41 protein-coding genes and 4 pseudogenes (1 of these 45 running past the window's edge) are annotated in these 57671 nt (G+C 71.0%); 16 read left to right on the top strand and 29 right to left on the bottom strand.

The features are described from left to right. The 4 genes and pseudogenes from ACIRFH_RS31310 to ACIRFH_RS31325 form a co-directional block, all read right to left on the bottom strand. A partial coding sequence (locus ACIRFH_RS31310; protein WP_403528198.1) for a transposase occupies positions 1 to 223 on the bottom strand: 223 nt, incomplete at its 3' end. A gap of 378 nt (positions 224 to 601) precedes the next feature. Continuing rightward, a complete protein-coding gene (locus ACIRFH_RS31315; protein ID WP_403528201.1) occupies positions 602 to 931 on the bottom strand; it encodes an alpha-amylase in 330 nt (109 codons plus the stop codon). Between the two features lie 423 nt (positions 932 to 1354). Continuing rightward, positions 1355 to 1486: pseudogene (locus ACIRFH_RS31320) on the bottom strand (hypothetical protein); the annotation flags it as partial. 27 nt (positions 1487 to 1513) lie between these two features. Then, on the bottom strand, positions 1514 to 3211 hold the full coding sequence (locus ACIRFH_RS31325; RefSeq protein ID WP_403528204.1) for a carbohydrate-binding module family 20 domain-containing protein: 1698 nt from the start codon (positions 3209 to 3211) through the stop codon (positions 1514 to 1516). Positions 3212 to 4056: 845 nt separating this feature from the next. On the opposite strand from ACIRFH_RS31325, the pseudogene ACIRFH_RS31330 reads away from it, so the two are divergent. Continuing rightward, positions 4057 to 4386: pseudogene (locus ACIRFH_RS31330) on the top strand (hypothetical protein); the annotation flags it as partial. A 328-nt stretch (positions 4387 to 4714) separates the two neighbouring features. Then, positions 4715 to 5635, top strand: a complete 921-nt coding sequence (locus tag ACIRFH_RS31335) for a carbohydrate kinase family protein (protein ID WP_403528207.1) — start codon at positions 4715 to 4717, stop codon at positions 5633 to 5635. Positions 5636 to 6066: 431 nt separating this feature from the next. Here the strand turns inward: ACIRFH_RS31335 and ACIRFH_RS31340 are convergent, their stop codons facing one another. After that, positions 6067 to 7524 carry an MDR family MFS transporter gene (locus ACIRFH_RS31340; RefSeq protein ID WP_403528210.1) on the bottom strand — a complete coding sequence of 486 codons (1458 nt, stop codon included), beginning with the start codon at positions 7522 to 7524 and terminating at the stop codon, positions 6067 to 6069. Positions 7525 to 7617: 93 nt separating this feature from the next. On the opposite strand from ACIRFH_RS31340, the gene ACIRFH_RS31345 reads away from it, so the two are divergent. Next, positions 7618 to 8187, top strand: a complete 570-nt coding sequence (locus ACIRFH_RS31345; protein ID WP_403528213.1) for a TetR/AcrR family transcriptional regulator — start codon at positions 7618 to 7620, stop codon at positions 8185 to 8187. A 197-nt stretch (positions 8188 to 8384) separates the two neighbouring features. On the opposite strand, the gene ACIRFH_RS31350 is transcribed toward ACIRFH_RS31345, so the two are convergent. From ACIRFH_RS31350 to ACIRFH_RS31385, 8 genes are all read right to left on the bottom strand, one after another. Next, entirely contained in the window at positions 8385 to 9443 is a 1059-nt protein-coding gene (locus ACIRFH_RS31350) for a type III polyketide synthase (protein WP_403528216.1), read from the bottom strand. Between the two features lie 528 nt (positions 9444 to 9971). Then, entirely contained in the window at positions 9972 to 11177 is a 1206-nt protein-coding gene (locus ACIRFH_RS31355) for a cytochrome P450 (protein WP_403528219.1), read from the bottom strand. 323 nt (positions 11178 to 11500) lie between these two features. Beyond that, positions 11501 to 12967 (bottom strand): Re/Si-specific NAD(P)(+) transhydrogenase subunit beta, encoded by a 1467-nt coding sequence (pntB, locus tag ACIRFH_RS31360; protein ID WP_403528222.1) that lies wholly within the window; start codon positions 12965 to 12967, stop codon positions 11501 to 11503. A 5-nt stretch (positions 12968 to 12972) separates the two neighbouring features. Next, the gene (locus ACIRFH_RS31365; protein ID WP_403528225.1) at positions 12973 to 14529 is read right to left on the bottom strand and encodes a Re/Si-specific NAD(P)(+) transhydrogenase subunit alpha; all 1557 of its coding nucleotides are present in this window, start codon (positions 14527 to 14529) and stop codon (positions 12973 to 12975) included. 244 nt (positions 14530 to 14773) lie between these two features. Continuing rightward, complete coding sequence (locus ACIRFH_RS31370) at positions 14774 to 15637, bottom strand: DoxX family protein (RefSeq protein WP_403528227.1); 864 nt, start codon at positions 15635 to 15637, stop codon at positions 14774 to 14776. 217 nt (positions 15638 to 15854) lie between these two features. Beyond that, positions 15855 to 16724, bottom strand: coding sequence for a carbohydrate ABC transporter permease (locus tag ACIRFH_RS31375; RefSeq protein ID WP_403528230.1), 870 nt, complete (start codon positions 16722 to 16724; stop codon positions 15855 to 15857). After that, positions 16721 to 17692 carry a carbohydrate ABC transporter permease gene (locus ACIRFH_RS31380; protein ID WP_403528233.1) on the bottom strand — a complete coding sequence of 324 codons (972 nt, stop codon included), beginning with the start codon at positions 17690 to 17692 and terminating at the stop codon, positions 16721 to 16723. Before ACIRFH_RS31380 ends, ACIRFH_RS31375 begins: the two co-directional genes overlap by 4 nt. A 104-nt stretch (positions 17693 to 17796) precedes the next feature. Next, the gene (locus ACIRFH_RS31385) at positions 17797 to 19119 is read right to left on the bottom strand and encodes an ABC transporter substrate-binding protein (protein WP_403528235.1); all 1323 of its coding nucleotides are present in this window, start codon (positions 19117 to 19119) and stop codon (positions 17797 to 17799) included. 268 nt (positions 19120 to 19387) lie between these two features. Between ACIRFH_RS31385 and ACIRFH_RS31390 the strand changes: the two genes are divergently transcribed. Together ACIRFH_RS31390 and ACIRFH_RS31395 are read left to right on the top strand one after the other, a co-directional pair. Beyond that, entirely contained in the window at positions 19388 to 21811 is a 2424-nt protein-coding gene (locus ACIRFH_RS31390) for a glycoside hydrolase family 2 protein (protein WP_403528238.1), read from the top strand. Then, a complete protein-coding gene (locus tag ACIRFH_RS31395; protein WP_403528241.1) occupies positions 21808 to 22836 on the top strand; it encodes a LacI family DNA-binding transcriptional regulator in 1029 nt (342 codons plus the stop codon). The genes ACIRFH_RS31390 and ACIRFH_RS31395 overlap by 4 nt, the downstream gene beginning before the upstream one ends. 245 nt (positions 22837 to 23081) lie before the next feature. Here the strand turns inward: ACIRFH_RS31395 and ACIRFH_RS31400 are convergent, their stop codons facing one another. Both ACIRFH_RS31400 and manA read right to left on the bottom strand, forming a co-directional pair. Continuing rightward, complete coding sequence (locus ACIRFH_RS31400) at positions 23082 to 24032, bottom strand: ROK family protein (RefSeq protein WP_403528244.1); 951 nt, start codon at positions 24030 to 24032, stop codon at positions 23082 to 23084. Positions 24033 to 24097: 65 nt separating this feature from the next. Next, complete coding sequence (manA, locus tag ACIRFH_RS31405) at positions 24098 to 25315, bottom strand: mannose-6-phosphate isomerase, class I (RefSeq protein ID WP_403528247.1); 1218 nt, start codon at positions 25313 to 25315, stop codon at positions 24098 to 24100. Positions 25316 to 25677: 362 nt separating this feature from the next. On the opposite strand from manA, the gene ACIRFH_RS31410 reads away from it, so the two are divergent. Next, a complete protein-coding gene (locus ACIRFH_RS31410) occupies positions 25678 to 26826 on the top strand; it encodes a cellulase family glycosylhydrolase (RefSeq protein ID WP_403528250.1) in 1149 nt (382 codons plus the stop codon). A gap of 118 nt (positions 26827 to 26944) precedes the next feature. Here the strand turns inward: ACIRFH_RS31410 and ACIRFH_RS31415 are convergent, their stop codons facing one another. The 3 genes from ACIRFH_RS31415 to ACIRFH_RS31425 form a co-directional block, all read right to left on the bottom strand. Next, positions 26945 to 28924 (bottom strand): glycosyl hydrolase, encoded by a 1980-nt coding sequence (locus ACIRFH_RS31415; RefSeq protein WP_403528253.1) that lies wholly within the window; start codon positions 28922 to 28924, stop codon positions 26945 to 26947. A 337-nt stretch (positions 28925 to 29261) separates the two neighbouring features. Further along, positions 29262 to 30125, bottom strand: a complete 864-nt coding sequence (locus ACIRFH_RS31420; RefSeq protein ID WP_403528256.1) for a LacI family DNA-binding transcriptional regulator — start codon at positions 30123 to 30125, stop codon at positions 29262 to 29264. Further along, complete coding sequence (locus ACIRFH_RS31425) at positions 30122 to 32611, bottom strand: glycoside hydrolase family 2 protein (protein WP_403528258.1); 2490 nt, start codon at positions 32609 to 32611, stop codon at positions 30122 to 30124. Before ACIRFH_RS31425 ends, ACIRFH_RS31420 begins: the two co-directional genes overlap by 4 nt. 155 nt (positions 32612 to 32766) lie before the next feature. On the opposite strand from ACIRFH_RS31425, the gene ACIRFH_RS31430 reads away from it, so the two are divergent. Beyond that, entirely contained in the window at positions 32767 to 34950 is a 2184-nt protein-coding gene (locus ACIRFH_RS31430) for an alpha-galactosidase (protein ID WP_403528261.1), read from the top strand. A gap of 151 nt (positions 34951 to 35101) precedes the next feature. Here the strand turns inward: ACIRFH_RS31430 and ACIRFH_RS31435 are convergent, their stop codons facing one another. Genes ACIRFH_RS31435 through ACIRFH_RS31455 form a run of 5 tightly spaced genes read right to left on the bottom strand, consistent with a single transcriptional unit; the run spans position 35102 to position 40704 of the window. Then, positions 35102 to 36013: an ABC transporter ATP-binding protein gene (locus ACIRFH_RS31435; protein WP_403528264.1), complete on the bottom strand. Its 912-nt coding sequence runs from the start codon at positions 36011 to 36013 to the stop codon at positions 35102 to 35104. Next, entirely contained in the window at positions 36010 to 36963 is a 954-nt protein-coding gene (locus ACIRFH_RS31440) for an ABC transporter ATP-binding protein (RefSeq protein WP_403528267.1), read from the bottom strand. The genes ACIRFH_RS31435 and ACIRFH_RS31440 overlap by 4 nt, the downstream gene beginning before the upstream one ends. Next, the gene (locus tag ACIRFH_RS31445; RefSeq protein WP_403528270.1) at positions 36960 to 37961 is read right to left on the bottom strand and encodes an ABC transporter permease; all 1002 of its coding nucleotides are present in this window, start codon (positions 37959 to 37961) and stop codon (positions 36960 to 36962) included. Before ACIRFH_RS31445 ends, ACIRFH_RS31440 begins: the two co-directional genes overlap by 4 nt. A 19-nt stretch (positions 37962 to 37980) precedes the next feature. Next, a complete protein-coding gene (locus ACIRFH_RS31450; RefSeq protein WP_403528273.1) occupies positions 37981 to 38970 on the bottom strand; it encodes an ABC transporter permease in 990 nt (329 codons plus the stop codon). Positions 38971 to 39021: 51 nt separating this feature from the next. Then, a complete protein-coding gene (locus tag ACIRFH_RS31455; protein ID WP_403528277.1) occupies positions 39022 to 40704 on the bottom strand; it encodes an ABC transporter substrate-binding protein in 1683 nt (560 codons plus the stop codon). Between the two features lie 361 nt (positions 40705 to 41065). Between ACIRFH_RS31455 and ACIRFH_RS31460 the strand changes: the two genes are divergently transcribed. Together ACIRFH_RS31460 and ACIRFH_RS31465 are read left to right on the top strand one after the other, a co-directional pair. Next, on the top strand, positions 41066 to 42328 hold the full coding sequence (locus ACIRFH_RS31460; RefSeq protein WP_403528280.1) for an ROK family transcriptional regulator: 1263 nt from the start codon (positions 41066 to 41068) through the stop codon (positions 42326 to 42328). A 125-nt stretch (positions 42329 to 42453) separates the two neighbouring features. Next, positions 42454 to 43371, top strand: coding sequence for a LysR family transcriptional regulator (locus ACIRFH_RS31465; protein WP_403528283.1), 918 nt, complete (start codon positions 42454 to 42456; stop codon positions 43369 to 43371). A 128-nt stretch (positions 43372 to 43499) separates the two neighbouring features. On the opposite strand, the gene ACIRFH_RS31470 is transcribed toward ACIRFH_RS31465, so the two are convergent. Continuing rightward, positions 43500 to 44270, bottom strand: coding sequence for an oxidoreductase (locus ACIRFH_RS31470; protein WP_403528286.1), 771 nt, complete (start codon positions 44268 to 44270; stop codon positions 43500 to 43502). A gap of 653 nt (positions 44271 to 44923) precedes the next feature. Between ACIRFH_RS31470 and ACIRFH_RS31475 the strand changes: the two genes are divergently transcribed. Further along, entirely contained in the window at positions 44924 to 45709 is a 786-nt protein-coding gene (locus ACIRFH_RS31475) for a GNAT family N-acetyltransferase (RefSeq protein ID WP_403528289.1), read from the top strand. Positions 45710 to 46205: 496 nt separating this feature from the next. Further along, positions 46206 to 46477: pseudogene (locus ACIRFH_RS31480) on the top strand (IS1380 family transposase); the annotation flags it as partial. A 53-nt stretch (positions 46478 to 46530) separates the two neighbouring features. Here ACIRFH_RS31480 and ACIRFH_RS31485 read toward each other — a convergent pair. Together ACIRFH_RS31485 and ACIRFH_RS31490 are read right to left on the bottom strand one after the other, a co-directional pair. Next, positions 46531 to 47187, bottom strand: a complete 657-nt coding sequence (locus tag ACIRFH_RS31485; protein ID WP_403528292.1) for a hypothetical protein — start codon at positions 47185 to 47187, stop codon at positions 46531 to 46533. Continuing rightward, on the bottom strand, positions 47184 to 48005 hold the full coding sequence (locus tag ACIRFH_RS31490) for an ATP-binding cassette domain-containing protein (RefSeq protein ID WP_403528295.1): 822 nt from the start codon (positions 48003 to 48005) through the stop codon (positions 47184 to 47186). Before ACIRFH_RS31490 ends, ACIRFH_RS31485 begins: the two co-directional genes overlap by 4 nt. Before the next feature lie 355 nt (positions 48006 to 48360). Between ACIRFH_RS31490 and ACIRFH_RS31495 the strand changes: the two are divergent. Further along, positions 48361 to 48761 (top strand): annotated as a pseudogene (locus tag ACIRFH_RS31495) (transposase family protein); the annotation flags it as partial. A gap of 175 nt (positions 48762 to 48936) precedes the next feature. Here ACIRFH_RS31495 and ACIRFH_RS31500 read toward each other — a convergent pair. Continuing rightward, positions 48937 to 49566: a DUF4291 domain-containing protein gene (locus ACIRFH_RS31500; protein ID WP_403528298.1), complete on the bottom strand. Its 630-nt coding sequence runs from the start codon at positions 49564 to 49566 to the stop codon at positions 48937 to 48939. A 171-nt stretch (positions 49567 to 49737) separates the two neighbouring features. Beyond that, entirely contained in the window at positions 49738 to 51612 is a 1875-nt protein-coding gene (locus tag ACIRFH_RS31505) for an ABC transporter ATP-binding protein (RefSeq protein ID WP_403528320.1), read from the bottom strand. Positions 51613 to 51738: 126 nt separating this feature from the next. On the opposite strand from ACIRFH_RS31505, the gene ACIRFH_RS31510 reads away from it, so the two are divergent. The 4 genes from ACIRFH_RS31510 to ACIRFH_RS31525 all read left to right on the top strand — a co-directional run bounded on the left by ACIRFH_RS31510 (position 51739) and on the right by ACIRFH_RS31525 (position 57307). Next, entirely contained in the window at positions 51739 to 52731 is a 993-nt protein-coding gene (locus ACIRFH_RS31510; protein ID WP_403528301.1) for a YbhN family protein, read from the top strand. A gap of 232 nt (positions 52732 to 52963) precedes the next feature. Further along, a complete protein-coding gene (locus ACIRFH_RS31515) occupies positions 52964 to 54043 on the top strand; it encodes a mechanosensitive ion channel family protein (protein ID WP_403528304.1) in 1080 nt (359 codons plus the stop codon). A 129-nt stretch (positions 54044 to 54172) separates the two neighbouring features. Next, the gene (locus ACIRFH_RS31520; RefSeq protein ID WP_403528307.1) at positions 54173 to 56392 is read left to right on the top strand and encodes an NADP-dependent isocitrate dehydrogenase; all 2220 of its coding nucleotides are present in this window, start codon (positions 54173 to 54175) and stop codon (positions 56390 to 56392) included. 117 nt (positions 56393 to 56509) lie between these two features. After that, a complete protein-coding gene (locus ACIRFH_RS31525) occupies positions 56510 to 57307 on the top strand; it encodes an N-formylglutamate amidohydrolase (RefSeq protein ID WP_403528310.1) in 798 nt (265 codons plus the stop codon). Between the two features lie 20 nt (positions 57308 to 57327). On the opposite strand, the gene ACIRFH_RS31530 is transcribed toward ACIRFH_RS31525, so the two are convergent. Continuing rightward, on the bottom strand, positions 57328 to 57671 hold the 3' portion of the coding sequence (locus tag ACIRFH_RS31530; protein ID WP_403528313.1) for a hypothetical protein. 160 nt of this gene lie beyond the right edge of the window; only the last 344 of its 504 coding nucleotides appear in the window; the start codon falls outside the window, past its right edge — the gene reads right to left on this strand; it ends in the stop codon at positions 57328 to 57330.

The raw sequence follows: 57671 nt of genomic DNA on the forward strand, positions 1-57671 counted from the left end.
AGGTGCCGTCCCGCTGCCATCGGCGGAACAGGTCGTAGACCCGGGTCCACGGCCCGTACTCGACGGGCACGTCCCTCCACGGAACACCGGTCCGGACCCGGAACCGTATGCCGTCGATCAACTGCCGCCGAGGCCAGACGGGCGGCCGTCCCGCCTTCGCGCCCTTCGGCAACAACGGCTCCAGCACCGCCCACTGTTCGACCGTGAGATCTCCCCGACCCATGAACCGTGATCATTCACAGCTCAAGATCCACTTTCGATACACGGCCTAGGGTCGGCACGCCGCTGCCGGTACAGGTGCTGGGCCTCGGGCCGTCCCGTCGCCGGGTTCCCTCGGTCGCGTGGTGACGAGCCCGCGCCGGGACGGGACGAGGCCGTGCACGAGGACGGGGCCGTGTACGGGGATCAGGTCGTCGATGCCTCGCCGGCCCCGTCGGAGGCCGGCGAGGCGGTGGGTGTACCGGGGCTCGGGGGCGCGGCTTCGGCCGCCGGTCCGGCAGAGGCCGAACCGGCGACCCGCACGGCGGCGCGCCCGGGTGAACGCTGACCCGGGCGCGCCGGAGGCCCCTCGGGCCTGCCTTCGCGAGGGCGAGCGGTGCGGTCAGGCAGAGCCGGCGCTGTCACACAGCACGACGCCCTCGACCGTGTTCCCCGCCGTTCCGTACCCCGGGAAGGTGAACCAGGCGCCCGGGGACACCTCCTGGCACGGGACGTCCGTTCCGTCGCCGTACACGACCTTCACGGTGTGGGCCGCGGAGCAGTCGTTGATGACGAACGTGTAGCGCCAGCCCGCGCTGTACGTCACGCACGCGGGTACGGCGAGGCTGCTGTCCGTGCCCTCCTTGGACTCGGCGTGCGCCGAGGTGCCCGGCACCGCTACGGCCAGAACCACCGCAGTGGCCATGACAGTTGAACGCACGAATCGCCTCATCGCCCTGCTCTCCTTCATTAGGTGAACGAATGGCCTCAGAGTACGAGGGGCCTCGTGCGCTTGAAATTCTTTGCGGCAATTTTCAGCAAGGCGTAGTCATGTCTTTCTCCCACACAGTCGGGCACCAAGTCGCGTGAACGAGCAGCTCAGCGCGTCGCCTCTACGACGCACCGTCCGAGTGCGGACTCGGTCGGTCAGATGAACTGCAGAACCGATCGAGGTTACCGTCGGATGAAACGGCAGGTCCTGCTGCTGCCGCGGTCCTGTTGCCGTCGACAGACGAAGACATGCTCACGATGCGCGAAGTGGCTGCGATGAGGCCGAAAGCGATCGTCCCTCACTCGGTTCCCGGCACCGCCCCGTACGCGAAGTGCCCGTGCCGGACGTCCGGCACGGGCACTTCGCGTACGGTTTCCGTCAGTGCGACCGGACCCCCGTGGCCGCGAGCAGCGCGCCGTTGGCGGCCCGCTGGGTCGCGATGACCTGACCGCGCAGCACGGTACGGGCCCGGTCGCGGTCGCGCAGGTCGACTGCGAAGACCGGGCGGTCCTTGATCGGGCGGACGGGGTGCCCTTTCCTGGTTCAGCTGCGCCAGGTGTCGTTCAGCAGGGCCCTGCCGCCTGCGGGGACGGTGGCGGTGCGGTTGCCGCCGCTCTCCCAGGTGACTTTGCCGGAGGCGTCCTTGCGGAGGAACTTGTACTCGAACGAGGTGCCGGCCGGGAGGGCGACGTCGAGTTTCCAGGCGGGGTAGGCCGCCGGGTCGAGCTTGAGCGCGTCGGCCGTGTTCCAGTTGCCGAGTCCGGGCTTGTCGCCGGTGACGTAGATGTTCTCGCCCCAGGCGGTGGTGGCGTCGACGCTGAACGAGGCACCGGTGGTGACGCCGGGGTCCCCGCCGCCCGGGCCGGTGCAGTCGGTCGCGCCGGTGTGCAGGGCGAGGGCCGTGTCGGCGCCGAGGGTCGCGGTGAACTGCCCGGCACCGTTCACCGTGACGGGCTTGCCGCTCTGGACGTCGCAGTAGGTGCCGGCGGGCAGCGACGTCTGGAAGGTGCGGGTCAGTGAGCCGGACTCGTGGTTGATCGCGACGTAGGCCTTGCTTCCGCGGCCGAAGGCGATGGCGTTGTTGCCGTTGTCCCACCAGTCGGTCACGGCCGCGCTGCCCGCGGTGTTGCGGAACCCGACCATGCCGGCGATCTCGCGCCAGGCGTGCTGGCACTTCCACCCGTGGGTGTAGCAGGCGTCGACCCGGCCGTTGTCGGGGCCACCCGCGTCGTCGGTGAACTCGTAGCCTGAGTGGACGTCCGGTGAGCCGTAGGGCCAGGCGAGCATGAAGACGTGGGCGAGGGTGTACTTGGCGCCGTCCTTGTAGGTCAGCGTGGTGTCGTGGCGCTCGGTGTCGTGGTTGGTCACGAAGGTGGCGGCCTTGCCGCTCGGGACGTACCCCCAGGCCTCGCCGATGTTCTTCAGGTACGCGAGCTTCTCGCCGGTGAAGACGCGCTTCAGGTCCTTGCCGTAGGAGAACTCCTGGACGTCTCCGGTACCGGTGTACTGGCCCGGCTGCACGGCCTCGCCGGGCGCCCCGATGGTCTCCTGCTTCCAGTAGACGCCCGGGTCGCCGAGCCGGCTCTTGATGTCGGCGAGGTCGCCCGGCGGAATGTGCTTGGCGGCGTCGATGCGGAAGCCGTCCACGCCGAGGGACAGCAGGTCGTTCAGGTACCCGGCGACGGTCTTGCGGACGTACTCCTCACCGGTGTCGAGGTCGGGCAGGCCCGACAGTTCGCAGTGGTGGACGTTCCAGCTGTCCCCGTAGTCGTCGATGTCTCTCGGACAGTCGTCCATGTCGGACTTGGAGTACAGGCCGGGGTAGTCGTACTTGCTGTAGGAGGAGCCCCCGGTACCGGTGCCGGCGCTGTTGGCCATGTGGTTGATGACCGTGTCGGCGACGACCTTGACGCCGGCGGCGTGACAGGTGTCGATCATGCGCTTGAAGGCGGCACGGTCGCCCAGTCTCGTAGCGATCTTGTAGCTGACGGGCTGGTACGCGGTCCACCACTGCGGACCCTGGACCCGCTCGTTCGGCGGTGACACCTGCACGTACCCGTATCCGGCCGGCCCGAGGTCGCCGGTGCAGGCCTTGGCGACCGAGTCGAAGTCCCATTCGAACATCACCGCGGTGACGTCCTTGTCGCCGGGCGGATCCGCCTGCGCGGTTCCGGGCGCCGTGACGACCACAGCGGCTCCCGCCACAAGGGCGAGTGCAGTGGCCACGGTCCTGTTGGCCATTGTTCCTCCTGATCCACCAGATGCGGATGAGAGGCCTTCACGCAGCAACGCGCCGTGCCCGACAGGCCTGAGGGGTTCCTCTTGCTGAAAGAATCAGCAACTGTTTTCGTCCGAGACCGTACGAGTCGCCCAACCCTTGGTCAACCCTTCCGTCAGGACTCGTTCTTCTCTCCACAAGAACTTCAACACCCCTGGTCCAGGCGGTGGTTGTGGTTCCGTAATGTCTTTCGCAAGGGTTCCAGAGGTGTTACGTTCCCTCACCGTCCGGTCCGGCGGTCCGGAGGCCCGGCGAGTCCGGGCCCACGCGCACGGTCCGCCGGGCCGGATCCGCGGACGGGGTCCCGCAGCCACCGTGCCGCGTGCCGTCCCGTGGCTCCGGTCGGGATCGCGAGCAGAGCGGTGGCCGCAACGCCACGCCGCATCGTGAAACCCCGCCGAGCAGGACCGGAAGCGGGCGGAGCCGACGAAACCCGCTCCACCCATGACGAGGATCGCCGATGTCATGGGATGGGATACACCTTGCCGTGGTCGCCGATCACCGACCGGTGAGCCCGCGAAAGACGGGGGCCGGTCCCGCGACGGCGCCGCGGCCGATGCGGGGGCGGGTCGGTCTGGGGCGCGTTCCCACAGGTCCTTCCTCGAACGTGAGGCGTGGTGGCGCCGCAAGCACGTCGGCTCAACCGGAGCGGCGGGGCCGCTCGCAAAAACTTTCTGGAACGATCCGCAAAGCCTTGCAGGCTCCTGCATCCAAGTGCTTGACTCGCCACCGAACCGCCAGCCGTGGTGTGCCACAACGCAGTTCGCCGGTGGGCGCGGTGCAGCCGGTCCGACGAGCAGGGGCAGCGATGGCAGGCTTACGGCAGACACAGCACCTGGCACGGGAGGCCCGGCATCCGACACCGGGCGCCTCCGAGGAAGCCGTCCACGGACGCCGGGTGTTCGCCGAGGGACGCGGTCCCGTTCTGTTCGACCGTGCCGACCGGCTCACCGAGTTCGTGGGGAAGCCCGCCGAACCGACCAGCGACCTGGTCCTCGCCGCGTTCCGCGCCTTCGACGCCGCGGTGCTGCACCGCTACCCGGAGAAGCTGGACGGCACCGACCGGCAGCACGACATCGGCCGGGACGGCATCCCCGCGACTCTCGCGGGCGGCGAGGACATCCGCGACCACGAGGTGGTCGGCCACTGGGAGGGCATCGGCACCGTCGAGCGCTACCACCGGGCCCATCTGATGCTCGCGGCCGGCGGGCCGCGGCCGGGTGGCCGACTCCCTGGGCGCGGTCGCCTCGTTGGTCCCGGTGGACCCCGTCGACGAAGGCCGGGTGGAGCACAGCGTTCTGTTCCCGGGTGTACGCGTCGGGGCGGACGCGCGGGTGAGGCGCAGCCTGCTGCTGCCCGGCGCCACGGTCCCCACCCGGTCAGGACATCGACTCGGCGGTGGTCCTGGAGAACGGACACGTGCAACGGGTCGAGGACACCGCTGCCGTCACGGAAGGAACCCGAACATGAGCCAGTCCCCCTACGACGTCCTGGTGGTCGGCGGAGCCGGTGTGGACACCGTCGTCCGCGTCGACGAACTGCGGATCCCGTCCGGCGATTCGCTGCACGTGCCCCCTGTGCACGACTACGTCGCGCACACCGGCAACGGCGTGGCGCTCGGCTGCCACGCCCTGGGCCTCGCCACGAAGTTCATCGACTTCCTCGGCGACGACCCGCAGGGCCACGCGGTGCTCACCGCCTACGCCGGACGCGGCCTCGACTTCAGCCACGTGGTGTCCCCGCACGGCACCCCGCGCGGCGTCAACCTGGTCGACACGCAGGGCCGCCGCTTCTCCTTCTACGACTCCCGGCACCCGCAGGACCTCCGGCTGCCCCGCGCCTTCTACCTGCCCCACCTGGAGCGGGCGCGCCACGTCCACCTCTCGATCGTCGGACACAACCGCGACCTGTACGAGGACATCCACCGGCTCGGGGTGTCCAGCTCCACCGACCTGCACGACTGGGACGGCGACAACCCCCACCACCGGACCTACGCCCTCGCCTCCGACTACGTCTTCATGAGCGCCGCGGCCGTCCACGACCGGCTCGACGAGGTCCTGCACGGCATCCTCGACGAGGGCCGGGCCCGCTTCGTCGTGGCCACCGACGGAACCGACGGCTGCCACCTGCTGATGCGGGGCGAGCCGAAGGTGCGCCACTTCCCCGCCGTGCGGCCGGAGCGGCCGGTCGTCGACAGCAACGGCGCCGGAGACGCCTTCGTCAGCGCCTTCCTCCACGCCCACCTCGAGGGGCGCCCGGTGGAGGAGTGCGTCCTGGCCGGATCGGTGTCGGGGGCCTTCGCCTGCGCGGCCGCCGGCACCCACACCGAGTTCATCGACCTGCCCGGTCTGCGTGCGGCCTGCGCCCGCGCCGTCCCGGCGGAGTGAAGGAGCACCCGGGGTGCGCATCATCCGCTTCTCCTTCGAGTGCGGGGCTTCGACAACCGGCTGATGCGCGGCGAGACGGTCACGGTGCCCGAGGACCGGTGGACGGCACCGGCGCCGGTGGACGACGTCGCGGAGGTGACGGCGGCCGTCCGGGTGCCGAGGCGCCCGTCCCGCCGGTCCTCGACCTGGGCGGACCGTGCCTGGACTCAACCGGTCGTCGCAAAGACGCTGGGGGCGCCGCGGCCGACCGCGCGCCCGGCGACAGCACGGAATACCTGACCGGTGACGGGCGGGACGGAAACGTTCGCCGCACCGGACGAACGAATACCCGGGATCGGGGATGCCCACTCCCAACTCCCCTACCACGTGGCCCTGTTCACCCGGGCCGGCTCCACCTGCCGAGAGAGGCACGGAGCACGTGGGTCCAAGGCTCACTCCTGCTCACCGCTCCGGACGGCGGGCAGGAGCAGGCACAGGGGAACGGCGACCGCGGTGAGGGCCACGGACCAGCGGAACGCGTGACCGAAGCCGTTGGCGAGTGCGGTGGGTGTGTGGGCGTCGTCGATGTTCTGCTGGAGGACGACGAGGAGGACGGCCATCCCCACCGCGCCGCCGATCTGCTGGGCGACGCGGGTGATGATGCCGGCGCCGGGAATCTCCTCGTGCTCCAGCCCGATGTAGGCGGCGCCCATCGGCGCGATCATGGCAGCGCCCAGGGCGATGCCGCGCACGAACAGCGCTCCCGTGAACAGGAGTTCGCCGGTGCCGGCGGTGACGAAGGCGAACGGCACGGTGGTCACGGTGACGGAGGCGAAGGCCACGAGGGCCACCGCGCGCGGGCCGACTCGGTCCATGTACCTGCCCGCCAGGCCGCGGGCGACGAGGGCACCGACCCCCTGGGGAATGAGCAGCAGCCCGGCGCCGAGCGGGGTCGCGCCCCGGACCTGCTGGAAGTACAGGGGAAGCAGAGTCATCGACCCGAACAGGGAGATGCCGCCCAGGAAGAGCAGGGCGGAGGACGAGGCCACCGAGCGGTGCCGGAACATGCGCACGTCGACCAGGGAGCCGGCGGCCCGGGTGAGCGCCCGGGCGGTGAAGCCCCCGGTCAGGACCAACCCGGCGAACAGCGGGACGAGGACCTGGACGGCGGCGAAGCCCGTGCCGTCGCCGACCCGGGAGAGGCCGTGGAGAAGGGCGGCGGTACCCGGGCAGAGCAGGAGCAGCCCGACGGTGTCCGGGCGGGCGCGGGGGTGGCCGGGGACGGGGCGGTCGTCGGGCAGGTCACGCCGGGCGAGCCATATGCCGGCGAGGCAGAAGGGGACGTCGATGAGGAACAGCCAGCGCCAGTCGGCCAGGTGGAGGACGAGACCGCCGAGGACCGGACCGAGGACCGGACCGAGGACCGGACCGAGCGCCGTGGGCACGGTGATGACGGCCATGACCTTGCCGATGGCGCGTCCCTTCGCGGCCTGCACCAGCAGGGTGTACATCAGCGGCATCATGATGCCGCCCGCGAGGCCCTGGACGAGACGGAAGGCGATGAGGCCGGCGGCGTTCCAGGCCAGGGCGCTCAGGAGCGAGCCGGTCAGGAAGCCGCCCAGGGCCGCGATCCACAGACGCCGGCCGCCGAGCCGTGACTGGGCCCAGCCGGCGAGCGGGATGGTGACGAAGACGGCCAGCATGTAGCCGGTGCTGACCCATTGGACGGTCGGCAGCGGGGCGTCGAGGGAGGCGGTCAGGTCGTTCAGGGCGACGCTGACGACGGTGGTGTCGAGGACGGCACCGAGGGCGCCGACGATGAGGGTGACCGCCATGCGCCGCACGGCGGGGTCGACGCGGTCGGAGCCGGAGACGGTGAGGGCGGGCCCGGCCCCGTGGGCAGTGCTCACGGTTCACCTTTAAGATAGACCCACCTTCCTTACCTTTCGCAGGGTAGGCAGACACCGTAAGAAACACAAACCTGTCTAAGGCAGGGAGGCGCGATGGCCGAGCGGCGCCGTGGAGCGGTACTGGAGAAGGCGCTCCTCGAGGCGGCCTGGGACGAACTCGCCGTCAACGGTTACGCCAGGTTCACCATGGACGCCGTCGTCAAGCGCGCGGGCACCAGCCCTCCCGTGCTCTACCGGCGCTGGTCCGACCGCGACGAACTCGTCCGGGCGACCATCGTCCATGTCCTGAAGGAGTCCCGTCCCGCCGTTCCCGACACGGGGAGCCTGCGGGAGGATCTCCTCACCCTCATGCGGGAGATCGGCACCGCCCATGTGCAGCTGGTCCTCGTGATGTACGCGCACCTGGCCAGCTACTACCGGGAGACCGGACGAAGTCCCGGCGGCCTGTTCGATCCCGTCGCGACGGGCCGCAAGGCGGCGCTCGACACGCTCTTCGACCGCGCCGTCGCCCGCGGCGAGATCAGGCCGGAGGTCCTCACCGAGCGCGTGAAGACCCTTCCCTTCGTGCTGTTGCGCCACGAGATCCTCTCGACGGTCGCCCCGGTACCCGACGACGTCATCGGGGAGATCGTCGACACGATCTTCCTCCCCCTGGTGCGCTGACGGACGTACCAGGACGTTTCCTTCGGCAGTACCGTTTCGCACCCTGCCGCGAGGACCCGGCCGTCGTCCGGTCCGGGCCCCTGCCGATGCCGGGGGACGGCGATGCGGCACACGTTCCCGACTGCCGCGCGGACGGGTCGCCGCCGCGGCGCTCGTCGGCGGTGCGAGTGGCCGTCCCGCGGCACGGCCGACGGGCGTCAGGACTCGGACTCCGAGATCCAGGTGCCCAGTGCCATCTCGGCGGTGATGCCGGGCCCGAAGCCGGCCATGAGGCCGCGGTGCCCATCGAGGGCCGATGCCTCGTCGAACATGCGGGCCAGGGCGTCGAGCACCACCGCGCTGGCTATGTTGCCGTACTCGGTGAGGGTGGCGCGGCTGAAGCGGAACGCCTCGGGTGGCACGTCGAGGAACAGGCTCAGGTCGTCCAGGATGCGCGGACCGCCCGCGTGGATGATGTAGAAGTCCATCTTGCTGGCGTTCCATTGATGCTGTTCCGCGAGGGCCTGCAGGGCCGGGGCGAGGGGCTCCATGGTCCCGGGCACACGCTTGTCGAGCTGGAAGTGGAAGCCTGTGGAGCGGACCGCGTAGGAGATCCACTCCTCGGTGCCCGGGATGACGTACGAACCGTTGCGTTCCAGACGGACTCCGGTGCCGCCGTTGCCCCGGACCACGACCGCGGCGATCCCGTCGCCGAACAGGCCGTTGGACAGCAGGGACCCCACGCCGAGGTCGGTGGGCTGGTAGCACAGCGAGCAGAACTCGCAGGCGACGACGAGCGCGTTGGCGTCGGGGTGGGCCGTACAGAAGTCGTGCGCCCGGTTGATGGCCGCGCCGCCCGCCGCACAGCCGAGTTGGGCGATGGGCAGCTGCCGGGTCTCCGGCCGGAAGCCCATCGTGTCGATGAGCCATGCGGTCGGCGGCGGCATCATGAAGCCGGTGCAGGACACGTAAATGATCATGTCGATCTGCTGCGGTTCCAGTTCCGCCTGGGCGAGGGCCCGGCGCACCACGGCCGGCACGCGGGCCTTGGTGTGTGCCTCGTAGGTGGCGCTGCGGGCGTCGACGCCCGGATGCTGCAGCACCTTCTCGATGGGCTGGATCAGATGCCGTTTCTGTACGCCGGTGTTCTCGATGAGCCTGAGGGCGAGTCCGAGCTGCGGATGGTCGCCGTGCAGCCGTCGCGCCAGCTCGAGCGTCTCCTCGTTGGTGATGACGTACTCGGGCACTTCGATCGCCGGCTTGCAGAGAACCGCCATGGAATGCCTCCCAGTGGACGTGGTCCCCACGGCCGGACCGTGACCACATGCGGGCAGTTCGTCTTCCGGTGGTGGCCGCAAGGATCCGTCCGCACGGAAACGGTGCGAAACAGGTCTCGGGCGGGCTCCGTTGCCGGATTCGACGTCCCTGGCACGGACGCGGTCGGGATGGACCGTCGAAGACTGAGTTCTCCCCGTACGGACGGAAGGTGATCCGCCACGGCTTGGTCAGCCGTCTGGTTCACGTTACGACGGGAGGGTGAAGGCCGCATGTCAGCGGAGCGTTCGGCGGGAGGGGCCGGAACACAGCGGGCGGTGGCCCTTGTGAGGACGCATTGTCGCTGACCGTCCTGTTCCCGGCCAGTCGAGCCGGCGGTTCGTCCCCCGGAGCCTTTCGTGCCCTGCCGCCCGCTGTGCTCCGCAGCGGGGCGGAGCACAGCGGGCGGCAGTCGGCCGAAGCCGTGCGAAAGGGGCCTCGTCACCCCTGTGAAGGGAGCCTCGGCGCACGGACTCCCGGGGCGACCGAGGTCACCAGGTGACGGGCAGCGCGAGCGGATACCGCCAGATCGACGTCTTGTTCCAGCGCACTTCCTCGGCCGGCTTCGCCAGTTTCAGGTCGGGGAAGCGCTCCAGGAGCGTTCCCATCGCGACTTGGAGTTCCGTGGTGGCGAGCGGAGCGCCGAGGCAGTGGTGTCCGCCCCAGCCGAAGGTCATGTGAGACGGACCGGAGCGTTTCAGATCCAGCTCGTCAGGCCGGTCGAACTTGCGTCCGTCACGGTTGGCCGTCAGGTAGGAGACGTGCACGATGTCCCCGGCCTTGATGGTCACCCCGCTCAGTGTCACGTCTTCCAGGGCGACGCGGGGGATGCCGACGCCTTTGCGGAAGGGGATGAAGCGCAGCAGTTCCTCGATGGCCTGCGGGAGCATACCGGGATCGGCGCGCAGCATGGCGAACTCTTCGGGGCGGGTGAGCAGGGTGTAGGCGATGTTCCCGATCTGGTAGGTGGTGGTGTCCTGACCGGTGATGAGGAGGACCATGGCCATGACGGCCAGCTCCTGGTCGTCGAGGAGCTCGTCTCCGTCGCGGGCCGTGGCCAGCGCGCTGATCAGGTCGTCACCGGGGTTCTCGCGCCGGTGCCGGGTCAACGTCTGGAAGTAGGCGCGGAGATCGGCCTTGGCCCGTACCGCGTTGTCCCGGTTGTCGACGCCGGTGTCCATCATGGTCCGTGCGTGGGAGCGCAGTCGGGCCCGGTCGGCCTCGGGAATGTCGAGGACCTCGCAGATGGTGGCCAGGGGCAGGGGGTCGGCCAGGTGCTCGACGAGGTCCGCGGGAGAACCGTGCTCCGCCATCCGGTCGAGCAGTTCGTTCACGACGTGCTGGGTGCGGACCCGCATGCGTTCCATGTGACGAGGCGCGAAACCTTTGGAGATCAGGCTGCGCAGGCGGCTGCTGGCCGGCGGGTCCATCACGTTGATCGCCTCGTCCTGAACGATGGGCTCAGGGGTCATGCGCGGAAAGTTCCGGCCGATGATGGCGTGGCGGCTGAAACGCCGGTCCGTCGTCACCGTGCGTACGTCGTCGTAGCCGGTGACGAGCCATGCTTCTCCCTCGCCGTGGGGCAGCCGGATGCGGGAGACGGGCTCCTCGGTCATCAGGCTCCGGAGCACGGGATCGAACTCGAGGGCCTCGGCATAGTCGAAAGGGCAGTTTCGCGCGACGGCGGCTGGTTCCATGCGTGGCTCCCGAGGGAAATCTGATGACGGGCCGATGTGTCCGGGACGGGACATGGATGCCCGGTCGCCTGCGAAGGCACGCACCGCTCCGGCCATTCGGCGTAATGCTCCGGCAGCGGTCCGCCTCCCGGGCCGGTGCTCGTCGTTGCCCGGCGGACAGGGGACGGCCGAAGTCATCGAGCTGTCTCGGTGTCGTCCCTCGAGGGTGAGGGCCGCGGCGACCACTGAGCGTGCGGCCCTCGGGGACGTGTCCCGACGCCGGGCGGCACGACGCGGGCGGCCACCGGTCGGACCGGTGGCCGCCCGCCGTCCTCGCGACCGCGTCACCGGCGGGCCGGTGCGGCCTGACGCGTGCCCCCGGCCGGTCCGTGGCCGTCGTGCGTGCCGAGCGCGCGCAGGATCTCCTCGACGCTCTGCCTGGCGTCGCCGAAGAGCATGCCGCTGTTCTCGCGGAAGAACAGCGGGTTCTGTACGCCCGCGTAGCCGGAGGCCATGGAACGTTTGAAGACGATGACCTGTTCCGCCTCCCAGACCCGCAGCACCGGCATGCCGGCGATCGGGCTGGCCGGGTCCTCGGCCGCGGCCGGGTTGACGGTGTCGTTGGCGCCGATGACCAGGACGACCGAGGTGTCCGCGAAGTCGTCGTTGATCTCGTCCAGTTCCAGGACGATGTCGTAGGGCACCTTGGCCTCGGCCAGCAGCACGTTCATGTGCCCCGGCAGGCGCCCCGCGACGGGATGGACGCCGAAGCGGACCTCCACTCCCCGCTCGCGCAGCCGCCGCGTCAGCTCCGCGACCGGATGCTGGGCCTGGGCGACGGCCATGCCGTACCCGGGGGTGATGATCACCGAGCGGGCCCGGGCGAGCATCTCGGCCGCCTCCGCCGCCCGCACCTCGCGGTACTCGCCCTGCTCCTCGGCGCCGCCGGACGGCGCCTCGAGGCCGAAGCCGCCCGCGATGACGGAGAGGAAGGACCGGTTCATCGCCTTGCACATGATGTACGACAGGTAGGCGCCGGAGGAGCCGACCAGCGCGCCCGTGACGATGAGCAGGTTGTTGTCGAGCAGGAAGCCCGCCGCGGCCGCAGCCCAGCCCGAGTAGCTGTTCAGCATCGAGACGACGACGGGCATGTCCCCGCCGCCGATCGAGGCGACCAGGTGCCAGCCGAGGGCCAGCGCCAGTACGGTCACCGCGATCATCAGCGGCAGGCCGGGACTGATCGTGAACCGGACGGTCAGCGCGACGAAGGCGGCGAGGGCGCCGATGTTCAGCGCGTTCTTGCCCGGCAGCGTCAGCGGACGGGACTCGATGCGCGCCGAGAGCTTCAGGAAGGCGACGATCGAGCCGGTGAAGGTGACGGCGCCGATGAAGACGCCGATGAACACCTCGGCGTGGTGGATGCCCAGCAGGCCGGCGCCGATCCGGGTCTGCGCCGTGCCGTGCGCCTCCACCTCCAGATAGCTGTTCCAGCCCACCAGTACCGCGGCGAGGCCGACGAAGCTGTGCAGCACCGCGATGAGTTCGGGCATCTGCGTCATCTCGACGCGGCGGGCCCGCCACAGGCCGATGGCCGCGCCGAGCGCCGTCGCCAGCAGGATCAGGGCCACCGCGCCGACGGTGATGCTCTGCGCCGCCACGACGACCGTGGCGACCAGGGCGAGGGCCATGCCGGCGATGCCGTGGACGACGCCGGCGCGGGAGGTGCGGTGCTGGGACAGGCCGGCCAGGCTGAGGATGAACAACAGGGCGGCGACCAGATCGGCAGCGTGAGAGGCCGTCAGGGAGGTCATCCGGCTCAGCCTTTCGAGAACATGGACAGCATGCGGCGGGTGACGGCGAAGCCTCCGAAGATGTTGACGCTCGCCAGCAGGATCGCCGCGAAGGACAGCGCGGTGACGATCCGGCTCTCGTGCCCGATCTGCAGCAGGGCGCCGATCACGACGATTCCGGAGATCGCGTTGGTCACCGACATCAGCGGGGTGTGCAGCGCGTGGTGCACCTTACCGATGACGTAGTAGCCGATCACCACGGCCAGGGCGAACACGGTGAGATTCTCTGCGAGTCGGGCCGGCGCGAAGGCCACGAGCAGGAACATCGCGAGCATGCCGAGCCCGAGCACGCCGAGGCGTCCCGCGGGCGTCGGCCTCGGTCGTCGGGGCTCGGGCGGGGCGGGTTCGGCGGTGGGCCGCGCGGCCGGTGCGGCCGAGACCGGTACGGGTGGTGGCGGCCACGTGATCTCCCCGTCGCGCACCACGGTCACGGCCCGCTGCACGACGTCGTCGAAGTCGATCACCGGCTGTCCGTCCTTGCCGGGCGTGAGGAGTCTCAGCAGGTTCAGCAGGTTGGTGGCGAACAGCTGCGAGGCCTGGGCCGGCAGCCGGGAGGCGAGGTCGGTGTAGCCGATGAGGGTGACGCCGTTGCCGGTGACCACCGCGCGTCCTGGCACGGTGCCCTCGACGTTGCCGCCCTGCGCGGCGGCCATGTCGACGATGACGCTGCCCGGCTTCATGACGGCCACGTCCCGGGCCGTCAGCAGACGCGGCGCCGGCCGGCCCAGGATCAGCGCGGTGGTGATCACGACGTCCACGTCCCGGGCCTGCTCGTGGTAGAGCTCGGCGGCGGCACGGTCGTAGTCGGCGGAGGTCGCCCTCGCGTACCCGTCGGTGCCGGTCTCCTGGGCGACGTCCACCGGGAGGTATTCGCCGCCGAGCGATCTGACCTGGTCCGCGACCTCGGGCCGCGGATCGGTGGCCCGGACGATCGCGCCGAGGCTGGCGGCGGCGCCGATCGCCGCCAGCCCGGCCACGCCCACGCCGGCCACCAGCACCTTCGCCGGCGGCACCTTGCCCGCCGCGGTGACCTGGCCGGTGAAGAACCGGCCGAAGACGTGCGCGGCCTCGATGACCGCCCGGTACCCGGCGATGTTCGCCATCGACGACAGGACGTCCATCGACTGCGCCCGCGAGATGCGCGGCACCGCGTCCAGCGCCAGCGCGGTGACCCCGGCATCGGCGAGCGCCTGCAGCAGCCCGGGCCGCTGTGCCGGGGCCAGCAGGGCGACCAGGACGGCACCCCGTCGCAGCCGGGCGACCTCCTCGTCGGAGGGCGAGGTGACCTTCAGGACGACGTCCGCGGTCCAGGCCTCGCCGATCTCGGCGCCGGCGTCGAGGTAGGACCGGTCGCTGAAACCGGAGGCCGCGCCGGCCCCCGCCTCCACCACGACCTCGTAACCGAGGCCGAGCAGCTGTCGGGCCGTCGCGGGAGTCGCCGCGACACGCGTCTCCCCGGTGCCGGACTCGGCCACCACGCCGATGCGCCGTGGTGGGTGGTGCGCGGATTCATGTGAAGCCATGTCTCGTGTTCCTCCTCGGAGGGAAGGTGACGGGATGTCCGCGATCACTGGCTGCCCATCGGCCCTCTCCCTGTGGGCGCAGGCCGTAGGAACCTACCCGCCAGAGTCGCCCACGCAGACGTGCGGGGCCGTGGCGCGTCCCGCCCGTCGGCCGCCGTGCCGCCGCCCTGCGTCCCGGTCCGGCCGTAGGGCGGGGCTCCGAGGAGTACCGACCCGCCCTTGACCTGCGCTTTCCTTATCGAGGTCAGATTTCGGTCACCGGCGGGGTCGCCACGGGGTGTGCCTGGGGAGTCCCGGGACCGGTGTGCCGGTCGTGCTTGCACCGGTACGTCAGGAGGCCCAGGAAACCGGCGAGGAAGCCGCTGATCAGTCCCGAGACGGCGTGGTTGGCCGCGTTGGCGCCGGCGCTCGCGGGCATGCCGACGACCAGGTGGTTCGCCAGGGCGCTCATCACGGCCCCGATCACTCCCCCGATCGCGCCGCTGGTCAAGGTCGCGCGCACAGCCGGGCGGACGGGGACGCGGGGTGTGTCGGGCGTGGCGGCGGAAGGGGCCGCGCCGGCCATGACAGAGAGCGAGGAGAACGTCGCGGGGGCGGGCGGCGAGAACGCGGCAGCGGGCGAGGAGAGCCCGGCGGCACCCCGTTCCAGCCCGACGACCCGGTCGAGCGCGAACGGCCCCGGGCCGGCGAGGACGACGACGGCCAGTCCGGCGACGAGGAGCACCGGGAACTCCGCACCGGCGCCGGTCGCCTGGCCCTGCTGCGGTGTCATGAAACCCGTATCGGCGTTGACCAGGGCGATCGCACCGAACAGGTGCAGGGACAGCAGGACCGACACCAGCCGGGACAGCAGACCGACGGTGAGCAGGAGACCGCCCGCCGTCTCGCCGAGCGCCACGGCCCAGCCCACGGCATCGGGTGCGGGCACGCCCAGGGAGGCCAGGTGGACGCCGAACGCGGCGGGGCCGTCCACGAGCTTGTCCAGCCCGTGGACGGCCACGACCGCTCCGGCGGTGACGCGCACGACGCAGGGGGCGACCGCCGGGAAGCGGTGTGCGGGAGCGATGCCGAGCACGTCACGGAGGGCTGTGCTTCTCGGGGCGGGCATGGCCGGGTCCTCTCGCCAAGGGCTGGGTGACCGTCCCGCCGGAGTGCCGTGCGCGGCAGGGCACGGCAGCGGTCCCATGGGATCGCCGACCCTCACGCGTGCGCCGGGCGGTGACGTGACCGCCACTGTGCGGCCGGCCCGCCGGCCGAGGGAACCCCCTGTTCCATCCGGCCTCCCGATGTCGGTGATCCACCGCGTGGATGCCGCCTCCGAAGCCCTACTTGGTGGCTCCCTGCGCGAAGCCGTTGTAGATGTAGCGCTGCAGGAACAGGAAGACCACCAGGGTCGGCACGATCACGAGGACGGCTCCCGCCGAGATGTTCTCCCAGTGCGCTCCGAACGGTCCCTTGAACCGGAACAGGGCGGTCGACATGGTCCCGAGTTCCTCGGAGGGCATGTAGAGGAACGGGATGTAGAAGTCGTTGTACGTGGTGATGCCCTTGATGATGACGACGGTCGCGATCGCCGGCTTCAGCAGCGGGAAGATGATCTTCCGGTAGATGGTGAACGCGTTGGCGCCGTCGAGCCGCGCGGCCTCGTCGAGGGACGTGGGGATGCCCCGGATGAACTGCAGGAAGATGTAGATGGACACGATGTCGGTGCCCATGTAGAGCAGGATCGGGGCCCAGCGGGTGTCGAACAGGCCGAAGCTGTTGACCACTTGGAAGGTGGCGACCTGGGTGGTCACGCCCGGTACCAGCGTGGCGATCAGGAACAGGGCCATGACCAGCTTCTTGAACCGGAAGTCGAAGCGGTCGATGGCGTACGCCGTCATCGAGCCGATGACCACGGTGCCCGTGATGGAGAACACCAGGATGAAGGCGGTGTTGCCGAAGGCCGTGAGCATGTGGCCGTCGTTGAAGGCCGTGGCGTAGTTGGAGAAGTTGAGCCAGTCGTCCGGCAGGGACAGGGCACCCTGACCGTCGGCGATCTCTTCGTAGGACTTGAGCGAGGTCAGGAACACCACGGCGAGCGGCAGCAGCACCACGAGCGAGGCGACGACGAGCGACAGGTACGTCAGCGCGGTGCCGACGCGCGGACGCCGGCGCGTCCGGTCCGGGGCGGGGGCGGGGGCGGTGACGGTCATACGAGGTCCACCTTCTCGTCGGGCACGAGCCGGCGCTGGATCCAGGTGATCAGCAGGATGATCACCAGCAGCACCACGGCACAGGCCGAGGCCAGGCCGGTCTTGTTGAACTGGAAGGCGAACTTGACCGTCTGGATGACGAAGGTCGAGGTGCCGGTCGCGCCGCCGGTCATGATGTACGGGATCTCGAAGACCGAGAGGGAACCCGAGATCGCCAGGATGGCGCTGAGGCTCAGCACCGGCCGGATGCTCGGCGCGATGATGTGCCGGAACTGCTGCCACCGGCTCGCGCCGTCCAGCTGGGCGGCCTCGTAGAGCTCCCCGGGGATCGACTGGATCGCGCCGAGGAATAGGACGAAGTTCAGGCCGGTGAAGCGCCAGACGGACACGCCGGCCAGTGAGGTGTTGGCCGATTCCGGGCTGCCCAGCCAGGCGTGGTCGGAGCCCGCGCCGAACCAGGACAGGACCGAGTCGAGGGTGCCGCCGTCCTGGAAGAAGTACAGGAAGACGAAGCCGATGGCGACGCCGTTGATCAGGTAGGGAAAGAACAGGATGCCTTTGAAGAGGTTCCTGAACCGCAGGTCGAAGCTGAGGACGGTGGCGAAGTACAGGGCGATCGCGATCTGTACGACGGACGCCGCCAGGTAGTAGAGGCTCACCGCGAACACCCGGAACAGTTCGGGGCGGGTGAAGAGTTCGGTGTAGTTCTCCGTGCCGACGAAGTTGCGGTCGGGGCTGACCCCGTCCCAGTCGGTGAAGCTGTAGTAGATCATGTTGCCCACCGGCACGTAGGTGAACGTGACCAGCAGGGCGATGGGGGCGATCAGGAACAGCCACGGGGTCACCCGGCGCATCGGTCGGTTGCGCCAGGAGCGGCCGTCCGGTGCGCGGCGGGAGGCTTGTTCGCCGGTCCGGCCCGGCTCGGTGGCCGGGGCGGGCGGTGATGCGGTGGAAGCGGTTCGGGTCATTGCGGAGCCGGGCCTTTCGTCGTCCGCTGGGCACTGGTACGCCGGGTTCCGGCCGGAGCCGGGAGTGTCGGGAGGGCCTGGAGGCCGGAACCCGGCGGGCAGGTTCAGGAGCCGGCGGTCTGCCTGGCCTCGGACCAGCGCTTGTTCAGATCGTCGAAGTAGTCGTCGAGGGAGCCCTTCACGGCGCCGCGGGCGATGTCGATGAGCTTCTGGCGGTAGTCCGGCTTGGCCAGGCCGATCTCGGAGGCGTTGTCGATGGCGTTGACCTCGGCGGTCTTGGCCTCGGAGCGTTCCACCATCTTGACATCGTTGTCAACATAGCCCTTGAGTGTCTCGGGCATCGGGTCGGACTTCAGCGCGGAGACGGCGCCCTCCTTCGCCGCGAAGCCGGACTTCGTGGTGAACCAGTCGATCCAGGCCCGGGCGGCGCTCTTGTGGTCGGAGTGGATGTTCACGGCCTGCTGGTAGTCGGAGACCAGGGTGGCGCAGAACTTGCCGCCCTGCTGGGCCGGTACGGGCATGAAGCCGATGTCGTCGGGGTTCTTGCCGGCCTTCTCGGCCGCGTCGCGCATCTGGTTGACGGCCCAGGAGCCGAGCATCATGCTGCCGATCTCACCCTTGGCCAGGAGGGTCTTGGAGCTCTCCCAGTTGGTGGTGGCCGGGTCCTTCTCCGACAGCTTCGCGTGCACGATGTCGTGGAGCAGGGTGTCGAGCGCGTTCAGGTCCGTGCCCTTGTCCCAGGGCTTGTCCATCGCGGCCAGCTTGTCGGAGGCCTGCGCGTCACAGCTGACGGAGCCGATGCTGTTGGTCCAGGGGCTGCTGAGCGGCCAGCCGTCCTTGAAGTTGGTGTAGTAGGGCGTGGCACCCGTCTTGTCCTTGACGGCCTTCAGGTCGTCGAGGAACTGCTGGGTGGTCGTCGGCCAGTCGGTGATGCCGGCCTTCTTCCACACGGCCTTGTTGTAGACGAAGCCGTTGGCGGTGCCGAAGGACGCGATGCCGTACGTCTTGCCCTTGACGTCGGTCTTGTCGGTGAAGCGGTAGGTGCCCTTCATCGACGACGTGTCACCGAGCGGCGCGAAGAACTTCGGGTAGTCCCCCTTGGCGACCACCCCGGGGATCAGCAGGACGTCCCCGTACTTCTCGGTGTTCATGCGGATCTTGACCTCACCCTCGTAGTCGGTGAGGGCCTCGAACTTGACCTTCACCTTGGGGTAGGTCTTGTTGAACTCGGCCGCGTACTTCTTCATCGTCCCGTCCTGCACGAGGTCGGTGCGATTGGTGAGGACGGTGATGTCGCCCGAGACACCGTCCGGGCTCACCGGCGCGGCGGCGGTCTCGTCGGCGTTCGGGCTCCCGGCTCCGCTGCACCCCGCGACGGTCAGCATCGCGGTGGTCAGCAGAGCGACGCTCAGCGTCTTCTTCCCCATGTGCCCAGCTCCTTCCATGGACTACGGCTCGGGCTGCGGTGGCTGACGGCGACTATGTCAGCCGTCAGTGAACCGGTAAAGCTCCCTTGTTCTCCGCGATACTCAATCGTTACACGCAGGAAAGAAGATGACCGATCATCGATCACCGGAGCTGCGGTTTTGTGCGCGACGGCCGCCGACAGGAGATGACTAGACCGGTTAACACCTTGAGCGTTAGGTTGTGCCGGTCAACCACGTACCGGGACCCGCCCTGCCTAAGGAGCCGCACATGAAGGAAGTCGTCCCGCTCACCGAGGGCTGGAGCCTGCGCCACGGCGAGGACTCCCTGCCCGCCCAGGTCCCCGGCTGTGTCCACACCGATCTGCTCTCGGCCGGCCTGATCCCCGACCCCTTCCTCGGCATCAACGAACCCGAGGTGGCCTGGGTCGGCCGCCGCGCCTGGACCTACGTCCGGGACCTCGACGGCCCCGGCGCCGACGAGGAGGAGCACGAGCGGACCGATCTGGTCTTCGACGGCCTGGACACGGCCGCGGTGATCACCCTGGACGGACGGGAGCTGGGCCGCACCCGGAACATGCACCGCCGCCACCGCTTCGACGTCACGGGCCTCGGCGGCCTGCTGCGGGTGGACTTCGCCTCCGCCTACGACGAGGCCGAGGCGGTGCGCGCGCTGACGGGTGACCGCCCGAACGTCTATCCCGAGCCCTTCCAGTACATCCGCAAGATGGCGTGCAGCTTCGGCTGGGACTGGGGGCCGACGCTCGTGACCGCCGGCATCTGGCGCCCGGTCCGGCTGGAGCGCTGGTCGACGGCCCGGCTGGCCGACGTGCGGCCCCTCGTGACGGTCGTCGACGGCACCGGACGGATCGAGGTGCACATCGAGATCGAGCGCACTGGACAGGGCGCGGACCGCCCGCTCGCCGTGCAGGCGGCCGTCGGCGACGTCCGGGCGCGGGGCACGGTGGAGGGCACCCGGGCCGTACTGACCCTGGACGTGCCCGACGTCTCCCTGTGGTGGCCGCGCGGCTACGGCGAACAGCCGCTGTACGACCTGGAGTTGCTGCTCGTCGAGGACGAGCCCGGGCAGCGGCCGCTGGACTCCTGGCAGCGGCGCGTCGGTTTCCGCACCGTGGAACTGGACCGCTCCGAGGACGAGCACGGCACCGGGTTCACCCTCGTCGTCAACGGCGTACGGATCTTCGCCCGCGGGGTGAACTGGATCCCGGACGACGTCTTCCCCTCCCGGATCACCCCCGACCGCTACCGCACCCGGCTGCGGCAGGCGGCCGAGGCAGGCGTGGACCTGGTGCGGATCTGGGGCGGCGGGATCTACGAGGACGACGCCTTCTACGACGTCTGCGACGAACTGGGACTGATGGTCTGGCAGGACTTCCTCTTCGCCTGCGCCGCCTACCCCGAGGAGCAGCCCCTGCGGGGCGAGATCGAGGCCGAGGCGCGCGACAACGTTGTCCGCCTGATGCCGCACCCGAGCCTCGTGCTGTGGAACGGCAACAACGAGAACCTGTGGGGTTTCCGCGACTGGGAGTGGGAGCCGGAGCTGGCCGGCGACTCGTGGGGCGGCGGCTACTACCTGGACCTGCTGCCGCGCGTGGTCGCCGAACTCGACCCGACCCGCCCCTACACCGCGGGCAGCCCGTGGTCCGGTTCGTGGGACCACCACCCCAACGACCCGGCCCACGGCACCCATCACTCGTGGGAGGTCTGGAACCGCCGGGACTACGCCGAGTACCGCGACTCGGTGCCCCGCTTCGTGGCGGAGTTCGGCTGGCAGGCGCCGCCCGCGATGGCCACCCTGCGGCGCGCGCTGCCCGGTGAACAGTTCGCCCCGGACTCCCCCGGCATGCTGCACCACCAGAAGGCGGAGGACGGCAACGGCAAGCTGAACCGCGGCCTGGAGCGCCACTTCGCGCCGCCCGAGGGCGACTTCGACCGCTGGCACTACCTCACGCAGGTCGTGCAGGCCCGCGCGGTCGCCGCCGGCATCGAGCACTGGCGCTCGCACTGGCCGGTCTGCGCGGGCACCGTGGTCTGGCAGCTGAACGACTGCTGGCCGGTCAGCTCCTGGGCGGCGGTGGACGGTGACGGCCGGCTCAAGCCGCTCTACCACGAGCTGCGCCGGGTCTACGCCGACCGCCTCCTCACGCTCCAGCCGGGCGCCGAGGGCCCGGTGCTCGCCGTCGTCAACCAGGCCGCCGAACCCTGGCAGGCACGCGTGGTCCTGCGCCGGATGCGGGCCGACGGCACCGGGGTGGCGGAGCACGTGCTCGACGTGACCGTGGCCGCGCGCTCGGTCCACCGACAGGCCGTCCCGCAGGACCTGGCACCGGACGAGAGGTCCGGAAAGGAGTTCCTCGTCGCCGACTGCGACGCGCTGCGCGCGCTCCACTTCCCCGTGGCCGACAAGGAGTTCGCCTACCCGGTCCCGCGTTTCGACGTGGCGGTGGAGTCCCCCGTCGGTGCCGGAGCCGGTAGTGTCGAGGTCGTGGTAACCGCTCACACCCTGGTACGTGATCTCCTGCTGCAGGTGGACCGGCTCGGCCCGGACGCCGTCTGCGACACCGGTCTGCGCACCCTGCTCCCCGGGGAGCAGGCCCGCCTGCGGGTCACGGGGGCGGCGCAGACCCGCGCCAATACCGTGCGCGCGGCACTGTTCTGCGTGGAACCGGCGTGAGCGCACCCTCCGAACGCGTCACCATCAAGGACGTCGCCGCGGCCGCCGGCGTGTCCAAGGGCGCCGTGTCACTGGCGTTCAACCACAAACCGGGGGTCTCCGCGGCCACCCGGGAGCGGATCTTCGCGGCGGCCCGGCAGCTCGGCTGGGCCCCGAACTCCTCGGCCCGCAGCCTGTCCCGCCAGTCCGTCGACACCGTCGGGCTGGCCATCTGCCGGCCCGCCCGGCTGCTGGGCCTGGAGCCCTTCTACATGGAGTTCGTCTCCGGCATCGAGAGCGTGCTGGCGGAGCGGGACTGCTCCCTGCTGCTGCGCCTGGTCGGCTCGCTGGAGGAGGAGATCCTCCTCCAGGAGCGCTGGTGGCGGGAGCGCCAGGTGGGGGGCTCGATCCTGGTCGACTTCCACCAGGAGGATCCCCGCATCGCCCCCCTGCGGGAGCTGGGCCTGCCCGCCGTCGCGGTCGGGCACCCCTCTCTCACGGGGGGCTTCCCCTCGGTGTGGACCGATGACGCCGCCGCCGTCGGCGAGGCGGTGCGCTACCTGGCGGCTCTGGGCCACCGGCGCATCGCCCGCGTGGGCGGCCCGGTCGGGCTGGGACACAGCGCCATCCGGGCGGCCGCGTTCGAGCGGACCATGGGGGAACTCGGCCTCGAGGGCGGCCTGCACGTCGAGACGGGTTTCTCCGGCGAGGAGGGCGCACGCGCCACACGCTCCCTCCTGCTGTCCGGTGACCGGCCCACGGCGATCGTCTACGACAACGACATCATGGCGGTCGCCGGACTGGGCGTCGCCGCCGAGATGGGCGTCTCGGTGCCGGACGACCTGTCGCTGCTGGCCTGGGACGACTCGCAGCTGTGCCGGCTGACCCATCCCACGCTGTCCGCGATGAGCCACGACGTGCACGGCTTCGGGGCGCAGGTCGCACGGGTGCTGTTCGAGGTGGTCGCCGGTCACGAGGTCGTGTCCCGGCCGGTGGCGACACCGTCGCTCGTGCCGAGGGCGTCCACGGCCTCGCCCCGGTCCTGACCCACGGGTACGCCTCGAGGGGCGCGGCACGGTGCCGCGCCCCTCGAGTGTTCTCCCGGGCTCTTTCGTGAGACACCGACCCTGCGGGACCGTACGGGGAACACAGGCGCCCGGCTGCGGCGATTCGCGAGGAAACCGCCTCTCCCCCGGTGCCGGGAACGCCTGCTTCCCCCTTCCCTCACATGAAGTGGAAAGGGGGAAACAGAACCGGTTAAGTAACTCTCCTCCTGAATGCGGCGCCGCGGCTAGACCGCCGCGTGACCGAGTTCCCGGACGTGCTGGCGGGCCGCCGCCGCGGCGCCGATCAGGCCGGCGTCCGCGGCGAGGGCCGCGGGCCGCACCTCCAGACCGCGGACGAAGTCGAGGACCGCGAACTCCCGCAGGTGGCGGCGGAGCGGGGCGAAGAGCGTGTCGCCCGACCGGGCGACGCCGCCGCCGATGACGGCCACCTCGATCTCCAGCAGCGTCGCGGTGCCGGCGATGGCGGCGGCCAGCGCGCGGGCCGAGCGGTCGTAGGCGGCCAGGGCGCGCTCGTCGCCCGCGCGCGCGGAGGCGGCGACGGCGGCGGCCGTCGGCGGCGAGCCGGGCTCGGGGCTCCAGCCCGTCTCCAGGGCGTGCCGGGCGATGGCGGTACCGCTGGCGTAGCCCTCCAGGCACCCTCGCGCACCGCAGACGCACGGCGGGCCGTCGAGGGCGACGGAGATGTGGCCGATGTGCCCGGCGTTCCCCGAGGGCCCCGGACGCAGCCGGCCGTCCAGGACGAAGCCGCCCCCGACGCCGGTGGAGACCACCATGCACAGCGCGTTGGCCACCCCGCGGGCGGCACCGAGCCAGTGCTCGGCGGCGGCCATGGCCACGGCGTCCCCGAGCAGGACGGGGGCGACGCCGTCGAAGAGCATCGGATGGGCGCGCACGCTCTCGGTCAGGGGGAAGGCCCGCCAGGCGGGGATGTTCACGGGGCTCACGGTGCCGGCCGCGGTGTCGACGGGGCCCGCGCTGGCGATGCCGAAGCCGCGTACGGTGCCCCAGGCGGGAGCGGCGGCCAGGGCGTCGATCACGGCGTCGACCGTGCGCGCCAGGCGGTGGGCGGATTCCCGTGCGGGGGTGGGGAGTTCGGTGCGGTGGACGACGGTTCCCCCCTCGTCGACCAGCGCACCCGCGATCTTGGTTCCTCCGATGTCCAGGGCGGCGTACACCGATGCAGTCCTCTCTCCGGTCCATTGACCGACAACGTTGTCACCAGATGGGTGAGCGGGAATTCCTAGGCGCGGGAGCCGCGGTCGTCGGCCCCCGGGCCGGTGGCCGCCACGAACAGCGTGCCCTCGCCGTCCACCAGGACGTCCTCGTCCGACGCGGACAGGAAGCAGGAGGCGCCGGGGCCGAGTCGCAGCTCCTCCCCCTGGCCCGTGCGCAGCCGGACGGTCCCTTCCGCGCAGAAGGCGATGCGGGGACCGGACGACGGGACGAGGGGACCGCCGGGGCCCGCGAGCTCGGTCCGGTAGAGGGCGAACTCCTCGACCGGGCAGTCGTACAGCCGGGTCCGTCCCGGCCCCGGGACGCCCGTCGGCCGCACCTCGGGCACCCGCACCGACGGGTCCGTGATCCGCAGCAGCTCGGGGACGTCGACCTCCTTGGCGGTCAGTCCCGCGCGCAGCACGTTGTCCGAGTTGGCGAGGAGTTCCACACCGACTCCGCGCACGTAGGCGTGCAGACCGCCGGCCGGCATGAACAGGGCCTCGCCGGGCTCCAGGACCCGGTGGTCGAGGAGCAGGGAGGCCACGAGGCCGAGGTCTCCGGGGTGGTACTCGGACATGCGCACCACCGCGTCGTACGCCGCGCGGTGCGGCCCGGGCAGCGGCGCCCGGCGCCGGCTCGCCTCGACGACCTCGGCGACGAACGGCTCACGGTCGTGCCGCGGCCACTCCAGCAGGGCGCGCAGCGCTTCGGTCAGCGCCTCGTCACCGGTGCCGTCGCGCAGCAGCGCGGCGACCGGCCGCAGCCGGTCGAGGCCGAGGTCCTCGAGGATGCGGGCGGCCTGCGCACGGCCGCGGAAACCGGCCAGCACCTCGAAGCGGCTGAGCGCGCAGAGCAGTTCGGGCTTGGGCCAGTCGTCGGCGTACGCGCCGTGGCCGCCGGCGGCCTGCTGGGCGGCGAAGCCCGCGCGCGCCTGCTCCCGGTCGGGGTGCACCTGGATGGACAGGGGCTGTTCGGCGGCGAGCACCTTCAGCAGGAACGGAAGCCTGCCGTCGAACCGGCGGGCGCAGGCGGCTCCGAGCTCCCGCTCGGGGTCGTCGGCCACCGCGTCCCGCAGCGTCGTCGGATGCCCGTCGCGCGTCATGCCCGCGGGGCCGGACGCGTGGGCACCCATCCACAGTTCCGCCTCGGGACCGGCCGAGGGAACGTCCCTCCCCTGCAGCCGGGCGATGCCCTCGTGGGAGCCCCAGGCATACGGCTTGATGATCGGTAGAAGTAGATCCACGGTCGTACGTTAACGGCGTGCGACCGGTTATCGAGAATCGGCGACCCTCTGTTATTGAACCGGTATAGTAGTGCGGCTCGGCGCACCAGGGTTCCGCCTTTCCTGTGCTGCCCGACCCGAGCAGCGGGTTTAGCGGTTTAGGACGCGGCTCAACGAAATGACCGTGAACCAAGCATTGACATGGACGTAACACCGGGTGCGTCATAGGGGCCACGAGCGGCCCGTCGTCCGGCGCCCGAAGCCCCACACCCCGCGAAGCGGCTCATCAGGCATGCCCCCGTACGACGACATCGTTGTCGGCCGTGCCGTGCCGCGCCGCACCCTTCGTGTCCCCAGCCCCGCACGACCCCGAGGAGAGAAATATGCACAAGCCACCAGGAAGCACCCTGATCACCACCGCGGGCATGGCGCTCGCCGCCGTCCTCGGCCTGTTGTTCTCGGTCGTGGGCCCGGTGGGCGAGGCCGCCGCCACGCCCACCGGCCTGCACGTCCGCAACGGACGCCTCGTCGAGGGCAACGGAAACGAGTTCGTCATGCGCGGGGTCAATCACGCCCACGCCTGGTATCCGGACCGCACCTCCTCCATCGCCGACATCGCACGCAAGGGCGCCAACACCGTCCGCGTCGTGCTCAGCAACGGCGACCGGTGGACCCGGACGAGCACGTCCGAGGTCTCCGCCCTCATCGCCCAGTGCAAGGCCAACAAGGTCATCTGCGTCCTGGAGGTGCACGACACCACCGGCTACGGCGAGGACGGCGCCGCGACCACCCTGGACCGGGCGGCCGACTACTGGATCGGCGTGAAGAGCGCGCTGAAGAACCAGGAGAGCTACGTCGTCGTCAACATCGGCAACGAGCCCTTCGGCAACGGCAACTACACGGCCTGGACCGGTGCCACCAAGGCGGCGATCGGCAAGCTCCGCGGGGCCGGCATCCACCACGCCCTCATGGTCGACGCCCCCAACTGGGGCCAGGACTGGTCCCACACGATGCGGGACAACGCCCCCTCCGTCTTCGCCTCCGACCCCGACCGCAACACCGTCTTCTCGATCCACATGTACGGGGTCTACGACACCGCCGCCGAGGTGCGGGACTATCTGCACGCCTTCGTCGACAGGGGGCTGCCCGTCGTCGTCGGCGAGTTCGGCGACCAGCACAGCGACGGCAACCCCGACGAGGACGCCATCATGGCCACCGCGCGGTCCCTGAGGGTGGGCTACCTCGGCTGGTCCTGGAGCGGCAACGGCGGTGGCGTCGAGTACCTCGACATGGTCAAGGGCTTCGACGCGAACTCCCTGACCGGCTGGGGCCGACGCATCTTCCACGGGGCCGACGGCATCTCCTCCACCTCCCGGACCGCCACCGTCTACGGGACCACCACCGGTGGCGGCACCGCCCCGAACGGCTACCCGTACTGCGTGCACGGCAGCGCCTCCGACCCCGACGGCGACGGCTGGGGCTGGGAGAACCACCGCTCCTGCGTGGTCCGCGGCAGCGCGGCGGACCACTGACGGCCGCCCCGTCCGGACACCCGCGAGTCGCCCTCTCCGCCCACCGGCCGGGGAGGGCGACTCGCGGCGCACGGCACGCGGCCGGGGCAGTGGAGCCCACCCGGCCGCGCCCCGGCCGTCAGAGGGCGCGGATGTCGTCCAGGAAGAAACTGCCGCTGGTGGTCCCTCCCGCACTGTCCTGGTTGATGAAGACGTTGAACTGCGAGAGGTCGGCCAGGTCCTCGGGGGTGAGGCGCCGGCCGGCGTTCGCGGTGTCCCACGGCGCCGGACGGAAGTCGGCGAACGGGATCCTGACGGCCCCGGCCTCGGTGTCGGCCATGGACGGGTACGCCTCGAAGGCCACGCCGCCCGCGACGAGCTGGAGCACCAGCTTGTGACGCGAGCCGTCCGGCTCGAGCCACAGCGAGAGGGAGTCGAAGGCGGACCAGTCCCCCTCGATCCGCTTGCCGATGCCCGTGTAGTTCTGGAAGGCGAAGTCGTAGTCGAAGCGCAGTGCCTTCTCGCCGTTGCCGACGGGATCCCGGGAGAGGGAGATCGTGTTGGTGCCGTAGGGGCTGTACTCGGCCCGCAGGGCCGTGTCGTCGACGTGTCCTTCGAAGTCGTCCACGACTCCGGGCGCCGGCGGCGGCTTCTCCCCGAGGACGACGCGGTGGTCCGCCGTGAGTGTCCGGTGCCCGGGCAGGACGGCCCGGACCTTCAGCTCGGTCGGGGTGTTGGTGAGGTTCTCCTCGCCGATGTCCCAGGTGCCGGTCCAGTAGCCGGTCTTCCGGTCGTGGCGCAGCCGGTGCCGGGCGGGGTCGTCACCGACGGTGTAGTACACCTGCTGCGGAAGGGCGTCGGAGACCCGGACGCGAACGGTGGCGGTCGCGGTGGTGATCCGTTCGCCGTCCGTGGGCGAGACGATGTGCAGGAACGGGTCGTGCCGCACGGCGCGGACCCGTCGGTCGAACACGTCGCGCAGGTCCAGGTCCGAGCTGAACAGTGTGTCGGGGTCGGCCGCGAAGGCACGGAAGTCGGGCAGGAGTTCGTGCTCGGGGAGACCGCCGTACGCCGGAGTGGGGACGAAGAACTGGTCGGTGCCGAAATTGGTCCAGGTCATCATGTAGGCGGTGCGGGAGGCGTCCGGGTCGGCCGTGACGGCGTCCAGGACCTGGGTGAACCAGTGCGGGTCGCCGTTCTGCCCGTTGGGCTTCAGGGCACCGCTCTCGCCGAACTCGGTGAAGGCGGAGACCTTGCCGCGCTGTTCGGCGATCCGGGCGATCATGCCGAGGTCGGCGACCATGCCGTCCAGCCACCGCCGGGAGCCGTCGGTGCCGTCGTAGTTGTCGTAGCCGAGGACGTCGACGAAGTCGTCCCCGGGGTAGGTGCGCAGGTACACCTCGTCCGTGCCTCCGTAACCGCCGCCGGGCCCGTAGGCGTAGAGGAAGTTGTGCACGCCCTTGGTGTCGCGCAGGTACTCCACGGTGTAGCGCCACAGCTCGACGTACTGCGAGGGCGAGGCATGGGCGGCGCCCCACCAGAACCACGAGCCGCTGTTCTCGTGGAACGGACGGAAGATCACCGGGATGGGGGCGCCCTTGTCGTCGGTGATCGCGTGGGCGAGACGGGCGACGCGGTCGAGGTAGGCGTTGAACTCGTCGTTGTGGTCCCCGCCCGGCAGGATCCGCTCGACCACGTCGCCGTTCGTGTCACCGTAGTTCCCGCCGGTGACGAAGTTGTCCATATGGGCGCTGATGGTGTTGATGCCGCCGATGCGGTGGGCGTCCTGGATCAGGTCGACGAAGGTGGCGAACTTCTCCTCCGGGGTGCCGGGCGAGGAGCCGTAGCCCTCTCCGCTCATGTCCCAGCCGAAGACCGCGGGGTGGTCGCCGACGCCGGCGAGCACGTCGGACTTGATGCCGTCGGCTTCCTCGAAGGTCACTCCGAACTCGGTGGTCTGCTGATGGCCGAAGAGGATGCCTTCGCCGCGTCGGTCCCGCAGGTAGGAGAAGAGGGAGCGGGTCTCGGCCGTCGCCCGGGCGTCGGCCGTCCCGACCGTGCGGCCCGAAGGTCCGCGCCCCGTGGCGGGGGAGGCGGCGGCCGGCGCCGTGGCGAGCACGCCGAGGGCGAGGGCGAGGACAGCCGCCAGAGCGGTCAGCCGCCCGCGGGGCTTCGCCGGTCTGTGGGGAGCTGATCTGTGGGGAGCTGTTCCGTGGGGAGCTGTTCCGTGGGGAGCTGTTCCGTGGGGATACGTCACATGCCTCTCCTGTCGGATATGCGCAAAGGGGGGTGAGGACGGAGCATGAGCGCCTTGCGCGGTGCGGTGGAAGCGGCTCGGGCAGGTGATCAGGCGACTTACGTCGGGTGGTGAAGCAACCCGGTCGCGGTGGGGAGGTGCGCCCGGACCGCGGCCGGTCAGGTGACCGCGGTCCGGGCCGTGAGGGGAGCGTGCCGCGTCACTCGGGGGCGGGGCCCGTCGAGCCGCGGGGCACGAAGTGCGCGGCCGGTGACCAGCGGTCCTGGGCCGGCCGGCCGTCGATGCGGTCCAGGGCCGCCTGGGCGACCAGGGCGCCGTAGCGGTGGACGTCCACGGTCATCGTGGTCAGCGGCGGGGAGGCCAGCCGGCACAGGGTGGAGTCGTCCCACGCGATGAGGGAGAGGTCGCCGGGCACGGCGAGGCCCCGTTCCTTGGCCGCGCTCAGTCCGGCGACGGCCATCACGTCGTTGTCGTACAGGATCGCCGTGGGCCGCCGGTCACGGCGCAGCAGCTCCGCGGTGAGTCGCTCCCCGGCCTCGGCCGAGTAGTCGCCGTCGGCGACCAGCAGTTCGATGCCCGCCTCCGTGCACGCCTCCTCCTGCGCGCGCAGGCGCGCCCGGGTGTGGAGCAGCGAGCGGGGTCCGCCGACGCGGGCGATCCTGCGGTGTCCGAGTTCCATGAGCCGGGTCAGGGCGTCGCGCACGGGCTTGCCGTCGTCGGTGCGGACGACCGGCATGCCGGGGTCCCCCGGCCACGTGCCGACCAGGACCGCGGGCAGTCCCAGCTCGCGCAGGACCTCCGGCCGCCGGTCGTCCTCGGTGAGGTTGACGACCGCGACCGCGTCCACCAGGCGGCCCTCGGCCCAGCGGCGGTACGCGGCGATCTCCTCGTCGTGCGTGGTGACGACGTGGAGGAGTACCGACATGTCCCGGGCGACCAGGCTCTCCTCCATCCCGGCGATGAACTCCATGAAGAAGGGCTCCACCCCGAGCAGGCGGGTCGAGCTCGCGAGGACGAGGCCCAGGGCTCCCTGACCCGCGCGGGCACGGGGGGTGGGGTTCATTCGGTCTCCGACGGGGCGTGGCAGAGGCTGTTCACCGAGCGCAGCACCGGCGCGGTGGTCAGGACCGCCGGGTCGTCGAGGACGGCGGCGGTGCGGACGTGGAAGGAGTGGGTCTCGCCGGGCAGCAGGGTGACCAGCATGTCGTCCACGACGGCGTCGGGGGCGGCCCGGTCGGCGAGTACGGCGATGTCGCGGGCGAAGGAGCGGGCGCGGACGTCGACCCGGTAGCCGTCCGGTACGGCGTGCGCCTCGGCGCTCAGCGCGTCGGGCCGGTGGGCGAGGTCCCGGTCCTCGCAGAAGGTGTGGAAGGCGCGTACGTCCTTCGAGGACGCCACGAGTACCTCCTGCCTGACATCGTCCGGGGTGAGCAGTGCGCCGTCCGGTTCGATGACCACGACCGACCGGGGCGCCGCCCGGAGGTCGACTCTAGCATCGGCGAGGACGGCTCCCCGGAGCGTGCGGCGCTCCAGGGACAGGGGTCCGGTCCAGGGTTCGTCGGTGTCGTTGACGACGGCGAGGGCGAGCCTGCCCGCCCGGGGCTGGAAGGTGAGCAGGCGCGGGGCGTAGGCCTTGCGCAGCGCGTACCACAACGGCTTGGGGCGCTCGTCGCCGTCCACCGCGGCCCAGGAGGTGACGGGCCAGCAGTCGTTGAGCTGCCACACCAGGGCACCGGCGGTCCGCGGCCACCAGGAGCGGAAGTGCTCGATGCCGAAGGCCACGGCGCGGGCCTGGTTGAGCTGGGTGGCCCAGTGCCAGTCCTCGAAGGTGCGCGGGGCGGGCAGGTGCGGTGCAAGGCCCCGGTCCAGTTTGCCGTTGCCGTCCTCGGCCTTCTGGTGGAGCAGGAAGGCGGGCGAGGTGGCGGCGAGCGGCTCGTCGTGGATCCAGCGGGTGAGCGTGGCCCAGGTGGGCGGGCCCTGGAAGCCGAACTCCGAGCAGAAGCGGGGGGTGTGGTCGCGGTAGGCGGTGTAGTCGATCCGGTTCCACACCTCCCATTCGTGGCGGGTGCCGTGGTCCTGGTCGTTGGGGTGGATGCCGCCGACGGGGGCGCCGGGCGTGTAGGGGCTGCCGTCGGCGTACGGCGTGGTGGGGTCCAGTTCGGCGACGATCCGGGGCAGCAGCTCGGTGTAGTAGCCCAGTCCCCAGGTGCGGCCGGCCAGTTGCTCGGGCCAGCCCCAGTCGGCGAAGCCCCAGAGGTTCTCGTTGCCGCCGTTCCACAGCGCCAGGCTCGGCCGGCCGGCCAGCCGTGCGACGTTCTCCCTGGCCTCGGCCTCGACCTCGCCGCGCAGCGGTTCCTCCTCGGGGTAGGAGGCACAGGCGAAGGGGAAGTCCTGCCAGACCAGGACGCCGCGTTCGTCGCACACGTCGTAGAAGTCGTCGGTCTCGTAGATGCCGCCGCCCCAGACGCGCAGCATGTTCATGTTCGCGCCGAGTGCCTGGTCGACGCGGCGTTCCAGGCGCTCGCGGGTGATGCGGGTGAGGAAGTGGTCGTCGGGGATCCAGTTGGCGCCCTTGGCGAAGATCCGGGTGCCGTTGACGACGAAGGTGAAGGGGGTGCCGTGTTCGTCGGGCGCGGTGTCGACGGTGAGGGTGCGAAAGCCCACCCGGCGGTGGAAGCGGTCCAGTTCCGCCGCCTCGGAGGACGGTCCGGTGAGGACCACCTCCAGGTCGTACAGCGACTGTTCGCCGTATCCGGCGGGCCACCACAGCCGGGCGTCGGGCACGGTGAGGCGCAGGACGGCGGTGGTGCTGCCGGGGTCGAGAACGGTGCGGGCCTCGGCTCCGCCGATCCGCGCGGCCAGTTCCAGGGCGGGCCGGTCCGCGGGGTGCGCGAGCTCGAGGTCGGCGTGCACCTCGATCACGCCGTCGCCGTCCGGGCCGACGCTCACCAGCGGGCGTACGCGGGCCAGACGCGCGGTGCTCCAGCGCTCCAGCCGCACCGGCTTCCAGATGCCGGCGGTCTGCAGGTCGGGGCCCCAGTCCCAGCCGAAACTGCAGGCCATCTTGCGCACCATGTTGAAGGGGTGGGGGTAGACGTGCTCGCGGCGGCCGAGTGCCGCCTCCGTCTCCTCGGCGTGCTCCAGCGCGGAGCGGAAGTCCACGACGAGTTCGTTGGGGCCGTCGGTGAGGTGGTCGCGCACGTCGAAGCGGTAGGAGCGGTGCATGTTGGCGGTGCGGCCGAGCACCCGGCCGTTGAGGGTCACGGTCGCCACCGTGTCCAGGCCGTCGAAGACCAGGTCCACGCGTTCGTCCGGTGCCGCCGCGGCCGCGTCGAGGGCGAGCCGGTACCGCCAGTCGGTGCGGTGCATCCAGGTGAGGTCCTCCTCGACCCGGTCGAGGTAGGGGTCGGGGATCAGACCGGCGGCCATCAGGTCCAGGTGCGTGCTGCCGGGGACCACGGCACGTACCTCACGCCCCCCGATGGTCTCCGGGACCGGCCCGCGTGTGGCGCTCAGCAGCCAGCCCTCGTGCAGGGGCGTCTGTGCCATGTTCACTCCTGTCGGATCTCGGCATGCGAGCCGGGGCGAATCCGTCGGTACCGGACCCCTGTTGTTCCCCGGTCGAACCGCCTACGATTGTTACGTCGATGAATTAAGTAAGTCAACGGCGGGGTTGACCCGCTCCCTTCGGAGAAAGCCTCAACGTGTCAACTGACTCCCTCCTCCCCCCGCACGGTGTGGTCCACCTGCGTGCCGCAGGCGCCTCGCTGGTCCTGGACACCTCCGGCGGCACTCTTCCACGCGTCGTGCACTGGGGCGCCGATCTCGGTGGCCTGTCCGATGCCGGCCTCGAGGCGCTGCGGCTGTCGTCGCGCCCCCAGCCGATCGGCTTCTCGGTCGACGGACCGGTCGAGGTGTCCGTGCTCCCGGAGCAGTCCGCGGGCTGGCTCGGCACCCCCGGGCTGGTGGGCCACAGGAACGGCGCGGACTTCTCGACCGCCTTCCGCGTGGTCCGCGTCGACTTCGCCGTGGACTCCCCCGCGTCCGGCGACCGGCCCGGCCGCCTCCTGGTCCACGCCGAGGACCGGACCGCCGGCCTGGAACTGGAACTGGACATCGAGCTGACCGAGGCGGGGCTGGTGCGCCAGCGCGCGACCGTGACCAACCGCGGCACCACCCCGTTCGCCCTCGACGCGGTCAACCTGACCCTGCCCGTGCCGGCCGTGGCCACGGAACTGCTCGACTTCACCGGGCACCATCTGCGCGAGCGCAGCCCCCAGCGGACGCCCTTCACGCAGGGGCTGCGCCTGCGGGAGAACCGCACCGGGCGCACCGGCTACGACTCGGCGTACCTGCTGGCCGCCGGGACGAAGGACTTCGGCAACCGCGGCGGCGAGGTGTGGGCGGTGCACACCGCCTGGTCGGGCAATCACCGCACCTTCGCCGAACGCACCTTCCACTCCGTCTCGCTGCTGGGCTGCGGAGAACTGCTGCTGTCCGGGGAGGTGCTGCTCGCTCCGGACGAGAGCTACCGCACGCCCTGGCAGTACGGGGCGTACGGGCGCGGTCTGGACGAGGTGTCCGCCCGCTTCCACCGCCATCTGCGGGCCCGGGACCATCATCCGCGCTCGCCACGGCCGGTGGTCGTCAACACGTGGGAGGCGGTGTACTTCGACCACGACCTGGAGCGGCTGAAGCAGCTCGCGGACGCGGCCGCCGCCGTGGGCGCCGAGCGCTTCGTGCTGGACGACGGCTGGTTCGGCGCGCGCCGCGACGACCGGCGGGCGCTCGGCGACTGGTTCGTCTCCCCCGAGGTGTGGCCCCAGGGCCTCGGCCCGCTGATCGACCACGTCACCGCGCTGGGGATGCAGTTCGGGCTCTGGGTGGAACCCGAGATGATCAACGAGGACTCGGAGCTGGCCCGCGCCCATCCGGACTGGATCATGGCGACGGGCGGCCGGCTGCCCGGCGCCGCGCGGCACCAGCAGGTCCTGGACCTGGCCCGGCCGGAGGCGTACGCGTACATCCTGCAGCGGCTGGACGACCTGCTGTCCGCGTACCCGATCGCCTACCTGAAGTGGGACCACAACCGGGACCTGGTGGAGGCCGGTCACCAGCCGGGCGGCCGGGCCGGGGTGCACGACCAGACGGCGGCGGTGTACCGCCTGCTGGACGACCTGCGCGCCCGGCATCCCGGCGTGGAGATCGAGTCCTGCTCGTCCGGCGGCGGCCGGGTGGACCTGGGCATCCTGGAACGGACCGACCGGGTGTGGGTGTCGGACTGCATCGACGCCCTGGAACGGCAGCGGATCCAGCGGTGGACCAACGCGCTCGTCCCGCTGGAGCTGATGGGCACGCACGTCGGCTCCCCGGTCTCGCACACCACCGGCCGCACCCATCCCCTCGACTTCCGTGCCGCCACCGCGCTGTTCGGGCACTTCGGCATCGAGTGGGACCTGACGTCCGCCGAGCCGGCCGAGCTGGAGCGGCTGGCCGAGTGGGTGGCGCTGTACAAGGAGCTGCGCCCGCTGCTGCACTCGGGCACCGCGGTGCACGGCGACCTCACCGACCCCGCCTACTCGCTCCACGGCGTGGTCGCCGAGGACGGGTCCGACGCGGTCTACACCCTGGTGGCCACCGGCACGTCCGAGCTGTACCCCACCGGTCCCGTCCGGCTGCCCGGCCTGGACCCGCACGCCGTCTACCACGTGCGTCCGCAGGCGCCGGGCGACCTGCCCGACGGCAACGCCCACCACTGGGGCGCCCACCTGCCGTGGTGGACACCGCAGGGCGTCGAACTGCCCGGCGCCGTCCTCGCACAGGCGGGGGTGCAGGCACCCGTGCTGTACCCGGAGCGGGCCGTCCTGCTGCGCGCCACCCGCCGGTAGTCCCCGTCCCTCCTCCACAACGACCGGGCCCCGCCGACGTGTTGTCGGCGGGGCCCGGTCGTCGGCGGACGGTCCTACGTGTACGGACGAGGGCGCGGCACCGGGCACGCGGCCGGCACCGGGGTGCGCCGGGCGGGCGCACCCGCTGCCCTCACGCCGCCGCTCCGGTCGCCTCGGTGTCACCCTCGGCGTCGATGTCGATCCAGCGCCGACCGGCGTGGTCGTAGGTGAGGTGGTCGTGGTCGGAGGTCGCCTTCGGTCCGGCTTCCTCCCGGCCGAGGCGGCCGCGCAGCTCGGGGTTGGGAGCGGCGGCGGCCAGCATCCGCGTGTACGGGTGCTGCGGGTCGAGGATGACGTCGTCGGCCGGCCCCCGCTCGACGACCCGGCCGCGGTTCATCACCAGGATGTCGTCGGAGAAGTGCCGCGCGGTGGCCAGGTCGTGGGTGATGTACAGGACGGCGAGATCGTCCTCGCGCTGGAGCCTGGCCAGCAGGTTGAGCACTCCGAGGCGGCTGGAGACGTCGAGCATGGACACCGGTTCGTCGGCGATGACGACCTGCGCGCCCGGGGCGAGGGCACGGGCGATGGCGACCCGCTGGCGCTGGCCGCCGGAGAGCTCGTGCGGGCGCCGGTCCATGACCGCGTCCGGCGGCAGGCTCACCCGCTCCAGCAACTGCGCCACCCGCTCCCGGGTCTCGTCCCGGCCGCGGCTTCGCCCGTGCAGCAGCAGGGGGCGGGCGATGTGGTGCTCGATGGAGTGGAAGGGGTTGAGCGAGGCGAAGGGGTCCTGGAACACCATCTGCACATGGTTCCGGTAGTGCCGGTCCTCGACCCGGCGCCCGGTGGGGTCGACGGCCGTGATGGTGCCGGAGGTCGGCTTCTCCAGCCGGGCGATCATCCGGGCGACGGTGGACTTGCCGGAGCCGGAGGCGCCGACCAGCGCGACGGTCCGGCCCGGCACCAGGGTGAAGCCGACCCGGTGCACGGCGCGCAGGGTGCTGCGGCGCAGTCCGGAGCGGATGGTGAAGTCCTTGACCAGGTCGCGTACTTCGAGGGTGGTCATCGCGCGTCCCCTTCCTCGGGTGCGTCTGCCCCGGGCACGTCTTCCCCGCGGGTGGCGGAACCGGTGGCCTCGCCGGTGCGCAGGAAGGACCCGCGGTCACCGGTGAGGCTGGGGAAGGAGTCCAGCAGGGTGCGGGTGTAGGGGTGCCGGGGCCGGCGGTAGATCGTCTCGGCGGTGTCGTACTCGACGATCTCGCCGCGCAGCATCACCGCGATGCGGTCGCTGAGTTCCAGCAGCAGCGGCAGGTCGTGGGTGATGAAGACGACGGCGAAGCCGAGCCGGTCGCGCAGTCGCAGGATCTCTCGCAGGATGCCGCGCTGGACGAGCACGTCGAGCGCCGTGGTGGGCTCGTCCATGATCATGACCTGTGGGTCGAGCAGCAGCGCCATGGCTATCATCACGCGCTGCCGCATGCCGCCGGAGAGCTCGTGCGGGAAGGAGTCCATCCGGCGGGGCTCGACACCGACGAGCTCCAGCACCTCGGCGCAGCGCTCCCGCCGCTCCCGCTTGGACATGCCGGGGCGGTGGGTGGTGAGGACGTCCTCCAGCTGGGCCCGTACGGAGAGCACCGGGTTGAGCGCGTTCATCGCGCCCTGGAAGACCATGGAGAGCTTGGCCCAGCGAAAGCGCCTCAGTTCCTCGTCGCGCAGGGCCAGCAGATCGAGGTCCGTTCCCTCCCGGTCGTGGAAGGTGACGGAGCCGGAGGTGACCTCGGCGGGCCATTCGTGGAGCCGGTTGATCGCGTAGGCCAGGGTGCTCTTGCCGCAGCCGGACTCCCCCGCGAGACCCAGGATCTCGCCCCGGTCGAGGGTCAGTGAGACGTCCTTGACGGCGTGGACGGGCGGGTCGGCCTGGTACACGACGTTGAGGTCACGGACCGTCAGCACCGCTTCGGACGGGGTCTGTTCGGTGGCCGGCCGGGTGGCGGACGGCGCGGTGTCGTTCTTCATGCGGCGGTGCTCCTCGCGACGCGCTTCGGGGCGGCCTCGGCCGGGGCCTTGCGCCTGCGGCCCGCCTCGCGCAGCCGCGGGTTGATGATCTCGTCGAGGCTGAAGTTGATCAGGGCGAGTCCGCAGCCGAAGGCCGCGATGATCAGCCCGGGCGGGGCGAACCACCACCAGGCCTCGCGTTGCAGGGCGAAGCCGTTCTGCGCGAAGTACAGCATCGTGCCCAGCGTCGAGGAGTTGGAGGCGCCGAGGCCGAGGAAGGACAGCCCGGCCTCGTTGAGGATGGCGGCGATCACGGAGAAGACGAACTGCGAGGCCAGCAGGGGCAGGAGGTTGGGCAGGATCTCCACGCAGATCACCCGCCAGGGCTTCTCCCCGGCCACCCGGGCCGCGGCGACGTAGTCGCGGTTGCGCAGCGACAGGGTCTGGGCCCGCAGCACGCGCGCCGACGCGGCCCAGCCGGTGACCGCGAGGACCACGGCGATGGTCCACGAACCGCGCTGGTCGGCCGGGACGAAACCGGAGATGACGATCACCAGCGGCAGCCCGGGGATGACCAGCATGACGTTGGAGAACAGCGAGAACGCCTCGTCGGTGACGCCGCCCGCATAGCCGCCGATGATGCCGAACAGTGCCGACAGGACGGTGGCCATGACGCCGACCAGCAGACCGATCTGCAGCGAACCGCGGGTGGCGTGCGTCAGTTGGGCGAGGACGTCCTGCCCGGTCTGGGTGGTGCCGAGCAGGTGCTCGCCGCTGGGCGGGGTCATGCCGATGTTCCGGATGGTGTCCGGGTCCCCCGTGAGCACCGGGCCGATCAGGCCGAACAGCGCGATCGCCACGACCAGACCGAGACCGATGCCCAGTTTGGGCGACCAGGCGGGCAGCATGGCCCGCCAGCCGCCGCGCCGGCGGGCGGGGGGCAGCAGGGCCGCCGCGTCGTCCCCGATGCCCGGGGGTGACTCCTCCAGGGTCCCGTCGGGCGGGATGACACTGGTCACGAGAGGATTCCCTTCCTGGTCAGTGGCTCGTACGGGTGCGGGGGTCGATCACGCCGTACAGCAGGTCCACGATGAGGTTGGCGCCGAGGACCGCGACGGTGATGACCAGGAAGATCCCCTGCATCAGGGCGTAGTCGTTGTTCTGCACGGCCTGCAGCAGCCGGCCGCCGACGCCGGGATAGGAGAAGACCTGCTCGGTGATGACGGAGCCGGACACCACGAAGCCGAGCGAGGTGGCGAAGCCGGCGATGGAGGGCAGGGCCGCGTTGCGCGCCGCGTAGCGGACCATGATGCGCCGGTTGCGCAGTCCCTTGGCGCGGGCGGTGAGGATGTAGTCCTCGGCGATGGTGGACACCATCATGTTGCGCATCCCGAGCAGCCAGCCGCCGACCGAGGAGATCACGATGGTCAGCGCGGGCAGCGTGCCGTGGTAGACGGCGGAGGAGACGAACTGCCAGTTCCAGCCCATGGGCAGGGCCACGTCGTAGCCGCCCAGCAGCGGGAACCAGTGCAGGGTGGACGACAGCAGCGCGGCCAGGACCAGCGCGAGCCAGAAGTAGGGCACCGCGGCCAGCACGGTGGTGGCGGGGACGACGGAGTCCAGCCAGGATCCGCGCTTCCAGCCCACCACCGTGCCGAGCAGCAGGCCCAGCACGAAGGAGATCAGCGTCGCCATGCCGACCAGCACGATGGTCCACGGCAGCGACTGGCCGATCACGTCGGACACCGGGGCCGGGTAGGAGCTGACCGAGACGCCGAAGTCGCCGCGGAACACGTTGCCGAGATAGGAGACGTACTGCTGGAACAGCGGCTCGCTGCGGTCGGCACCGAGCAGCAGCTCGAACGACTTGCGGGCCGCCGGGTCCACCGTTCCGCCGCGCTGCTGGAGCTTGGCCATCAGGGTGTCGACCGGGTTGCCCGGCATCATCCGGGGGATGAAGAAGTTCAGTGTCAGGGCGGCCCAGAGGGCGACGAGGTAGAAACCGATCTTGCGGGCGAAGTACGTCATCCGATCCCGCCGATCACCTGGGGCTCTTGCGTGAACATGGGTGTCAGGGCCTCACTTGCCGGCGGGCTTCAGGTTCAGGTAGATCTGCGAGTTGTCGGGCCGGCCCCACACGGCGGGGAAGGCGTAGAGGTTGTCCTCGGTCGGCCAGCCCGTGAACTTCTTGGCGTTGAACTGGCTCGTGGTGCCGCCGGTGAGCATGGGGATGTACGGCATCGACGCCTCGATCCGGGTCTGGATCGTGTCGTAGTACGGCCGGCGCGCCTTGGTGTCGTCCATGTCGATGCCGGACAGGGCGGCGAGGGCCTCGTCGACCTTGGGGTCCTTGAAGCGGGCGAAGTTGGGGTTGGCGGTCTCGCCGACGGGCGCGGTGGTCCTGCTGGAGAAGAAGTAGCTGTACAGGTAGTACGGGTCGGGTGCCGGGCCCTGGTACAGCGAGTCCAGCAGCAGCTCGAACTGGCCGCGGCCGCGGGCGTCCGACCACTCGTTCCACGACACCTGCTGGACGGTGAGCTTGATGCCCGTCTTCTTCAGCTGTTCGGCGACCATGTTCACGGCGGTGATGTAGTCGGTCCAGCCGGCGACGACCTTGACCGTGAGGGCCAGTTGTCTGCCGTTCTTGGTGTAGACGCCGCCGGACCCCTTGCTCCAGCCGGCGCCCTCCAGCAGCCGTGCGGCCGTGTCGGCCTGCGGCTCCATCGGCGCGATGCGGTCCTTGAGCTTGTCGGAGACCAGCGTCTTGTCGCGGCCCGGCAGGGCGAAGCCGGGGGATATCTCACCAGCGGTGTTCTCGAAGGCCAGCGCGTTGAGCTGGGTGCGGTCCATCGCGTAGTAGACGGCCTTGCGCACCGCCGGGTCGGTCTGCGGTCCCTTGCAGCCGAGGGCGGCGTCGGAGCAGGTGAACAGGGCCGCCTGATTCATCGGGACGGTGACGGCCCGGTAGCCGGGGTAGTTCTTCTCGACGTTCTTGATGTCGGGGACGGGACCGGTGTTCCAGTCGATCTGGCCGGCCCTGAGCGCGTCGGCTCCGGACTGGTTCCCGGACAGCGCCACGTAACGGATCTTCTTCACCGCGGGGGCGCCGGCGTAGTAGTCGGGGTTCGCCTCCAGCGTGAAGGCCTGCGGCTTGAACTCGGCCAGCTTGAAGGGGCCGGTGCCCACCGGCTTCTTCATGACGTCCTCGGCGGGCTTGGCGATCTTCTCCCAGAGGTGCTTGGGGACGATCCAGAACTTGCCGAGCACCTGCGGGCCCTCGCTGAACGACGGCTTATCGAAGGTGATCTTCACATGGGTGGCGTCGACCGCCGTGGTCCTCCCGGAGAAGCCCGTGTTGTTCATGGTCGCGTTCTTGCGGACCATGTCGAAGGTGAAGACGACGTCATCGGCGGTGAACGGGCGGCCGTCGGTCCACTTCACCCCCTCCCGCAGGGTGACGGTGAGTTCGGTGCCCTTCTTGTTCCAGGCGAACGCCGTGCCCAGCCGGGGCCTGGGCTCGTCCTTGCGGGCGACGTTGTAGAAGAACAGCGGCTCGTAGATGGAGCCCGGGCCGTCGATCATCGTCGGCGAGTACGGGTTGAAGTTGATCTGGTAGTCGCCGCTCTGGCCGGTGTAGGCGACCAGCGTGGAGCCGTCGGCGCCGCTGCCGCCCGTGTCGGCGGTGCATCCCGTGACGGCGAGGCCGAGGGCCGTCACCCCCGCGACGCAGGCATAACGGAACCTCGTCTGATATCTGGACATACGAGCCACTCTCCTGGGGAGGTCCGGATCGGACGGCCGGGGCCACGCCTCCACGGGAGGGCCGGGGCCACGCACATGTGTCGAGATTGTTAAGCTGACGAAGAAAGAAAGTCAACACTCCGGTGGGCCTTCCCTCTGCCACGGGTCTGCGGACCGGCTCCGCCACTCACGGGCCCGCAGAGGTCTCCACCGGGCATGGCCAGGCAGGACGCGTGACGCGTCCGGGCAGCGGCGCTGACACCGTCCCGTCGGTTATGTTTGTCCGGCAAATAAACAGGGGGCGCACGCCCGGAGGAACCGGCTGAGGGCAGCGCCCGCCTGGGGCGCCGGGAGGGTATCGATGGGCGGGCTGGCGAAAGGTATGCCGCACGCGACCAGCAGGGCGGCGGTCCTGGACGTGATCAGGGCGGCCGGGACCATCAGCAGGGTCCGACTGATCCAGGCGACGGGCTTCACGGGTGCCACCATCTCGACGGTGGTCCGTCGTCTCATCGACGACGGGCTGGTCACCGAGATCGGACGCTCCGAATCGACCGGCGGCAAGCCACGGACGCTCCTGGCGCTGAACCAGAGCTCCCGGTACGCGGTCGGTGCCCATCTGGACCACTGCGGCATCACCTACGCGCTCACCGACCTGAGCGGCTCCATGGTCGCCCGGATGTCACGGGCCGGCGCGGGCACCGACGATCCGCCCGCGGTCGTGGCCCGGATGGCCGGCGAGGTGGACACCCTCATCCGGGGGGTCGGTATCAGCAAGGAGCTCGTGCTCGGCCTGGGCGTGGTCTCCCCCGGTCCCCTCACGCCCGCCAGCGGCATGCGCCTGACACCGCCGGCCATGCGCCACTGGGAGGACTTCCCCCTCGACAAGGCCCTGGTGGAGGCCACCGGACTGCCGGTGACCCTGGACAACGACGCCACCGCCGCGGCCCTCGGGGAGCACTGGGCGGGCATCGCGCGCGACACCCCGAGCTTCGCCGCCGTGTACATCGGCAGCGGCATCGGCGCCGGTCTGGTGATCGACGGCGCCGTCTACCGCGGCCGCAGCGGGAACGCCGGGGAGATCGGCCACATGTGCGTCGACGCGGACGGGCCCGACTGCTGGTGCGGGGCCCGCGGGTGCGTGGAGGCGCTCGCGGGGCCGGCGGCCGTGGTGACCCAGGCCCGGGCGGACACGCGGATCTCGCGCGCGGCCGGGCTGACCCAGGGGCCCGGTGGGCAGCGCCCCTCGGTGACCGCCGACTTCGCCGCGGTCGCGCGGGCGGTCCGGCGCGGGGATGCCGACGCCCGTGAACTCCTGGAGGGTTCCGCACGCCGGCTCGCACTCGCCACCCGGGCCCTCGCCAACGTCCTGGACCTGGACATGGTGGTGCTCACGGGCCCGGGTATGGCCGTGGCGGGCTCGGTGTACCTGCCGGTGCTCCAGGAAGAGCTGGAGACGGCCTTCTTCGCGCGGACGGCCCATCCGGTCACCGTGCGCCTGTCGGACTCGGCCGCCACGGCTCCCGCCGTCGGCGCCGCCACGATGGTGCTCCAGAGCGAGCTGGTGCCCCTGCGGCAGACGCGTCTGCCGCTGCCGGGCGCGCTCGGTGAGCCCGAGCGGGAGGCGGCGGTCACCCGGGAGTGAGCAGCCGAGGCTGCCAGGAGCGGCTCCACCTCGGCCGTGCCGACGGGAATCCCTGCCGGCGGAACCGGGTTGCCCACGATGCCAAGGGTGGCCCCAGGGCCACCGCGGGGAGGGAACGGGAGCCCATGAGTCTTCGTCAGTTCGAGTACGCCCTGGCTGTGGCCGAGGCGGGCTCGGTGACGGCTGCGGCGGAGCTGCTGCACGTCGCCCAGCCGTCGGTGTCGCAGCAGATTCGCGGCCTGGAGCGGGAACTCGGCGTGCAGCTGTTCGCCCGCACGCCGGCCGGCCTGGTGCCCACCGCGGTCGGTCGCGCGTTCCTGCGGGACGCGGAGGTCGCGGTGCGGGCGGCACGGCGGGCGAGGGCGACGGCGCGGGCCGGTGCCGACGAGCTGGAGGGTGAGCTGGTGGTCGCGGCGCAGATGGGACTGGGCACGCGGCAGCTGCCGGGCGCGCTGAGCGCGTTGCGCCGCCGTTTCCCGCGGCTGGAGATCACCGTGTTCGAGGAGGCGAACCCGGCTGAGCTGGAACGGCTGGCGCGCCGGGGCGTGGTGGACCTCGGCCTGGTCGGGGGGCCGTGCGAAGAAGGCTTGTACGAGGGCCACCACCTCGGCGACGAGGAGTTCGTCGTGGTGCTGGGTCCCGAGCACGCGCAGCTCGCCGCGGACCGGGTCGAGCTGCGCGAAGTGGCGCGGGAGCCGTGGATCAGGTTCGACCAGGGCGGCGCCCTCGACGGCGTGCTGCGGGACGTACTGCGGGAAAACGAACTGGCCCCCACCACGGTCGCCCGTGTCTCCCAGACGGCGACGGCGGTGCGCTGGGCCGCCCACGGGCTCGGGGTGACCCTCGTTCCGACCTCTGCGGTGCCTCCGGGGTTCGAGCACCTCACCCGCCCCGTCCTGCCCGCCGTTTCCCTGCCCACCGTCGCCGCGGTCCGCCCCGGCGCGGGCCCGGCGGAAACGGCCCTGCTCGAATTCCTGCGTCAGGAGACCTGGCACCACAGCGGCTTCTCGGGCAGCGGGTCAGACCTGCTCCCCACCCGGTGACACCTCGACGACACCGGGACCGGCCGCGTCGACACGGATTCCACGCGGAGATTTCTCGCGGGACGACAGTTCCGGTGGTCCCCCGTTCTTCATTTCCTCGGCCACGCCCTTCTTCCGTGTCGTCGGTGTCAGCCCACGGGGAATTCCCCGCCGTCCACGGTGAGGTTCTGTCCGGTCAGCCAGCTCGCCCGGTCCGACGCGAGGAACAGCACCGCGTCGGCGATGTCGTCCGGACGGCCGTCGCGGCCCAGTGGCGGGGCGGTGCCGTCCTGGCCCGGTCCCTCGGTCAGGGCCGCCCACTGCTCCCGCGTCGCCTCGCCGCCGGGGGTGGTGGTCCTGCCGGGAGACACCGCGTTGACCCGGACGCCGAACGGGGCGAGTTCCAGGGCCAGTCCCCGGCTGTAGTTCTGCAGCGCCGCCTTCGCCGCCGTGTAGTGGAGGAACGGCGGTGCCGAGGTGGGGACGGCGGCCGAGGAGACGTGCACGACCACGCCCGAACGCCGTTCACGCATCCCCGGTGTCAGGAGCGAGTCCAGCCGCACCGCTGCCAGGAAGTTCAGGTCCAGCTGGTCCTGCCACTCCTCGTCGGGAATGGCCCAGGCGTTCCGGAACGGGCGCGCCCCGCCCGCGTTGTCGACCAGGATGTCCACCCCGCCGAGCGCCTCCCGCGCGGCCGCGGCGATGGTCTGCGCGCCGGCCCGTGTCCGTACGTCGGCCGCCACGAAGGAGGCGCCCTGCGGCACCGTGTCCGTCTTCGACCTGGCGGTCGTGAGCACCTCGGCGCCCGCGTCCAGGAGCCGGCGCACGATGGCCGCGCCGATCCCGCGCGACCCACCCGTGACCAGGGCCCGCTTTCCCGCGAGCCCTTGCGTTTCCGGTCCGTTCTCGTTTTCGGTCATTTCACCGGTCCTCTCGATTGCGTATTCATCCACTCGACGAAGGAAGGCCGAGGCGCGAAGCGCGTGAATCTTCGGATAAATCTTTGACGATCACCTCGTCGACCTGCTTCACGCTACGTCCGGAAAACAACGAAAGACAAAGAAGAAATGTGAGCAGAAGCCATAGGGGTTTCCTATACCTCCGGCCTCCTCCGCCCGGCAGGGCGCGTGCGTTCCCGGGCGGTGGGACGTCACGTTCGCGACGGGACGAAAGGTCTTCGACGGAGCCCCGGACTTCCCCGGCGCCGGCCGTCCGGCCGGTGCCGGACGACTGGAGGCGCGGTCAGTCGGCCCGGGTACCCTCCGCGCATCGGCCGACGGACGCAGGCCCGGTCCGCTCGTCACCCCGGACACGTCCGGCGCGTGGGGGCGGGAACTCCGGCTCCTCACCTGGGCGGTACCCGGTTCGGCTTTCCGGATGCAGCGAGCGACGGTGACGCCCCGGCGGCCACCGCGACGGCGAACCCTGAAGTGCGCCCGCGTCGTTCGCCGCAGCGTCCCTCCCCGGCTCGGAGCGGCCGGCGCCGAAGCGGCAGGTGAGAGAACGCAGCCCTTGAGATCTGCGCGGTCTCGACCGGCGGTTGATCACGTGACCGGATCCGTACGATGCTCGAGTGAAGGACACTCTGATCGACGGACTCCGCACCGCGTACGACGCCCAACTCCGTGGTGTCACCCCGCCCGGCGGCAGCGCCCGCATCGAGAAGGACGGCCCGTTGACCCGTGTCGTCGGTTGGCACCGTGGCTTCGTCACGGGCCCGCGCGACCTCGGTGTGTACGGGGCGGAGCTGGACGCGCTCATAGCGCGGCAGCGTGACTTCTACGCCGCCCGTGGTGAGGCGGTCGAGTGGAAGACCCGCGCCCATGACCTCCCCGCCGACCTCACCGACCGGCTCACGGCGGCCGGTTTCGTCGCCGAGGACAGCGAGACCGTGCTCATCGGGCGGTCCGCGGACCTTGCCGCCGGCCCCGTCCTGCCCGACGGCGTGACCATCCGTCGTGTCACCGCCGGATCGGACCTGCAGCGCGTCGCCGCCATGGAGAGCACCGTCTGGGGCGAGGACCGGAGTTGGCTCGCCGACGACCTGTCCGCCCGGATCGGGAACGCCCCGGAGAACACCGTCGTCCTCGTCGCCGAGGCACGCACCGAGGTCGTCTGCGCCGCCTGGCTGGTGTTCAAGGACGGCGTCGACTTCGGCGGGCTCTGGGGCGGCTCGACGCTCAAGGAATGGCGTGGACGGGGCATCTACCGGGCCATGGTCGCCCGCCGGGCCCAACTCGCTGCCGCCCGCGACGTCCCCTACGTCTACGTCGACGCCTCAGCCGACAGCGCCCCCATCCTCACCCGCCTCGGCCTGCACGCGGTCACCACGACGACACCGTACGTCTGGTCACCCTGAGCTCAGCCGGTCTTCGCCGGCTCCTCAACCGACGGTGCGTGAAGACGAGCCGGATGCCCCGCCTCACCCCTGACGTCCCAGGCCATCGACCAGGACCACGCGCCGCTGTACCGGAACCGGCGGCTCACCGGTCTCCGGCGAACCCTCCTCGGACTCTGCAAGGCCTCCCTCGGCACCCACGGAGGCCTCTACGGAACCCCTGCAAGCACGGACACGCCTGCTTCTGCGAACCAGCGATCCTTCCTTGGGCCCCCTGGACAAACCGCCGGCGGCCCGGTCCTCGCCGGGCAGAGACGCAGCCATGCGCTGTGCCGGCACCGCCCCTGAGCTGATGGACCCGGTCCGACGTCTCGTCACACCCGGCCGGCGGTACCTCCGGCCGGGGGGGAAGCTCGCTGCGGTTGAGCGGGCCTGAGCGCGAGCTGTTCGTGAGGGAGTCGGTCCAGGCCGCCGGGGAGATCACTCCCGCTGAGCTCGGCGTCCTTTTCGAAGACGGGTGGCGAGAGCGGAAGACCGCCTCACGGACGTCGCGATGCTGCGGTGCGAGCCGGCCGTCTTCGGGCCGGTCTCCTCCGCCTCGACGGTCTCCCGTCTGATCGACGCCCTCGCCGCCCCGACGCGAAAGCCCTGCAGGCCATCCGATCCGCACGGTCCGAAGTCCGCAACCGGGTCCGGTCGCCGGCGGGCAGGCACGCCCCGGACGCCGGTGGACAGGCCATGGCCGGCCTCGACGGCATCCTCGTGATCGCGCGCTCCTCCAAGGAGAACACGGAGCCTTTTCCAACCTGCTCTGCGCCGGTTCGGGCGCACTGTCGCAAGGCTCATGCATTTCTGCGAGTGATCGCCTGTGCGACAGCCGCGCCGACCGCCAAGAAGCCCGCGGCGACGGCGAGCAGGGCACTCGTGGGCACCAGGGCGTCCGCAGAGCTCGAGGCGTTCTGCAGGTGGGTGAGCATGATGTTGACTGGGGAAACGCCTTTGCCCAGCAGCACGGCCAGCAGGAGCACCAGGGCCAGGACGAGCGCGTAGCCCTGCCGTCGGAACACCAGCCGTGAGCTGACCAGTCCGATGGCCATGCCGGTGAAAGCGCTGGTGAGTTGGGCCTCGGTTCCCAATGCCAGGTCCGCGAGGCCGGGTGTGTGGGTTCCGAACATCAACGGCAGCACCAGACCGGCGGCCGTCAGCAGCAGGCACCACACGGCGGTCGTCCCGACCGTCGCGAGGAGAACGCGTAGGTGGCTGCCGGTGCTGACGATGACGATCGAGCGGTGCGGCTGATCCTCGAGACCGATCAGTGCCATGGTCAGCCAGGCCGAGCACGGCAGCATGCCCCCGGCCACTGAGGCGTAGGTCGCGGTGAGCGGGCCGGTGTCGCTGCTGGTCAGCACGGCCACCAGACCGAGGAACAGCAGCAGCGGCGCGAGGTAGCGCTGGGAGAGCAGCAGCGCCGTGGACATGTAGCGGACCAGGGCGATCACAGGACGGCCTTCCGCACATCGAATCGGTGATCGTGTTCACCCACAGTTCCGGTGAGACCCGCTACCGACCACTGATGCTGCAGCGCCGTCAGCAGTACGGCGTCCGAGTGCTCCCGCGCCACCCGCAGGACGACCTCCCCGCCGCGTAGGGCGGAGTCCACCACACCCGGCAGCGCCGACCAGTTCATCTCGACCGGCATGACGCCGGTGGGCGGCACCGTCAGGACCAGTTCGACCATCGAGGCCCGATCCCCAGTGGGCCGGCTGCCGTGCAAGGTGATCCGGCCGTCGCGAATGGCGTAGACGCCGCTGGCGTGCGTCTCGGTGATTACCTCTCGGTGGTCGGTGAAGACCACCGCGCCGCCCTGTGCGGCCGCTTCGTCGATGAACTCGGAGAGGGCTCTGTGGGCCGAGATGTCCAGACCCGACCAAGGTTCGTCAAGGACCAGCAGGTCGGGCTGAACGAGCAGGGCCTGGGCGAGCGCCACCTTCTGCGCGTTGCCCTTCGACAGGGTGCGCAGCGACGCGTCCCGCTCTCCCACCAGGGACAGCCGCTCCAGCAGGTGATTGCCGCGGGTGCGGGCGGCGGAGGCCGACAGGCCACGGATGCGCCCCATGTGGGTGAGATAGGAGATCGCCGAGATGCGGTCGTGGGCGGTGAAGCGGTCCGGTACGTAACCGATGTGCGATGGTCGACCCGACACGTTTCCGGAGGTGGGCTGGGACAGTCCGACGAGGATCCTCAGCAAGGTCGACTTTCCGGAACCATTGCTGCCCGCCACCGCGAGGACGTCACCGGCCGAGACCTTCATGTCCACGTCGCGGAGGATCCACCGTCCTCTGCCATAACGTTTGCCGACCGCCTCACAACGTAACAACTCGTTCTCCCTGTGGCTTGCGCGCTGGCCCTTCCAGCCTGACGGGCGGGGTTGTCAATTAAGCTGGCAGGCAGGTGAAGCCCTGGTAGACAGTTTTTCGACCGAGAAGACCATCTTCACCAGAGGCTCCGCGTGCCTGTTTACCCTTCGGGTGTCAACGTGTCCAGCTCCACCCTTCGCCTCCTGTCCGCCCGGCTGCAAGCGCGTCGCCGCGCTCCTGCGATACCTGAGCGCGGGTCGACAGGATCTGCTTGCCCTCGCACCCACACTCGCCGAAGCCGTACGGGCCGCTTCGGTGAAGGCGTATCCGATTCTGGACGGGACGCTTCTCCCCATCGACCGGATTGCTGCCGACCGGCCCTTCTGCTCGGGCAAACATAAGAAGCACGGCGTGAACGTGCAGATCGTCGCCGACCCGAAGGGTCGTTTTCTGTGGGCATCACGGCCCTGCCCGGAGCCGTCCATGGCATCCGGGTGGCACGCGAGCACGACATCGTCGATGCTCTCGCCGAGGCAGGCATCAACTGCTGGGCGGGCCAGGGCTACCAGGGTGCCGGCGGCGCCGTTCGCACTCCTTACCGCGGCCGTTGGAACAGCCTTTCCACAGGTCAGCAGGAGGTCAACCGGTCTCATGCGAAGATCCGGGCACTCGTCGAGCAGGCCGTCGCCACTCTGAAGTCCTGGCGGCTCCTCTGCCGGATCCGGTGCTCAACCACCCGGATCACGAGCCTCGTCCAGGCCGTCCTCAGCCTGCATCCGGCCAGTCCGGACGGAGAGTGGAAAAGGCTCACGGCCTCGAACTGGAAAAAGGGCCGTGGCCATCACCCCCTGACGGCCTTCGTCGACCACGGCCCGGATCGGTGGTGCCGGCCTATGGGTGCAGGTGGGACAGGACCCCGTCGCTCACGGGGTAGGGGTCTTCGCGCGGGAGGAGTTGCCGGGCGGCATCCAGCTCTCCATGTCGTACACGAGTGTGGATCACACGGGCCAGTGGTGTGACATCGGCTATGGAGACGATCCACTCGTCGGCGTAGAGACGTGCGGCTTCGCCGGCGAGGCCGAGCTGTAGCGATCGGTGGGGAAGCGGTTGGAGGCGCAGGTCGCGCTCGGGGTCCCATTGCACCCGGGCAGGCGCCCGTTTCACCTGGCGTTTCCACGTGCCGTGATCAAGGTGCAGTCCACGCTCGTAGTGGGACAGGCAGGCGTGTCGCAGTGCCCATTCGAAGCCTTCCCGGGTGATCTCGACGGCGAGAACGGTCTCCTGGCCTTCCTTGGTGCCCCATCCGCAGCGGTACATCATCCACAGGAACGACGGCTTGATCCACGTCATCCGGTCCCGCTTCCACACCGCCGGGAAACGACCCTCCCGGGCCGCCGCCAGACCGATCACCGGCGAGTACGCCTGGTAGACGGTGATCGTGGAAGCCGTGTGCAGGGCTCGGATCCGATGCTTGGGTTCTGTCACTGGATCAGGGTGATCACACCGCTGCGTGCGCGCCATCGAATTACCGCGGCGGGAGGCCGCCGAGACTGCGGTGGCGGACGAGGGTGCAGGCGATGCCGGATGCCTCGCCGGGGCAGTCGTCGCCGCAGGCGGCGGTGACCGTATCGACACGCCGGTTCCGGTGTGAGCACCTTGGTCAAGACCCCTGTGCGCGATCGGTACCCCGCCCTACGCCGCCTTCTCGACCGTGCGGCGGGCGAACTGCGTGCGGTGCAGCTCGGCGTAGCGGCCGTCGGCCGCGAGGAGTTCCTCGTGGGTGCCGCGCTCGACGATGCGGCCCGCCTCGACGACCAGGATCTGGTCGGCCGCCCGGACCGTGGACAGCCGGTGGGCGATCACGATGGCCGTCCTGCCCTCCAGGGCCTCGGTGAGCGCTTCCTGGACGGCCGCCTCGGAGGTGTTGTCGAGGTGCGCGGTGGCCTCGTCGAGGATGACGACGCGCTGGCGGGCCAGCAACAGCCGGGCGATGGTCATGCGCTGGCGCTCGCCACCGGAGAGCCGGTAGCCGCGCTCGCCGACCACGGTGTCGAGGCCGTCGGGCAGGGACCGTACGAGGCCGTCCAGGCGGGCGCGGCGCAGCGCGTCCCACAGCTCGGTGTCGGTGGCCCCGGGGCGGGCCAGCAGCAGGTTGGCGCGGACGGTGTCGTGGAAGAGGTGGCCGTCCTGGGTGACCATGCCGAGGGTGTCGCGCAGCGACCGGGCGGTGAGATCGCGGACGTCGACACCGCCGATCCGTACGGCGCCGGCGTCGACGTCGTACAGGCGCGGCAGCAGCTGGGCGATGGTCGACTTGCCGGCGCCGGAGGAGCCGACGAGCGCGATCGTCTGGCCGGGTTCGGCGCGGAAGGAGAGTCCGTGCAGGACCTCGTCGCCGCTCCGGGTGTCCAGGGAGGCGACCTCCTCGAGAGAGGCCAGGGAGACCTTGTCGGCCGACGGGTAGCCGAAGCGGACGTCGTCGAACTCGACCGCGACCGGGCCGTCGGGGACGGGGCGGGCGTCGGGCCTCTCGGCGATGAGCGGGGTCAGGTCCAGCACCTCGAAGACCCGCTCGAAGCTGACGAGAGCGCTCATCACCTCGACGCGGGCCCCGGCGAGCGCGGTGAGCGGCGCGTACAGGCGGGTCAGCAGCAGTGCCAGGGCGACGACGGCGCCCGGGTCCAGGGTGCCGCGCAGGGCGAAGAAGCCGCCGAGGCCGTAGACGACGGCCAGGGCGAGGGCGGAGACCAGGGTGAGCGCGGTGATGAAGGCGGCCTGGGCGGTGGCGGTGCGCACGCCGATGTCCGCGACGCGGCGGGCGCGGGCGGCGAACTCCGCCGATTCCTCCTCCGGGCGGCCGAACAGCTTGACGAGCGTGGCGCCGGGCGCGGAGAAGCGCTCGGTCATCCGGGTGCCCATCGCGGCGTTCAGGGTGGCGGCCTCGCGCTGCATGCGGGCCATGCGGCGGCCCATGCGCCGGGCGGGGAGCACGAACACCGGCAGCAGCACCAGCGCGATCAGGGTGATCTGCCAGGACAGGGTGAGCATGACGGCGAGGGTCAGCAGCAGGGTGACGAGGTTGCTGACCACGCCGGACAGGGTGTTGCTGAAGGCGCGCTGGGCGCCGATGACGTCGTTGTTGAGACGGGAGACCAGCGCTCCCGTACGAGTGCGTGTGAAGAACGCCACCGGCATGCGCTGCACATGGTCGAACACGGCCGTCCTGAGGTCGAGGATGAGCCCTTCGCCGAGCGTCGCCGACAGCCTGCGGGAGAGGATGCCGAGCGCCGCCTCCACGACGGCGATCAGCGCGATCAGCAGGGCCAGGCGGACGACCGTGCCCTCCTCGCCGCCGGTCACGATGGCGTCGACGACCTTGCCTGCCAGCACGGGGGTGGCGACGGCGAGGAGGGCGGTCGCCACTCCGAGCAGCGCGAACCAGGTGATGCGGCGGCGGTGCGGGCGGGCGAAGGCGCCGATGCGGCGCAGGGTGGCGCGGGCGAAGGGGCGGCGTTCCTGCTCGGCGTTCAGCACGCTGTGCAGCTGGGTCCAGGCGGTGGTCTCCATGCTCATGCCGGCGACGGTAGAACCTCGACCTTTCTTGAGGTCAAGGAGAGCATGACCGCGATCCGCAAGCCCGCGTCCGCGCGTCGGTCATCCGTAGGTGGCGCGACTCGGGGAATGTCTTGTGGTGTGACAGTCGTACGCGCCCCCGAGGCGCCCCCTTCCGGTCGTGTCCCCACCGGCCGGGACGGTCGTGCGCGCCGGGTCCGGCGGCTCGTCTGCGTCCTTCCGCTGCTGCTGGTCGCCGTGGTGGCGGTGCGGCACCGGTCGGTGCTCGCCGAGGGCTTCGGCCGGCTCGCCGACGCCGAGGCGCCCTGGTTGCTGGCCGCGGCCGGCGTGACCTGTCTGACCTGGGTGGCCGCCGCCTGCACCCGGCAGGGTGCGGTGGTGGAGCGGCTGCCGCCGGGACGGCTGCTCGCCACGCAGTTCGCGGCGGGCGCGGCCAACCATCTGCTGCCGGCGGGGCTGGGTGCGAGCGCGGTCAACCTGCGGTTCCTGACGGTGTGCGGGCTGCCGTTCGCCCGTGCGTCCGCCGCCCTGGCCCTGTACCTGCTGGCGGAGGGCGCCGGCCGGCTGGCCCTGCTGGGCGGGCTGCTGCTCGTCTTCCCGGACGCGCTGCGACCGGGCGCGCTGCTGCCCGAGGGGGCCGTCGGCCCGCTGCTGTCCGCCGCGGTGGCGGTGCCGGTCGTGGCGGCGGGTGCGCTGGTGCTGGTGCGGCGGCTGCGGGCGGCCGTGGTGTCGTTCCTGCGGACGGCGCTCGGCGAGGCCCGGTCGGTGCACGCCCGCCCGGCGCGGGCGCTCGCGCTGTGGGGCGGTGCGCTGGCCTTCCCGGCGCTGCAGGCGGCGGTGCTGGTCCTGGTCGGCAGGGCGCTGGGGCTCGGGGTGCCGCCCGGGCACATGGCGGTGGCGTACCTGGCGGCGACGGTCGCGGTCGCGCTGGTGCCCACGCCGGGCGGTATCGGCTCGGTGGAGGCGGCGCTGGTCGTGGCGCTGGTGGCGGCGGGCGGCCCGGCGGGTGTGGCGACGGCGGTGGTCCTCGCCTTCCGCGTCATCACCGTGTGGCTGCCGCTGCTGCCGGGGGCGCTGACCCTGGGGGTGCTGGTGCGCAGGAAGGTGCTCTGAGGGCGGGGCGGTACGTCGCCCGCGGACGGGCCGGCCGAGGCGGCGCGTGAGCACCCCCGCCGGTGCGGACCGCCGTGCCGGATACGGCAGGATGAGCCCCCGCACCGGACGAACTCCCTTACGGGCCGGTGCGATCGCACATCGGAGAATCGAGCAGGTGACAGGTGACGAGTAAGCACATCCGCCCGTCGGCGAGCGGCTCCGCCGCAGCCGTGTCCCTTGGAGGTGACCGATGACCGAGGACCTCACCGTGGACCACCTGGTGCCCGCCGGCATCGCGCTGGCCGCCGGGCTGCTGGGGGCGTTCCTGCTGCGCATGCTGCTGCGCTGGCTGGGGCGGCACGCGGAGCGCACCCGCTGGGGCGGCGACGACGTGATCGTGGACGCGCTGCGCACGGTGGTGCCGTGGGCGGCGGTCACGGCCGGCGCGGCCGGCGCGGGGGCGGCGCTGCCGCTGACGAGGACGGTGCAGCACAACGTCAACCAGGTGCTGACCGTCCTGCTGATCTTCGTGGTGACGGTGTCGGCGGCCCGCGTGATCGCCGGACTGGTCCGGACGGTCACGGCGTCCCGCTCCGGGGTGGCCGGGTCGGCGACGATCTTCGTCAACATCACCCGGGTCCTGGTGCTGGCGATCGGCTTCCTGGTGGTGCTGCAGACGCTGGGCATCTCCATCGCGCCGATGCTCACCGCCCTCGGCGTGGGCGGTCTGGCGGTCGCGCTGGCGCTGCAGGACACGCTCGCCAACCTCTTCGCGGGCCTCCACATCCTCGCCTCGAAGACCGTGCAGCCGGGCGACTACATCAGGCTGAGCAGCGGCGAGGAGGGCTACGTCGAGGACATCAACTGGCGCCAGACCACCGTCCGCGCGCTCTCCAACAACCTGGTCGTGATCCCCAACGGGCAGCTCGCGAAGACGAACATGACCAACTTCATGCGCCCCGAGCAGAAGCTGACCATCCTGGTGCAGGCGGGCGTCGCCTACGACAGTGATCTGGAACACGTGGAGCGGGTCACCGTCGAGGTCGTCGCCGAGGTGATGACGGAGATCACCGGGGCGGTGCCGGAGCACGAGCCGGCGGTGCGCTTCCACACCTTCGGCGACTCGCGGATCGGCTTCACCGTGATCCTCGGCGTCGGCGAGTTCAGCGACCAGTACCGGATCAAGCACGAGTTCATCAAGCGCCTGCACAAGCGCTACCGCGAGGAGGGCATCCGCATTCCGGCGCCCGCCCGGACGGTCGCGCTCCAGCAGGGAAGCATGGTGATCCCGCAGCAGCGGGCGGGCGAGGACACCGTGCCGTCCGCCTGAGCGGTCACCCGCTCGGCCGGGGCCGCGCGGCCGGATGGCCGGAATCTCCGCGCGACCCCTGTCGAGCCGAGGTCGATCACGAGATATCTTGATGTCGAGCAATGTTGCAGACGTGGAGCGGAGCACCCGGTGACTGACTCGACCATCATCTACACACACACTGACGAGGCCCCGGCCCTGGCGACGTACTCGTTCCTGCCCGTGGTCCGGGCGTACGCCGCGCAGGCGGGTGTCTCCGTGGAGACCCGGGACATCTCGCTGGCCGGCCGGATCATCGCGCTGTTCCCGGAGTACCTCACCGAGGACCAGCGCATCCCGGACGCCCTCGCCGAGCTGGGCGAGCTGGCCAAGACGCCCGCCGCCAACATCATCAAGCTGCCGAACATCTCGGCGTCCATCCCCCAGCTCAAGGCCGCGATCGCCGAGCTGCAGGGCCAGGGCTACGCGCTGCCGGACTACCCGGACGACCCGAAGACCGACGAGGAGCGCGACGTCCGCGCCCGCTACGACAAGGTCAAGGGCTCCGCGGTCAACCCGGTCCTGCGCGAGGGCAACTCCGACCGCCGCGCCCCGGCCTCGGTGAAGAACTACGCCAAGACCCACCCGCACCGCATGGGCGCCTGGACCCCCGAGTCGAAGACGAACGTCGCGACCATGGGCGAGAACGACTTCCGCTCCACCGAGAAGTCCGTGGTGATCGCCGAGGACGGCACGCTGCGGATCGAGCTGGCCGGCGACGACGGCACCACCACGGTGCTGCGCGAGTCGGTGCCGGTGAAGAAGGACGAGGTCGTCGACGCCTCGGTGATGCGCGTCGCCGCGCTGCGCGAGTTCCTGACCGCGCAGGTCGCCCGCGCCAAGTCCGAGGGCATCCTGTACTCGGTGCACCTGAAGGCCACGATGATGAAGGTCTCCGACCCGATCATCTTCGGTCACGTGGTGCGCGCCTTCTTCCCGAAGACGTTCGCGAAGTACGGCGAGACGCTGGCCGCCGCCGGCCTCACCCCGAACGACGGCCTGGGCGGCATCTACAAGGGCCTGGAGGCCCTGCCCGAGGGCGCCGAGATCAAGGCCTCCTTCGACGCCGAGCTCGCCGAGGGCCCGGACCTGGCGATGGTCGACTCCGACAAGGGCATCACCAACCTGCACGTGCCCTCCGACGTCATCATCGACGCCTCCATGCCGGCCATGATCCGCACCTCCGGCCACATGTGGGGCGCGGACGGCCAGGAGCACGACGCCCTCGCCGTCATCCCGGACTCCTCCTACGCCGGCGTGTACCAGGCCGTCATCGAGGACTGCCGCGCCAACGGCGCCTACGACCCCTCCACGATGGGCTCCGTCCCGAACGTCGGCCTCATGGCGCAGAAGGCCGAGGAGTACGGCAGCCACGACAAGACCTTCGAGATCCCCGTCACGGGCACGGTCCGCCTGGTCGACCAGAACGGCACCACCGTCCTGGAGCAGACGGTCTCCGCCGGCGACATCTTCCGCGCCTGCCAGACCAAGGACGCCCCGATCCGCGACTGGGTGAAGCTGGCCGTCACCCGCGCCCGCGCCACCGGCGACCCGGCCGTCTTCTGGCTGGACGAGGGCCGCGCCCACGACGCCAACCTGATCGCCAAGGTGAAGCAGTACCTGCCGGAGCACGACACCGAGGGCCTGGACATCCGGATCCTGAACCCGGTCGAGGCGACCAAGCTGTCGGTGGAGCGCATCCGCCGCGGTGAGAACACCATCTCGGTCACCGGCAACGTGCTGCGCGACTACCTGACCGACCTGTTCCCGATCCTGGAGCTGGGCACCAGCGCCAAGATGCTGTCGGTCGTCCCGCTGATGGCGGGCGGCGGCCTGTTCGAGACGGGTGCCGGCGGCTCCGCGCCGAAGCACGTCCAGCAGCTGGTCAAGGAGAACTACCTGCGCTGGGACTCCCTGGGCGAGTTCTTCGCCCTGGTGCCGTCCCTGGAGAAGTTCGCCGAGGTCACCGGCAACGGCAGCGCCAAGGTCCTCGCCGACGCCCTCGACCGCGCCACGGCGACCTTCCTCGAGGAGGACAAGTCCCCGACCCGTCGCGTCGGCGGCATCGACAACCGCGGCAGCCACTTCTACCTGTCCCTGTACTGGGCGCAGGAGCTGGCCCGGCAGACCGACGACGCGGACCTGGCCAAGGCCTTCGCCCCGCTCGCCGAGACGCTCGCCGCCAACGAGCAGAAGATCGTGGACGAGCTGAACTCCGTCCAGGGCGAGCCGGCCGACATCGGCGGCTACTACCAGCCCGACCCGGCCAGGGCCGCCGCGGTCATGCGCCCGTCGGCCACCTGGAACGAGGCGCTGGCGTCCCTCGCCTGATCCTCGCCGGCCCCCAGGGCTCCCGGGCACCCCGTCTCCGTCCGCCGGAGACGGAGTGCCCGTCTGTGCGCCGCCACCCGCCGCGCCCCCTCGACCCACCACCTCCGGAGCAGCCCCATGACCGACGCCCCGCAGACCTTCGAACTGCTGCCCGGCGCCGCCCACTCCCCCGTGATCCTGCACGTGCCGCACTCCTCGCGGGAGATACCGGCCGACGTCCGCGCCGGCATCGTCCTCGACGACGCGGCGCTGGAACGGGAGCTCGACCACATCACCGACTCGCACACGGCCGAGATCGCCGAGGCCGCGGCCGGGCTGGCCGGCGTCACGCCCTGGCGGTTCGTGAACCGGGCGTCGCGGCTGGTGGTCGACCCGGAACGGTTCCCTGACGAGCGGGAGGAGATGACGGCCGTCGGAATGGGCGCCGTGTACACGCGGACCACGCACCGCGAGGTGCTGCGGGCCGACGGCACCGACCCGGAGCCGCTGCTCGAACGGTACTTCCGGCCGTACGCGCGGGCGATGACGGAGGCGGTCGCCGGCCGGCTCGCCGCCACCGGGCGGGCCGTGATCGTCGACGTGCACTCCTACCCCACCGAGCCGCTGCCCTACGAGCTGCACGGCGAGGGCCCGCGCCCGCCGGTCTGCCTGGGCACCGACGGCTTCCACACGCCGCCCGGACTGCTCGCCGCCGCCCGGCGGGCGTTCGCGCCGTGCGGGGAGACCGGGCTCGACAGCCCGTTCAGCGGGACGTACGTGCCGCTGGAGTTCTACGGGAAGCGGGGCGAGGTCGGCGCGCTGATGGTGGAGATCCGCCGGGACACCTACATGACCGAGCCGGGCGGCCCGGCCGGACCGGGCCTGTCTCGCCTCGCGGCGTCGCTGGCGGCGCTCGTCGACGCCGTATCGGGCTGATCACCCGGGGGCGGGCCGGGTCAGGCGCGCAGCCACTCCGTGACGACCACCTCGCCGCCGGTCCGCAGCCGCAGGGCGAACGGGCCGGCGGGCGGGGCGTCGCCGGTGAAGCGGCCCATGTCGTCGGCCGTCAGCCGGGCATGGGCCAGCGGGCCGGTGAGCACCTCGATCCGGGCCGGGCCCGGCGGAAGCACCTGTCCGAACAGTCCGTCGGAGGTCACCTCCACGTCGACGATCACGTCGTCCGCGCGGAAGGTCAGCATCCGTGGCGGGTCCGGCTCCCCCCGCACCGGGATGGCGTCGGTCAGCGAGTCGAAGGTCAGCTCGGCGACGCGCGCCTCCAGGTCGCGCAGCGCGTAGGCGT

Source organism: Streptomyces sp. NPDC093586, from assembly GCF_044764905.1.
GTDB lineage: Bacteria > Actinomycetota > Actinomycetes > Streptomycetales > Streptomycetaceae > Streptomyces.

Bases quoted from the DNA above. Each gene is read 5' to 3' on its own strand.
- ACIRFH_RS31315 (WP_403528201.1), bottom strand. From the start codon at position 931: ATGAGGCGATTCGTGCGTTCAACTGTCATGGCCACTGCGGTGGTTCTG.
- ACIRFH_RS31325 (WP_403528204.1), bottom strand. From the start codon at position 3,211: ATGGCCAACAGGACCGTGGCCACTGCACTCGCCCTTGTGGCGGGAGCC.
- ACIRFH_RS31335 (WP_403528207.1), top strand. From the start codon at position 4,715: ATGAGCCAGTCCCCCTACGACGTCCTGGTGGTCGGCGGAGCCGGTGTG.
- ACIRFH_RS31345 (WP_403528213.1), top strand. From the start codon at position 7,618: ATGGCCGAGCGGCGCCGTGGAGCGGTACTGGAGAAGGCGCTCCTCGAG.
- ACIRFH_RS31350 (WP_403528216.1), bottom strand. From the start codon at position 9,443: ATGGCGGTTCTCTGCAAGCCGGCGATCGAAGTGCCCGAGTACGTCATC.
- ACIRFH_RS31355 (WP_403528219.1), bottom strand. From the start codon at position 11,177: ATGGAACCAGCCGCCGTCGCGCGAAACTGCCCTTTCGACTATGCCGAG.
- pntB (WP_403528222.1), bottom strand. From the start codon at position 12,967: ATGACCTCCCTGACGGCCTCTCACGCTGCCGATCTGGTCGCCGCCCTG.
- ACIRFH_RS31365 (WP_403528225.1), bottom strand. From the start codon at position 14,529: ATGGCTTCACATGAATCCGCGCACCACCCACCACGGCGCATCGGCGTG.
- ACIRFH_RS31370 (WP_403528227.1), bottom strand. From the start codon at position 15,637: ATGCCCGCCCCGAGAAGCACAGCCCTCCGTGACGTGCTCGGCATCGCT.
- ACIRFH_RS31375 (WP_403528230.1), bottom strand. From the start codon at position 16,724: ATGACCGTCACCGCCCCCGCCCCCGCCCCGGACCGGACGCGCCGGCGT.
- ACIRFH_RS31380 (WP_403528233.1), bottom strand. From the start codon at position 17,692: ATGACCCGAACCGCTTCCACCGCATCACCGCCCGCCCCGGCCACCGAG.
- ACIRFH_RS31385 (WP_403528235.1), bottom strand. From the start codon at position 19,119: ATGGGGAAGAAGACGCTGAGCGTCGCTCTGCTGACCACCGCGATGCTG.
- ACIRFH_RS31390 (WP_403528238.1), top strand. From the start codon at position 19,388: ATGAAGGAAGTCGTCCCGCTCACCGAGGGCTGGAGCCTGCGCCACGGC.
- ACIRFH_RS31410 (WP_403528250.1), top strand. From the start codon at position 25,678: ATGCACAAGCCACCAGGAAGCACCCTGATCACCACCGCGGGCATGGCG.
- ACIRFH_RS31420 (WP_403528256.1), bottom strand. From the start codon at position 30,125: ATGAACCCCACCCCCCGTGCCCGCGCGGGTCAGGGAGCCCTGGGCCTC.
- ACIRFH_RS31425 (WP_403528258.1), bottom strand. From the start codon at position 32,611: ATGGCACAGACGCCCCTGCACGAGGGCTGGCTGCTGAGCGCCACACGC.
- ACIRFH_RS31435 (WP_403528264.1), bottom strand. From the start codon at position 36,013: ATGACCACCCTCGAAGTACGCGACCTGGTCAAGGACTTCACCATCCGC.
- ACIRFH_RS31440 (WP_403528267.1), bottom strand. From the start codon at position 36,963: ATGAAGAACGACACCGCGCCGTCCGCCACCCGGCCGGCCACCGAACAG.
- ACIRFH_RS31450 (WP_403528273.1), bottom strand. From the start codon at position 38,970: ATGACGTACTTCGCCCGCAAGATCGGTTTCTACCTCGTCGCCCTCTGG.
- ACIRFH_RS31455 (WP_403528277.1), bottom strand. From the start codon at position 40,704: ATGTCCAGATATCAGACGAGGTTCCGTTATGCCTGCGTCGCGGGGGTG.
- ACIRFH_RS31460 (WP_403528280.1), top strand. From the start codon at position 41,066: ATGCCGCACGCGACCAGCAGGGCGGCGGTCCTGGACGTGATCAGGGCG.
- ACIRFH_RS31465 (WP_403528283.1), top strand. From the start codon at position 42,454: ATGAGTCTTCGTCAGTTCGAGTACGCCCTGGCTGTGGCCGAGGCGGGC.
- ACIRFH_RS31470 (WP_403528286.1), bottom strand. From the start codon at position 44,270: ATGACCGAAAACGAGAACGGACCGGAAACGCAAGGGCTCGCGGGAAAG.
- ACIRFH_RS31500 (WP_403528298.1), bottom strand. From the start codon at position 49,566: ATGGCGCGCACGCAGCGGTGTGATCACCCTGATCCAGTGACAGAACCC.
- ACIRFH_RS31505 (WP_403528320.1), bottom strand. From the start codon at position 51,612: ATGGAGACCACCGCCTGGACCCAGCTGCACAGCGTGCTGAACGCCGAG.
- ACIRFH_RS31515 (WP_403528304.1), top strand. From the start codon at position 52,964: ATGACCGAGGACCTCACCGTGGACCACCTGGTGCCCGCCGGCATCGCG.
- ACIRFH_RS31525 (WP_403528310.1), top strand. From the start codon at position 56,510: ATGACCGACGCCCCGCAGACCTTCGAACTGCTGCCCGGCGCCGCCCAC.